The sequence below is a fragment of the Kribbella steppae genome (assembly GCF_004342025.1).
In the GTDB taxonomy this organism is placed as follows: domain Bacteria; phylum Actinomycetota; class Actinomycetes; order Propionibacteriales; family Kribbellaceae; genus Kribbella; species Kribbella steppae.
In genome coordinates, this window is the sequence record NZ_SLWN01000001.1 from 975,386 (window position 1) to 1,026,575 (window position 51,190).

Sequence of the window (51,190 nt, forward strand, 5' to 3'; positions counted from 1 at the left end):
CGGTGGCGGTCGGCGGACCGTCCTCGAACCCGGTCGTACTCATCGCGCCGCCCATCGCCTGGGCGACCACCTCGTAGGCCTTGAAGTCCTCGTACCGGCCCGGGCCGAAGCCCTTGATCGAGGCGAAGATCAGCTTCGGGTTGATCAGCTGCAGTCGTTCCCAGGTGAACCCCATCCGGTCGATCGCACCGGGCGCGAAGTTCTCCACCAGGATGTCGGCGTCCTTGACCAGGTCGGTGAAGATCTCCTTGCCCCGGTCGGACTTCATGTTCAGCGTGATGCTGCGCTTGTTGCAGTTCAGCATCGTGAAATAGAGGCTGTCGACGTCCGGTACGTCGCGCAGCTGCTGGCGGGTGATGTCACCGGTGGGCGCCTCCAGCTTGACGACGTCGGCACCGAGCCAGGCGAGTATCTGCGTGCAGGAGGGTCCGGACTGCACATGGGTCATGTCGAGTACGCGGACACCTTCGAGGGCCCGTTGGCCAGAAGCGGTCATGCGTGGTCCTCCAGCTACTTGTGCGGCTACTTGTACATCGTCTGGTTCATGGTTCCGGGGGCGTACGCATCCGGGTCGACCCAGACGTTGATCAGTGAGGGCAGCCCGGACTCGCGGGCCCGCTGCATGGCCGGCCCGATGTCCTTGGGGTCGCGGACCTCCTCGCCGTACCCGCCGAGCATCTTGGCGAACTCGTCGTACTTGACGTCGCCGAGGGTGTTGCCGATCCGGCCGCGGTCGTGGCCGTACTTGACCTCCTGGCCGTAGCGGATCTGGTTCATCGAGGAGTTGTTGCCGACGACACCGACGAAGGGCAGCTTGAAACGGACCAGCGTCTCGAAGTCCCAGCCGGTCAGCGAGAACGCACCGTCGCCGAACAGCGCGACCACTTCCTTGTCGGGCCGCGCGTACTTCGCCGCCAGCACGAACGGGATGCCGACACCGAGGGTGCCGAGCGGGCCCGGGTCCATCCAGTGGCCGGGTGACTTCGGCTGGACCACGCCGCCGGAGAAGGTGACGATGTCGCCGCCGTCGCCGATGTAGATCGAGTCCTCGGTGAGGAACTCGTTGATCTCATGCGCCAGCCGCAGCGGGTGGATCGGGTTGGCGTCGGACAACTGCCGGGGCAGCCGCTTCTGGTACGCCGCGTCCTCCTCGGCGCGCAACTCGGCGAACCAGGCCTTCCGGTCGGCCTTGCGGACCCGGCCGGACGAGGCCTGGGTGACGGCGGCAAGGATCGCACCCGGGTCGCCGACCAGGCCGAGGTCGACATCGCGGTTCTTGCCGACGGTGCGGTAGTCCATGTCGATCTGGACCACGGTCGCGCTCTTCGGCAGCCGGCGGCCGTAGCCCATCCGGAAGTCGAACGGCGTACCGACGATCAGGATCAGGTCGGCGTTGTTGAACCCGTACCGCCGGGACAGGTGGAAGTGGTGCGGGTCGCCGGGCGGCAGCGTGCCGCGGGCCGAGCCGTTCATGAACACCGGGATGTCGAGCGTGCGGGCGAACTCCGTCGCGGCCTCGCTGCCGCGCGACGTCCAGACCTGGCTGCCGAGCAGGACCACGGGCTTCTCGGCCCGCGACAGCAGGTCGGCCAGGGCCTCGATGTTCGCCGGGTCGCCGACGCTCCTGGTCGAGGCGCGGTAGTGGCCGGCCTCGGGGATGGTCGCCTGGTCGACCGGGACCGAGTTGTCCAGGATGTCGCGCGGGATCTCCAGGAACGACGGGCCGGGGGCGCCGTTGTAGCACTCACGCAACGCCATCGACACCATGTCGGCGGCGCGCGCGGTGTGCGGCACGGTCGCGGCGAACTTGGTGATCGGCGTCATCATGTCGACGTGCGGCAGGTCCTGCAGGGATCCCATCTTGTGCTGGTTCAGCGCGCCCTGCCCACCGATCAGCAGCATCGGGCTCTCGGCCCGGAACGCGTTCGCGACACCGGTGACGGCGTCCGTCGTCCCTGGTCCGGCGGTCACCACCGCGCAGCCGGGCTTGCCGGTCACCCGCGCGTAGCCGTCGGCCGCGTGCGCGGCGACCTGCTCGTGCCGGACGTCGACCACCGCGATGCCCTCGTCCACACAGCCGTCGTAGATGTCGATGATGTGACCGCCACAGAGGGTGAAGATCACGTCGATCCCCTCAGCCTTCAGAGCCTTGGCGACCAGGTGACCACCTGAGATCGTCGCCGGCTGTGAACCCTCGGACTCCTTCACCTCTGCGACTGGTTGGGTCTCCGACACTGTCTGCGCCATCTGCAGTCATCTCCTCGGAAGGGCCGGGGTGCGCCCCTGTCGTGTCAACACAGAATGTAGATTGCATACCGTATGGTGTAGTCGTAGTCTTACCGGAGGCCATGGCGGTTGTCCAGAGCTCGGCACCAGGAGGCTGCGATGACGATTCACGACGAACTCGACCAGACTCGCCGGGCTGTGCTGGCGCTGGAAAAATCCCTTACGGCGTTGAGGAATCGGCTCGGCCCGCATCTCGACGTACTGCGGCTGCTCGATGATCTCGACCGGTGCTCGACCGACCTACGCCGCCTCGAGCAGCAGGTCGGTGCACCACGCCGGCACGAGCTGGTGGTGATCCCGGACGGTGACCATGACCACGGACTGTGGGGCACCGGCGACGTCGACCACGAAGGTGTGGGAGCCCCCGGCCGACGCGCTCCGTAAACGAACTCCGGGCCCGGCAGACGATAGCTGCGGGGCCCGGAGTGGGTAACGGCGCAAGGTCAGCGCTGGCGGATCGCCTCGACGATCGGGTCGAGGAACTGCATCGGACGCACCAGGTCGTCGTAGTCGATCGGCGGCCGGCGGGTCTCGGCCATCTCCAGGAACGCACGCAGTCCGGGCTCGACGTACGACGTACCGAGGGTGAGCTCGCGGGCCGCGAGACCGTGCCGTCCGACGACCATGCCGTGGAACGGGACCTGACCGTCCGGTCCCGGCAGCACCAACTGGACCACGACCCGGACCCCACCGACGTCGGCGGTGGCGATGACCGTGTCGGCTACCTGTTCCACTCGCACGTCGCCAATGACGCCGGGCGCGAGCCTGAGGGCGACGTCGACCGCGTGGATGCCGTAGAAGTAGATACCGCCGTACTGACTGTCCGGATCCGCCGGGCCGGTGGTGATCACCGCCTGCGGAGCGCCGAGCGACGCCGCCTGCTCGGCCAGCGCGTCCGTGTCCGGCACCCAGCGGACGGCTGAGGACGACGTCAACGGTGCATCGTGTTCGCGCGCCGCGGCAACGATCGCCCGGGCGTCGGCCTCGGTGCAGGCGAGCGGCTTGTCCACGAACACCGGCAGGCCTTCGGCCAGGAACGGTACGGCGTGCTCCCGGTGCAGACCGCCGTGCCGGTCGGTGATGATCACGGCGTCGACCAGGCCGAGCAGGTCCGTGGGTCCGTCGACGAGCCGCTCGAGTTGCCCGGTGGCGCGGAGCTTCTCGTTGCGTTCGCTCGGGCCGCCGCTGGCGGCGACGACGCGAGTCTCCCCGGCGCGCCGCTGCACGTTCAGGTACTCGATGATGTGGTCGACGTGGGAGTTCTCCGTACCGATGATGCCGATGCGCACGTCACTGTCTCCCGCTGAGCTGGACCGGACCGCCGGTCCGGGCGGATTCGTAGATACCGAGCACCACTTCGAGCGCACGCCGGGCGTCCTGGGTGCCGATCGACGGCGGACGGCCGTCGCGCACCGCTGCGATGAAATCGAGGTACTGGTCGCGGTGAGCGTCGGCGACCGATCGGGAGACGCTCGCCTCGGCCGCCGGCTCCCCATCTGCGACCGGCTGGGCGCTCCTCGCCTGGTCCGCGGGTTCACCGTCGGCGGTGTCGAAGGCAACGAGGTCGTCCTGCTCGATCACCGCGCTGCCGCGATCGCCGTACACGGACAGCCGGACCGGCCGGCCCGGGTACGCCGCGGTCGTCGCCACGATCGACCCGATCGCTCCGCTGCGGAACCGCACGGTCGCCGCCACCGTGTCCTCGACGTCGATCCGCTCATGCGCGAGCAGGTCGCTGTACGCCTGCACCTCGACGGGCTCGCCCAGCATCCACAGCAGCAGGTCGACCACGTGGATGCCCTGGTTCATCAGGGCTCCGCCGCCGTCGAGCGCGACCGTACCCCGCCAGCCGCCGGAGTCGTAGTACTCCTGCGAGCGCCAGAAGGCCGACTCGGCGATGCCCGCGGTGATCCGGCCGAGCCGGCCCTCGGCGACAGCCTGGTGGACGAAGGCCGGAGCGTGCTGGAACCGGCGCTGGCTGATCACCGCCACGGTCAGCCCGGTCCGCTGCTCCACGTCGATGAGCCGGTCGGCCGCTGCCAGCGTCACGTCGATCGGCTTCTCCACGACAACGTGCCTGCCGGCCTCGAGCGCGGTGATGGCGGCATCGGCGTGCAGACCACTGGGCAGGCAGATGCTGACCGCGTCGATGTCCGGTCGGGCGCAGGCCTTCTCCAGCTCTGTCATCGGCTCGCCGCCGTACTTGCTGCTCATCGCGGCGGCCCGGTCCGCCTCCACGTCGACCACCGCGACCAGCTCCGCCTCGCCGGGCAGGGACGTGATCAGGCGGGCATGGGTCTCACCGATGACTCCGGCGCCCACCACTGCGAACTTCATCCGGGCAGTCCTCTCAGTTGTCCGTACGTCCACGGCACGACGACTCCGCCCGCGTCGGCACTCTCCTGGGCGAGCAGCGCGACCCGCGTTGCGGCGAACCCCGCCGCCGTACCGGTCTCGGGCTCGAGACCCGCCGACAGCGCGTCGAACGCGTCGGCCGCGGGTCGCCGACCGGGCGGCAGCTCCACCTGCCAGGGTGGGCGTTCAGTGGTTGCCGCGATCAACTTGTTCTGCGCCCAGAACAACTCCGCCGTACCCTCGGTGCCGGTCAGCCGCATCCGGTAGTCGCCGTGGTACGGCGACGCAGCGGGCGTCAGCCAGTTGACCTCGATCGTCGCGGCGATCGAGCCTGCTCTGAGCAGCAGGGACCCCGACAGCGCGAACTCGGGATCGGTGCCGTCCGCCAGCCCGGCGACCGTCCCCTCGGTCGCTCCCGACAGCAGCAGGACGAGGTCGATGTCGTGGACGGCGAGATCGCCGAGGATTCCGCCGTAGCCCTTCCTGGTGAGGAACCAGTCCGGCCGGGTGGGCCGGTTGAGCTTGTGCGGCCCGGTCGACGCGATCTGCACAAGGTCTCCCAACGAACCGTCGGCCAGCAGCGCACGAGCCGCGAGGGTTTCGGGATAGTTCCGCTTCTCCAGCAGCAAGGTGACGATACGGCCGGTCTCCTGCTGGGCGGCTTCGATCGCGTCGAGCTCGGCGCGCGTCGTACAGAGCGGTTTGTCCGCGAGCACATGGGCGCCCGCGCGGAGTGAGTCGACGACCGCCTCGGCCCGGTCCGCGTAGATCCCCGCGACCATGACGACGTCCGGTCGCAGCTCGTCGAGCAGCCGCCCGTGGTCGTCGTACGCCGGTACGTCGAACTCGCCGGCGTACCGGGCCGCCGTCGCCGGATCCGGATCCGCGACGCCGACCAGCACGAGATTCTCGCGCGCGGTCACCTCATCCAGCGCGTACCGGACATGGGCGTGCGCGGCGCCGATCACGGCCAGCCGGAGGGGTGCGGGCATGGATCGAGTCAAGCGTGCAACCGGTTGCACGTCAACACACCGGCGCCGCCGCGGTCGAAGCGCGCACCACCAAGGACGTGTCGAGTAGCAGCCGGTCGTCCGCTGCGGTCCCGCCGTCGCCGAGGCGGTTGGCCAGCAGTTCCACCGCAGCCGCGCCGGCCTCGGCCGCCCGCGACGACACGGTGGTGAGCGACGGATGAGTCTGCGCCGCCAGGACGTCATCACAACCGACGACCGAGAAGTCCAGCGGTACGACGACGCCGCGTTCGGCCAGCCCGGTCAGCACTCCATGAGCGAGCAGATCGTCGAACGCGATCACCGCGGTGACCCCCGTCGCCAGGATCGCCGGCACCGCCTGCCGGCCGGACTCGTACGACGAACGCCGTCCGGGCAGCATGGTGACGGACAGACCGGCCCGCACCCCGGCACGCTTGACTGTGCGCCGGCGCTCGCTGTTGGACCACGAGCGGCTCGGCCCGGGCAGGTAGGCGATCCTCCGGTGCCCGAGCGCCGCCAGATGCTCCACCGCCTGCGTGACGCCTCTGGTGGTGTCGATCAGCACCCGGGGAATGCCTGCGACGTCCCGATTCACCAGAACCGCCGGACTGCGCTCGGCGTGCGCGCGGATGGCGGCCTCGGTCAGCCGACTGGAGGCGATGACGAATCCGTCGACCTGCTGGGCGAACCGGTTGAGCAGGAGGTCCTCCCGGGCCGGGCTCTCGTCGGTGTGGCCGAGGAAGACGGCGTACCCGGCCTGGTCGGCGCGGCGTTCGACCGCCTTGATCATCGGCGGGAAGAACGGGTTCGCGACGTCGGGCACCATCAGTGCCAACGTGCCCGATCGTCCGGTGGACAGGGCTTTCGCCGCCGGGTTGACGGCATACCCGAGGCGCCCGGCGATCTCCCGGATCCGCTCGACGGTCTCGGGGCGCAGCCGGTGCGGCTGGCTGAAGGCCCGCGACACCGTGGCCCGGGAGACGCCCGCCTCGGCGGCGACGGTCGCCATCGTGGGGCTGCCGTCCGCCGTACGCCTGGCCATGGCCGCAGCCTAGCGCCCACCTCCCGCGGTCGACGTGCAACCGGTGACAGCGGAGTCGACCACCGCCAGACATTGCTTCAGCAGCCCGCGTAGCCGTACGTCGTCCGAGGCCCGGGCGGTGACGGCCACGGCTTCGGCCGCGTGCTCGGTGGCGACGACGTTTCGGTAGAACGGCTCACTCCACCCGAGGCGCCCGAGCACCGGAAGCCAACAGCGCGCCACACCCCCAGGCTGCTCCGCAGATCCCAGCAAATGCAGGGCAGTCCGACCAGACCGTTCCAACCTGACCCGCTCGTCCCGAGTGAGCTCGCCGCCGGCGAGAGCGGTCGACACGCAGAGCGCAACCAACCGCGCGGAGGGCTCGAAACCAGTGCGAACAGTGTCCAGGAAGCGCGGAGCCAACGGGAGCAACTCACGGCGACCGGCTGACCTGCTGTGGTCATGGACGATCCTCGCCACCGCGCTCAGGACCGGATGCACGCAGGTCGGGCGATCGGTCCACGGTTCACGAGCAAGCTTCGACACCAGCTCCATCACGCACGGATCAGGTCGCGCAACCTTCGCGTAGCCGCTCACTCGCCTGACCCTGCGACCGGCGTACCCAGTTGCGGCCGGACGGGTAGTGCTGGCCTACCGGGTTGTTTCAGGAACCGCACGGTCAATGCAGTCAGTACGCCGAGCAGCCCCGCACCGAGGAACAACGGCCGGTAGCCGACAGCGGCCACCAGTGAAGCCGCGACACCAACGCCGACGAGTCCACCGGCAGCCTTGGCGGAGTACAGGATCGCCTGGTTCTGCAACAGGCTGTTCTCACCGAAGAACTCCAGCACCAGGTTCGACATGATCGCGTAGAACGCGCCACCGCCCAGCCCGGCGAACATCGCACACAACACGAACGCCGAGCCCGCGCCGGCCTCACCAGCGATGACCAGCCCGACATGTGCGAATCCCTCGACCATCAGTACGGCGGCCAGCACCCGACGCCGGCCGAGTCGGTCCGACAGATGCCCGGCCAGTGACCGGCCAAGACCGTTGACGGCGGCAAGCATTCCGGCCGCGAACCCGGCCACCGCAACCCCCAGCTCAACGGTGACGGCATAGCTCACGACGAACGCGATGCCGAACAACGACAGCGCGGTACTGATGGCCAGCAGCAGCCACATCAGCGGCAGGGCACCGGTGCGCATCGCCTCGGCGGGGCGGTAGTGCCGGACCGCCGGGAGGTTGTGCGGGATGCTCCGGTTGAGCTTGCGGTCGATCGCCCAGGCCTGCGCGTCGATCTCCGCCGGCCACCAGTGCTGCGGCGGATCTTTGAGCACACCGCCGGCGATCAGCACCACCAGCACAGCGACCAGAGCGGTGACATCGAAGACCGCGCGCTGACCGCCGGTCGACTGGAAGATCGTCAGCAAGGCGATGCTGGGCACCGCACCGAGTGCGAAGCCACCGGTGACCAACCCGATGGTGGCGGTACGGCGATCCGGGAACCAGCGTGCCGCGGTGGTGATGCAGGCGGCGTACACCAGTCCGGCGCCGGCTCCACCAAGGACCGCGTAACCCAGCACCACAAGCGGATAGTTGTCCGCATGCGCCAGTGTCGCCAGGCCGATCGCGGCGAACACACCACCCGCCACGACCAGCTGGGTCGGCGTCGCCCGGCGTACTCGCTGGGCCCAGGCGGCCGGGATGGCGATCAGAGCCTGGCAGGCGACGAAGATCGCGAGTAACCACATCGTCGAGACGGCACCCCAGCCTCGCCCGTCCTGCAGGACGGGTGCCGCGGTGCCGAAGGAGTACTGCAGTGGGCTGATGGCAACCATGCAGGCCCAGGCGGCCCACAGTTGCCAGCGTCGGGGGTGCCCGGTCAGCTCCCGGGCATCTTCGCCGATCCGGTAGCGGCGACCGTAGACATCGCGCACGTCCCGGGGCGGTGGAGTCGCGTGGTTCATCGTCGTCTCCTGACTACTGCATACCGTATGGAACCTTGGTACTCCTCCGGCGTACGGCTGTCCAGACCCGGCGTGTTGCGGTTGGGCCCTTGTGACGTGATGTGCATACAGCATACAGTCGCCGATAACCCCGAACAGGAGGCTGCTGCCGTGGACCTGATGGAGTACCAAGCCAAAGAGTTGTTCGCCCGGCACGGCGTCCCGGTGACGCTCGGCCGGGTGATCGAGGACCCGGCCGATGCCGCCGCGGCCGCCGAAGAACTGGGCGGCCGGGTGGTGGTGAAGGCGCAGGTGAAGACCGGCGGCCGGGGCAAGGCCGGCGGCGTGAAACTGGCCGGCTCCCCCGACGACGCGGTGGGCAGGGCGCGCGAGATCCTCGGCATGGACATCAAGGGCCACACGGTCCGCCGGGTGCTGCTCACGCCGGCCGCCGATATCGCCGAGGAGTACTACTTCTCCTTCCTGGTCGACCGGGCCAACCGCGACTACCTCTGTATCGCCAGCACCGAGGGCGGTGTCGAGATCGAGGAGGTCGCGCACACCAACCCGGACGCGATCGCCAAGGTGGCGATCGATCCGGCCGTCGGCGTGGACGAGGCCAAGGCCGCCGAGATCGTCGCGGCCGCGGGCTTCCCGGCCGGCGCGGAGGACGTGGTCCGGAAGCTGTGGGACGTGTTCATCGCCGAGGACGCGTCACTGGTCGAGGTGAACCCCCTGGTCAAGCTGGGCGACGGATCACTCGAGGCCCTCGACGGCAAGATCACACTCGACGACAACGCGTCGTACCGGCACTCCGACCACGTCGGGTTCGAGGACAAGGCGGCCGCGGATCCGCTCGAGGCCGCGGCCCAGGACAAGGGCCTGAACTACGTCAAGCTGGACGGCTCGGTCGGCATCATCGGCAACGGCGCCGGCCTGGTCATGTCGACCCTCGACGTGGTCGCGTACGCCGGCGCTTCGTACGGCGTGAAGCCGGCCAACTTCCTCGATATCGGGGGTGGCGCGTCGGCCGAGGTGATGGCCAACGGACTGGGCATCATCCTGAGCGATGCCCAGGTGCGCAGTGTCTTCGTGAACGTCTTCGGCGGCATCACCGCCTGTGACGCGGTGTCGAACGGGATCGTGCAGGCCCTCGACGTACTCGGCGACAAGGCCGACAAGCCGCTGGTGGTCCGGCTGGACGGCAACAACGTCGACGAGGGCCGCCGGATCCTTGCCCAGGCCAACCATCCGCTGGTGACCGTGGTGGACACGATGGACGGTGCCGCCGCCCGCGCCGCCGAACTCGCCGCCCAGAACTGAGAGGTGCGACATGGCGATCTTCCTGACCGAGCAGAGCCGGGTCATCGTGCAGGGCATGACCGGGTCCGAAGGACAAAAGCACACCAGCCGGATGCTTGCCGCCGGCACCAACATCGTCGGCGGCGTGACCCCGGGCAAGGGTGGCCAGTCGGTCGACTTCGCCAAGCGGTCGATCCCGGTCTACGGCTCGTGTGCCGACGCGGTGAAGTCGGCCGGCGCCGACGTGTCGGTGGTGTTCGTGCCGCCGCGCTTCACGAAGGGCGCGGTGATCGAGGCCGTCGACGCGGGTGTTCCGTTGGTGGTGGTGATCACCGAAGGTGTGCCGGTGCACGACACCGCCGCGTTCTTCGCCCACGCCCAGGCCGCGGGCACCCGGGTCATCGGCCCGAACTGCCCGGGCATCATCAGCCCGGGCCGCGCCAACGCCGGCATCATACCCGCCGACATCGCGGGTCCCGGCCGGATCGGGCTGGTGTCGAAGTCGGGCACGCTGACGTACCAGATGATGTACGAACTGCGTGACTTCGGGTTCTCCACCGCGATCGGGATCGGTGGTGACCCGATCATCGGGACGACGCACATCGACGCGCTGCGGGCGTTCCAGGACGACCCGGACACCGACGCGATCGTGATGATCGGTGAGATCGGTGGTGACGCCGAGGAGCGGGCGGCCGCGTTCATCAAGGAGAACGTGACCAAGCCGGTCGTCGGCTACGTGGCCGGGTTCACCGCGCCGGAGGGCAAGACGATGGGTCACGCGGGTGCGATCGTGTCCGGTTCGTCCGGTACGGCGGCCGCGAAGCAGGAGGCCCTGGAAGCCGTCGGCGTACGCGTCGGCAAGACCCCGTCGGAAACAGCGCAGCTGATGCGCGCGGTGATGGCGGTGTCGGTATGACGACGATCGGCTTCATCGGCCTCGGCATCATGGGGTCGCACATGGCGGCCAACCTGATCCAGGCTGGACACACGGTGACCGGGTACGACGTCGTACCGGCGGCTGTGGATCGGATGGCGCAGGCGGGTGGCAAGCCGGCCGCGGACATCGCGGGTGCGGTGAACGGTGCCGAAGTGGTCATCACGATGTTGCCGGACTCACCGCAGGTCGCGGAGGTCGTGCTCGGACCCGGTGGTGTGCTGGCCGGAGTTCGGCCCGGCGTACTGCTGATCGACATGAGCTCGATCGCACCGGAGACATCGCGGGAGGTCGCCGCGGCCGCCGCCGACCGTGGTGTGCGCGTGCTGGATGCGCCGGTGAGCGGCGGCGAGCAGGGCGCGATCAAGGCGTCGCTGGCGATCATGGTGGGTGGCACTGCGGAGGACTTCGAGACGGCCCGGCCGATCTTCGAGGACCTCGGGCGGACCATCGTCCACGTCGGCGGCCACGGCGCCGGTCAGACCGTGAAGGCGGCGAACCAGTTGATGGTCGCCGGCATCATCAGCCTCGTCAGCGAGGCCATCGTCCTGCTCGAGGCCTCCGGCGTCGACGGCGAACGCGGCCTCGAGGTCCTCGCCGGCGGCCTGGCCGGCAACCGCATCCTCGACCTCAAGTCGGCCACGACGCTGGCCCGCCAGTTCGAGCCCGGCTTCCGGATCGACCTGCACCACAAGGACATGGGGATCGCCCTCGCCTCCGCCCGCGCGGCAGGCGTCGCCCTCCCGGTCACCGGCGTGGTCGCCCAACTCGTCGCCGCCGCCCGAGCCCAAGGCCACGGCTCCCTAGACCACTCCGCCCTCCTGAAGGTGGTCGAGCAGCTCTCAGCTCGATGACGCGCGCGGCGGCGCCGTGCTGCTCCTGACGACGAGTTTGGTGGGTACGGCGACCGGGTCGTGGTGGTGTTCGCCGGCTTGGATCTCGCGGATGAGCGCGTCGACGCTGAGCCGGCCGACATCGGTGAAGTTCTGCCTGATCGTGGTCAGCGGCGGCCAGAAGTGCGCGGCCTCCTCCATGTCGTCGAAACCGACCACGCTGATGTCGCCCGGCACCACCCGGCCGCGCTCGTGCAACGCACGCAGGAGTCCGAGCGCCATCTGGTCGTTCGCGGCGAACACGGCGGTGACGTCGGGGTTCGCGGCCAACTGGCGGCCGGCTTCGTACCCCGAGCCGGGCGACCAGTCACCGTCCAGCACCGGCGGAACCTCGCACCCGCGGTCCGTCAGGGTCCGCTCCCAGGAGCGTCGGCGCCGGTCCGCGGCGAACGACGTCGGCGGGCCACCGAGGTGCCACACGGTTTCATGCCCGAGATCGAGCAGGTGCTCGGTGGCGAGACGGGCACCCTGGGCCTGGTTGGTGTCGACGATCGGGTAGTCGTAGTGGGCGCTGGAGTCGACGACGACGACCGGCAGCCCGTCGGGCAGCAGTACGCCGGCCTCGTCCAGCGTGTGCGCCTCGATCAGGATGATCACACCGTCGACCGCCTGCTCCCCCAGCCGGCTGAAGGCGTTCGTCACCGCGCGCTGGTTCACGTCCAGGACCGGCAGCAGGTTGATCGCGTAACCGCTGATGGTGGCCGCCGCGGCGACCGCGTCGAGCGTTCGCGTCGTACCGAAGCTGGACAGCTCGAAGACGATCACGCCGATGCTCCGGAACTGCCCGTTGCGCAACGCCCGGGCGGCGCTGTTCGGCCGGTAGCCGAGCTCGCGCATGGCGGCCTGCACCCGGTCCCGGGTGACCGAATCGACGTTGAGCCGTTCGTTCGCGACGCGTGACACAGTCTGCCCGGACACGCCGGCCAGCCTGGCCACATCGGCCATCGACGGGCCGCGCCGCCGCCGGACCGGCAACTCCTCCGATGACATCGGCGCCCTCCTCGCTTGTGCCCGCAGTGTAGACATGTTGACGTAAACACGCTACCGTCTCGGCGACCGATGTTGACGTCAACATCGCGTGTCGGCACGAGTTTGTGAAGGAGGCCGGCGGAGGCATGAGCCAGTCCGTTGCACTGCGCCGAAGGCGTGGGAGGTTCAGCCAGGACGGGAAGGGATGGGTCTTCGTCGGCCCCTTCCTGGCCGTGTTCGCGCTCACCTTCCTGGCGCCGATCGGGTACGCGATCTACCTCAGCCTGTTCCGTGATCAGGCGTTCTTCGGCGGCACCGTGTTCGTCGGCCTCGACAACTACACCGAGGCGCTGCGGGACCCGAAGTTCTGGGAGGCGTTCGGCCGGGTCGCGGTGTTCCTGATCGTCCAGGTTCCGGTGATGCTGATCCTGGCCCTGCTGGCCGCGCTGGCCATCGACAGCGCCCGGCTGCACGCGGCCGGCTTCTTCCGGATCGTCATCTTCCTGCCGTACGCCGTACCGGGTGTCGTCGCGGTGCTGATGTGGGGCTACATCTACGGCAACAACTTCGGCCTGGCCGCCGACCTGAACGAGTTGTTCGGGACGACCGCGATCCAGCCGCTGAGCGCCACCTGGATGCTGCCGTCGATCGCCAACATCGTCACCTGGGAGTTCGTCGGCTACAACATGCTGATCTTCTACTCGGCGCTGCGCACGGTCCCCGGGGAGCTGTACGAGGCGGCCGCGATCGACGGGGCCGGGACGTTCCGGACCATCCGGGCGGTGAAGCTGCCGGCGCTGCGCGGCGCGATCGTGATCGCCACCATCTTCTCGATCATCGGCAGTTTCCAGTTGTTCAACGAGCCGAACATCCTGCGCACGCTGGCGCCGAACGTGATCAGCACGTACTACACGCCGAACATGTACGCCTACAACCTGTCCTTCGCCGGCCAGCAGTTCAACTACTCCGCCACCATCGCGATCGTGATGGGCGTCATCACCGCGATCATCGCGTACGTCGTCCAACTCCGCGGATCCCGGGAGGCCCTGTGACTACTGTGCTTTTGGCCGGGCCTCCGGCGCCGGCAGGGTCATGGGGCCTTGACTCCCGGCCTTCCCTCGTCACTCCAGTCGCTGTGCACAATGCCACGCCTCCGGCGCGGCGGGTCATGGGGCCCTGGCTCCCGACCTTCCCTCGTCACTCCAGTCGCTTCGCTCCCTCCACTCCTCAGTCCAGGCCGGGGGCCCCATGACCGGGCTCCCTCCGCTCCTCAGTCCAGGCCGGGAGGCCCCATGACCACGACTGCTCGGGCGCCTCGCATCACGAGTACGGCACGAGTCAAGAAGAAGACCAGGACGTCGCCGTTGCGGCCGAGGCGGTCGCCGCTGCTGACCGGGGTGATGATCCTCTACCTGATCTACACCTTGGTACCGCTGGCCTGGTTGCTGATCAGCGCGACCAAGACGCAGAACGACCTGCTGTCCAGCCCGGGGCTGTGGTTCGGCGACAGCTTCGCGTTGTTCGCCAACATCAAGGACACGCTGACCTACAACGACGGCATCTTCCTGCGCTGGCTCGGCAACACCGTGCTCTACGTGGTCGTCGGGGCCGGCGGTGCGACCCTGCTCGCGACCGCCGCCGGGTACGGCCTGGCCAAGTACAAGTTCGCCGGCCGCCGTGCGGTCTTCGCGATCCTCCTGGGTGCGGTCGCCGTACCGGGGACGGCATTGGCTGTGCCGACGTTCCTGATGTTCTCGAACCTGGGTCTGACCAACACGGTCTGGGCGATCATCATCCCGTCGCTGGTCAGCCCGTTCGGCCTGTATCTGATGTGGGTCTACGCGACCGAGGCCGTACCGGTGGACCTGCTCGAGGCGGCCCGGATCGACGGCGCCGGCGAGGTCCGGATCTTCTTCACCGTCGCGCTCCGGCTGCTTGCCCCCGGCATCGTCACCACCCTGCTGTTCGCGGTGGTGTCAACCTGGAACAACTACTTCCTCCCGCTGATCATGCTCAGCAAACCCAACCTCTACCCACTCACGGTCGGGCTCACCCAGTGGAGCAACCAGGCGACCGGCGTGGGCGCCCGCCCCATCTACAACCTGGTGATCACGGGGTCGGTACTGACCATCGTGCCTCTCGTGGTCGCCTTCCTCCTGCTCCAGCGATTCTGGCAGTCGGGCCTGACCGCAGGCAGCGTCAAATGAAAGGGAACACCATGAAGTCACATCGGCGCATCCGGCAACTGGTGGTTGCCGGAGCCGCTCTCACCGCCCTGGCGGTCGTGGCCGCATGCGGCGGCGGGTCGGAAGGCTCCGGCAGCAGCGGCAGCCAGACCACGGGCTCGGCCGACGCGGTCGACGCCGCGCTCAAGGCGGGCGGCACCCTCACCTACTGGACCTGGACGCCGTCGGCCGAGGCTCAGGTAGCGGCGTTCCAGAAGCAGTACCCGAACGTCAAGGTGAACCTGGTCAACGCCGGTACCGGCAACGACCACTACACCAAGCTGCAGAACGCGATCAAGGCCGGCTCGGGTGCGCCGGACGTGGCGCAGATCGAGTACCAGGCGCTGCCGCAGTTCGCGCTGCCGGGCTCGCTGGTCGACCTGAACCAGTACGGCTTCAGCCAGTACGAGTCCGCCTACACGGCCTCGACCTGGGCCGCCGTCCACGCCGGTGGCGGTCTCTACGGTCTGCCGCAGGACTCCGGGCCGATGGCGCTGTTCTACAACAAGGAGGTCTTCGACAAGTACGGGATCGCCGTACCGAAGACCTGGGACGAGTACGTCGCCGCGGCGAAGAAGTTGCACGCGGCCAACCCGAAGTCGTTCATCACCAACGACTCCGGTGACGCCGGCTTCACGACCAGCATGATCTGGCAGGCCGGCGGTACGCCGTTCAAGACCGACAACAAGAACATCACCATCAACCTGCAGGACGAAGGCTCCACGAAGTGGACCTCGACCTGGAACCAGCTGGTCGAGGGCAGTCTGGTCTCGCAGATCCCCGGCTGGACCGACGAGTGGTTCAAGGCCCTCGGCGACGGCACCATCGCCACCCTGCCGACCGGCGCCTGGATGCCGGGTGTGATGGAGGCGTCGGTCAAGGCCGGCGCGGGCAAGTGGCGGGTCGCCCCGATGCCGACGTACGACGGCCAGCCGGCCACCGCCGAGAACGGCGGCAGCACCGAGTCCGTGCTGAAGCAGAGCGCGAACCCGGCGCTGGCCGCGGCCTTCGTGCGCTGGCTGAACCACGGCGAGGGCGTCAAGCCGTTCCTGGCCAGCGGTGGTTTCCCGGCCACCACGGCGGACCTGAAGGACCCGGCCTTCGTCGACAAGCCGAGCGCGTACTTCGGCGGCCAGCAGATCAACCAGGTGCTCACCGGCGCGGCCGGCTCGGTCGTCAAGGGCTGGAGCTACCTGCCGTACGAGCTGTACGCCAACAGCATCTACGGCGACACTGTCGGCAAGTCGTACCAGTCCAAGTCCGATCTCAACACCGGCCTGAAGGCCTGGCAGGACGCTCTGGTTGCCTACGGCAATCAGCAGGGTTTCCAGGTCAACGGCTAGCTGGTACCCACGCTGGTAGCGGCCGGGATCCGGTCCGGCCGCTACCATCACCTGTGCTGAAAAGAGAGAGATGACCGAGTTCGCGATCGGTGAGTCCGACTTCCTGCTCGACGGGAAGCCGTTCCGGATCCTGTCCGGCGCGCTGCACTACTTCCGGATGCACCCGGACACCTGGGCGGACCGGATCGAGAAGGCTCGTCTGATGGGTCTCAACACCATCGAGACCTACGTGCCGTGGAACGCGCACAGCCCGCAGCCGGGTGTCTTCGACACGACCGGCATGCTCGACCTCGAGCGCTTCCTGCGGGAGATCGCGGACGCCGGCCTGTACGCCATCGTCCGCCCGGGCCCGTACATCTGCGCCGAGTGGGACAACGGTGGTCTCCCGGCCTGGCTGTTCCGTACGCCCGGCATGGGCGTCCGCCGCTACGAGCCGCAGTTCATGGCGGCGGTCCAGGAGTATCTGGAGCAGGTACTGCGGATCGTCCGGCCGCTGCAGGTGGATCAGGGCGGACCGGTCCTGCTGGTCCAGGTCGAGAACGAGTACGGCGCGTTCGCCGACGACCAGACCTACCTGAAGTCGGTGGCCGAGATCATACAGAACGCCGGGATCACGGTACCGCTGGTGACGGTCGACCAGCCGGTCGACGCGATGCTGGCGGCGGGCGGTCTGGACGGCGTACTGCGGACCGGCTCGTTCGGGTCGCGGGCCGACGAGCGGCTGGCCACGCTGCGGAAGCATCAGCCGACCGGGCCGCTGATGTGTATGGAGTTCTGGGACGGGTGGTTCGATCACTGGGGCGGGCCGCACCACACGACCAGTGCCGAGGAGACTGCCGCCGAGCTGGACGCACTGCTCGCGGCGGGTGCGTCGGTGAACATCTACATGGTCCACGGCGGCACGAACTTCGGGCTGACCAGCGGGGCCAACGACAAGGGCGTCTACCGGCCGACCATCACGTCGTACGACTATGACGCCCCCTTGGACGAGGCGGGGAACCCGACTGCGAAGTTCCACGCCTTCCGGGAGGTCATCTCCCGGTACGCGCCGGTCCCCGACGTTGTCCCGGCGTCGGGCGCGGCCGCGCCGGAAACCTCCGCGGCGCTGGGCGAGCCGATCCGGCTGCTCGCGGACCCCACGGCCTGGGGACAGTGGAGCGAGCACCCGGTTATGCCGACGCTCGACGCGTTGGATGCGCGATTCGTCCTCTTCCGGACCGACCTCGACATCGACCGGCCGACACTGCTGAGTTTCGACGAGGTGCGGGACCGGGCGTACGTCTTCCTGGACGGTGTTCCGATCGGCGTACTCGATCGTGAACGGCACGACCGGGCCATGATGGTGCCGCCGGGACGGGGCCGGCTCGAGATCCTGGTCGAGGACCAGGGCCGGGTGAACTACGGGCGGCGCATCGGTGAGCCCAAGGGCTTGATCGGTCCGGTCCAGCTCGGCTCGGTGGAAGTGACCGACTGGTCTGCCTGCGTGATCGACCTCGACAACGTGCCGCGACTCTGGGACACCGTCGGCCTGACGCCGGATGCCCCCGGTGTCGGACCCACCGCGTGGCGAGCCGGCTTCGATGTCGCCGAGCCGGTCGACCACTTCCTCTCCACCGTTGACTGGGGCAAGGGCCTTGCCTGGGTCAACGGCTTCTGCCTCGGCCGCTACTGGCGCCGGGGTCCGCAGGAGACGCTCTACGTTCCGGGTCCGGTACTACGGCCGGGCCGCAACGAGCTCGTCGTCCTCGAACTCGAGGTGATCGCCGAGCCGGTCGCACACTTCGTCGCCGGACTCTCGCTGGGGCCGACCGAGCTGTAGAAGCCTTCTTTTCACTCAGTTGGAACAGGTGGGTCCGACGTCGCTGTGGCCGGACCCACCTGGCTCTTAAGAGGGCGCCGGCGCTGACGTCGGCGCGTGGGCCATCCCGATCTTGGTGGCCAGCAGGTCGGCGACGGCGTGGACGGCCCGCAGAGTCGGGGCCTGAGTGCCGGTGAGGTCGGCCAACTCGACCACCGCGGCGAGGATGACGTCGAGCTCGAGCGGCTTGTCCTTCTCCAGATCCTGGAGCATGGACGTCTTGTGCTCGCCGACGCGTTCGGCGCCGTTGATCCGCTTGTCCACCGAGATGTCCGGATGGCAGCCGACCGCGGCCGCGATCTCCAGCGACTCCTCCATCATCAGCCGGACCATCGCCCGGGTGCCCTCGTGGGTGGCGATCTCCACCATCGTCGCCCGAGCCAGCGCGCTGATCGGGTTGAACGCCGCGTTGCCGAGCAGCTTGATCCAGATGTCCTTGCGGATGTCCTCCTCCACCGGGCACTTCAGCCCGCCGGCGATCATCGCCTCGCTGAAGGCGACACACCGGTCGGAGATCCCGCCGGCCGGCTCCCCGATCGAGAAGCGGGTGCCTTCCAGATGGCGTACGACGCCCGGTCCCTCGAGCTCCGTCGAGCAGTAGACGACACAGCCGACGGCCCGGTCGAGCGCCAGCACGTCGGTCACCGACCCGCCGGGATCGACCGACTCGATCCGGCGACCTTCGTAGGGTCCTTTGAGACCGTGGAAGTACCACCACGGAATGCCGTTCTGGGCTGCGACAACGACGGTCTCGTCGTGCAGCAACGGCTCGATCAACGGGCCGGCGGTGGCGTAGGAGTTGGCCTTGAGTCCCAGGAAGACGTAATCGACCGGACCGACCTCGGTCGGGTCGTCGGTGGCCGGCGTACGGGCCTCGAAGTCGCCGCGTGGGCTGAGTACCTTCACGCCGCCGGACCGGATCGACTCCAGATGGGCGCCGCGAGCGATCAGGTGCACCTCGGTCCCGCCGCGATGCAGGGCCGCGCCGACGTAGGCACCGATCGCTCCGGCGCCGAGAACAGCTACCTTCATCAGTCCCTCCCTGCTGAATTTCGAGGGCCAGAAGCGGTCGGAACCGGATGCTTGATCTCGTCCAGTTCCTCGAACTCCACGACGTTGTCGATCTCGGTGCCCATCGACACATTGGTGATCCGCTCCAGGATCACCTCGACCACGACCGGCACCTGGTGCTCGACGAGCAGCTTCTTGGCGTCGTCGAGGGCGGGCAGGATGTCGTCAGGTTCGAACACCCGCAACGCCTTACAGCCAAGGCCTTCCGCGACCTTCACATGGTCGACGCCGTACCCGGCCAGCTCGGGAGTGTTGATGTTGTCGAAGGCAAGCTGGACGCAGTAGTCCATGTCCAGATTGCGCTGCGCCTGCCGGATCAGGCCGAGGTAGGCGTTGTTCACCACTACGTGGATGTAGGGAATGTTGAACTGTGCCCCGACCGCGAGCTCCTCGATCAGGAACTGGAAGTCGTAGTCACCCGACAGCCCCACGACGGTCGCGTCCGGGTCTGCGACCGCGACGCCGAGCGCTGCCGGTCCGGTCCAGCCGAGCGGTCCGGCCTGGCCGGCGTTGATCCAGTGCCGGGGCCGGTAGACGTGCAGCATCTGGGCGGCCTGGATCTGCGACAACCCGATCGTGGAGACGTACCGGGTCTCGGGTCCGAAGGCATTGTTCATCTCCTGGTAGACCCGCTGCGGTTTCACCGGCACGTTGTCGAAGTCCGTCCGGCGGTGCAGCGTCTTCTTCCGGTCATGGCATGCCGCCGTCCACTCGGAGCGATCGGCAAGCGGTGCCTGCTGCCGGGCGACCTGGAGCAGGACTTCGAGGGCCGCGCGAGCGTCCGAGACGATACCGAGGTCCGGTGCGAACACGCGGCCGATCTGGGTCGGCTCGATATCGATGTGAACGAACTTCCGGTCCTTGGTGTACGTCGCTACCGACCCGGTGTGCCGGTTGGCCCAGCGGTTGCCGATGCCGATCACCAGGTCCGAGGCCAGCAGGGTCTCGTTGCCGTAGCGGTGTGACGTCTGCAGTCCGACCATGCCGGCCATCAGCCGGTGGTCGTCCGGGATGCTCCCCCAACCCATCAGGGTCGGGACGACCGGGACTCCGGTCAGCTCGGCGAACTCGACCAGCAGGTCGGACGCGTCCGCGTTGATGATGCCGCCACCGGCAACGATCAACGGGCGTTCCGATGCCGCGAGCATCTTCAGAACCGATTTGGCCTGAGCGACGCTGGCCCGCGGAGTCGCGATCGGGAGCGGCGTGTAGAGGTCGGGATCGAAGTCGATCTCGGCGAGCTGGACGTCCAGCGGGAGGTCGATCAGCACCGGGCCGGGCCGGCCTTCGCGCATCAGCTTGAAGGCCTTCTGGAACGTGCCGGGGACCTGGGCCGGCTCCATCACGGTGACGGCCCACTTGGCGAGCGGCTTGGCGATCTCGGCGATGTCGACCGCCTGGAAGTCTTCCTTGTGCAGTTTGGCGACCGGGGCCTGGCCGGTGATGCAGAGGATCGGGATCGAGTCGGCGCTCGCGGAGTACAGGCCGGTGATCATGTCGGTTCCGGCCGGTCCCGACGTACCGACGCAGACGCCGATGTTGCCGGGTTCGGCCCGGGTGTAGCCCTCAGCCATGTGCGAAGCGCCCTCGACGTGCCGCGCCAGCACGTGCTGGAGCTCGCCCTGGGCGCGGACGGCGGAGTAGAACGGGTTGATGGCCGCTCCGGGCAGGCCGAACAAGTGGGTGATGCCTTCGCGGCGAAGGATCTCCACGGCGGCGCGGGCGGCGGTCATTCGGGGCATGCCAGCTGCCTTTCAGTCGGTGGGTGAGATCCAGTCGAAGCTCTCGGCCGACGTACTGCTCGGCTTGTACTCCAGCCCGATCCAGCCGTCGTACCCGGCGGTTCGCAGCTCGGCGAGATGCTGGTCGATCGGGATCTTCCCGGTGCCGGGTTCGTTCCGGCCGGGCGCGTCGGCGAGCTGGACGTGCGCGATCCGGTCCGCGTACGTCGAGATCGCCGCCGTCACGTCGTCCCCGTTGACGGTCAGGTGGTAGAGGTCGGCGAGCAGGCCGATGCCGGTGACACCGGACCCGCCCTGGACCCGGTCGATCACAGCGACGGCGTCGGCCGCCGTACGGAGTGGATAGCGGTCCGCGCCGCTGACCGGTTCGACCAGTACGACGCCGCCGAACGAGCCGGCCGCGGTGGCGGCGAGGGCCAGGTTCTCGGTGGCCAGGTCATCCTGGTCCTCGGGCGGGACGCCGTCGACGCGGTTGCCGTACAACGCGTTGAAAGCGCGGCAGCCGAGTTGCTCGCCGATGCCGAGGGTGACCGCGATGTTGTCGCGGAACTCCAGTGATCGCTGCGGCCAGGAGACCAGGCCGCGGTCGCCGCCGGCCATGTCGCCGGCCGCGAAGTTGAGTCCGACGAGCTGTACGCCGGCGTCGCGGATGGCGCGTTCGAACGCGTCCACCTCGGCGTCACCGGGCAGCGAGGTGTCGAAGGGCCACCAGAACTCGACCGCGCCGAAGCCGGCCTGCCGTGCGGCCGCGGGTCTTTCCAGCAGCGGGAGTTCGGTGAACAGGATCGAGCAGTTGACCGCATAACGGGCAGAGTGCATGAGTGTCCCACCTTCCGGAGGGGCTTGGTATACGGGATACAGTAGGCGGGAGCCTGAATGCGGTCAAGATCACATGCTTGGCAAGCGCTCGCCCGTTTGTTTGGCACGATGGCGGGATGACACGCGCGCAGATGGTGTGGATCGGCGGGGCACCGGGAGCCGGCAAGTCGACCATTGCGCGGGACCTGGCCCGCCGCTGGGATCTGCCGCTGCATCCGGTTGATCTGTGGACCTACGACCATGTCGGGCGGATGCCACCGATGCGGTCGCTGGCTGAGGACCTAGCTGAAGGGCCCGCGTTTGCGGCCGATGCGTTCGTGCGGATCTCACGGACGCGGTTGGAGCTGGTGAGTGAGGACGTCCGCGGCCGCGAGCTGGGCGACGTACCGGCGCTGGTGGAAGGGCCTCAGCTATTTCCATCGATGGCTAATGGGGTTGCCGCCGCGGTGTGGTTGGTGCCGGATGCTGAGCAGACCCGGCGGGCGCGGGAGGAGCGGCTGGCTCGGGTGGAGGATCCGGAGGGGCGGGCGCGGTTGGAGGGGCTGCTGGCGCGGGACGCCGTACTGGCTGACCTCGTACGGCGGGAAGCGGTGGAGCACGGGCGGACACTGATCGAGGTGTCAGCCGCACCGGACTGGGTGGAGATTACCGCTGCGGTTGAGAAGGCGCTGGGGTCGCCGCCGCAGCTTGAGGCCGGTGGTGAGTTGCGGAGGCAGCGGCAGTACGAGAACAAGGCCGCGTGTCGGCAGGGACGGTTGTGGCAGGAAGACATTGGGCTGGCGTCGCTGCCGCCGTACCCCTTCGCCTGCGAGTGCGGTCGCTCGGGTTGCTCGGCTGTCTGGTCGGGCACACCGGACGAGTACGACGGGCGGCGGGCTGACGGATGGTTGACGGTCTGCTAGGGTTTCCGATGGTTGCAGTTTTTGCAGTTCCACGTTCGTTGCGAAGCGCCCGCGGATTGTGATCCGCCGGGCGTTTTCTCATTCCAGACCCAGGTCTGTTGTGGGAGGGCTCGTTGCGGCAACCCGGGCGCCGGCACCCGTCGGGCCCGACCCGTGCCCATCTTGGGCCCAAAAAGGAGTACAGCATGGCCAGCGGAACAGTGAAGTGGTTCAACGGTGAGAAGGGCTTCGGCTTCATCACCCAGGACAGCGGCGGCGCCGACGTCTTCGTGCACTACTCGGCGATCGCGACCGACGGTTTCCGGTCGCTCGAGGAGAACCAGAAGGTCGAGTTCGACGTAGCCCAGGGCCCGAAGGGCCTGCAGGCGGAGAACGTCCGCCCGGTCTGAGCCTCACTTCGACAGACCCGGTCCCCTCAGGGGGGCCGGGTCTGTTGTCATGTGGTCCAGAGGTACTCGCCGTCGTCCAACTGGTCAGTACGGATGAGACCAGCGGCTGCTGTGACCGACGCCGATGCGGCGTGGTCGGGGTGGACGTGGGCGATGATCCGCTCGACCCCGTGCTCGTCCAGCCACGCGACTAGGCCGAGCGCGACCTCCTTCGCGTAGCCCCGCCCCTGCCAGTCAGTACCTACGACCCAGGCGATCTCCGCCGTACTGCCGGTGACTGTCGCCTGCACGTAGCCGACGAGTTGGTCGTCGTACTGGATCACCCAGTTGAGCCAGTGCTCGTCGTCACGATCCGGTCCGGCGAGCTGACGGCGGTAGCGGTTCTCCAAGACCTCCACGGTGGGCGGCTCGCCACCCGTGAAAGTGTAGAGGTCCGGGTCGGCCAGGACTTTGGCCATCTCCGCGGCGTACTCGACCTGCAGCGGGAGTACGGCGAGCCGGGCGGTGTGGAACGTAGTGGCGATCACGGCTCAACGGTAGCGCCGGACGGCTCGGTCGCACCCTCCTCGACCGACCCGCCCTGCGCCACCATCCGCATCCGGGCATTCGTGTGCAGATCGAACTGCGGACTCCGCTGGTCCCCCACCCTGTACGGCGCCCCCCGCTCCTCGTAGTGCACCTGCGGACCGGCAGCGACCCCCAGCTGGTCTCCCGTCTCCACGGTCTCCCCCTGGCTGACCGTGAGTTCGGACAGATGGTCGTAGACGTGCCAGATCGCGTTCGACTCGATCACGACCCGGCCGGCCTCGACGCGGACCACCACACCGGCCAGGGTCGCCCTGATCGGAGTGCCTGGTTCGGTGCGGTAGTCGCGACCGGGGTGACCCACCCCGTCGTACTCGCGGACCACCACTGGGTTGTGTACCGGCGCTGCCATGGTCAGATGGTGCGGCCGGACCTTCAGAAAGCCTTAAAGCCGGGCCGGCACCGCCGGATAGGGCGCCGGCTCGACCTCCAGCTCTCCCATCCGCTGCACGTAGGTGCGGTACGCCCGACGGGCTTCACCATGCGCACCGCTCGCCTGGAACGCCGACACCAGGCCCAGATGGGCGCGTTCGTCGTACTGATCCCGCTGCAGGATCCGGAGCAGGTATCCGGCCGCCGCGTCGGGGTCACGCCGGCCCCGCTCGGCCAGCACGCGCGCCACCCGGACGTAGAGCGCCCGGGCCTCCTCACGCATCCCGGCAGCCCAGTCGGCGTACACGTCCTCCTCCAGGAAGTCCCCGCTGTACGCCGCCTCTGCCGCTCGGAGCAACCGCAGATCGCTCGTGTTGAGGCCCTCCCGCGCGTCGTGCAGGAACAGCTCCACGTCCACGGCCGCCTGCTCACGGTCGAGCCAGATGGTGGCCCGGTCAGCGCCGATGAAGTGGTCCGGCGAGTACTTCTTCTCCGGGTCGAGTACGGACCGCACGGTCGACAGCGCGACGGACAGCCTGGGTGAGGCGACCGACTCGTCCTGCTCCGGCCAGAGCAGGTCCAGCAGCTGCACGCGGGCAACCGGGCGGCTGCGACGCGCCACCAGGATCTTCAGCAGGTCACGGGCCTTCTTCGACGGCCACTCCCCCAGCTGGACTGCCTTGCCGTTCCGAAGTACGCGGAAGCCACCGAGGCACTCGACCCGGACGGGAACCGGGCCGGTCTCGTCGCTGGCCGCCAGCGCTGCTGCCGCGTAGCGGGTCGCTCCCGCGGCCAGGAACTGCTGGTGTGCGTGCAGAGCGAGCTCACGGCTTTCCGGACCGGTGGTGCGCTTGGCAAGCATCAGCTCGGCCCGTGCCTGGCCCAACTGGTCGCCCAGCTCGCTGCGGATGTTCAAGACCTCGTGCAGCACCTCGCCACCGCCTGCCGCGGCGAGCAGCTCCAAGGCGTCAGCCAGGCCGGCCCGGTCGCGTCGCTTGCGGCAGAGCGCGGCTGCTTCCTCTGCAGTGGCCGCGGCCTCAGTCTGGTTGCCGGCGTGCAGTGTGACCCACCCCAGGGCGACCAGTGCACCGGACAGACCGAGGACAGGGCCGTAGGCAACTGCTTGGCGCGCCAACGCGGCCAGTTCGGCGGCGCGCTGCGGCTCCTCGACAGCGAGCACCCGGGCCAGACCGGCCAGCGAAGGCACCAGGGCCTGCATGTCCTTGGTCTCCTCGGCGATCGCGATGGCCTCCTCGAAGCAGGCTCTGGCCATCGCACGGTCACCGCGCTCGCGGTAGACCTCGCCGAGGACGGACAGCGGCTGAGCGACTCGCTTGGAGTCCAGCTTCTGGTAGAGCGCCCGCGACGCCTCCAGCTCGCCAATGGCCTCGTCCAAGCGGCCCAGCCTGAGGAGAGCTTCGCCACGGTTGTTCAGAGCCAGTGCCCGGAACACTGCGAAGCCTGCACGGTCCGCAAGCTCCAGGGCGGTGTCCAGCTCCTTCAGACCGAGTGCGTAATCGCCCTCCCCGATGTGGTGCGAGGAACGGTTCACCCGGATCCGGATCGACTGCAGCAGGTCGCCGGCCCGCTCCGCGTGCTCCAAGGCACGTGTGTAGTGGATGGAGTTGCCGCGTGGATCACTGTCGACCGCTGCCAGCATCGCGAGGACCGTGTGGGCGATGGCCAGAGCCCCGTCGTCTCCGGAGATCTTGGCCGTCTCGTGCGCGGCGGTGATCAGCGCCCGGCACTCCTCGAACTCACCGCGCAGCCAATGCGCACCCGCCCACCACGCCTGCAGGAGGGCCTCGTCCGTGGGGTGCTGCCCGTCGATGCGGCCGCGCCGGTACGTCGCGATCGCCACATCGGTCTGGCCGCGCAGGTGGTGGATGAGTCCGAGTCGCCAGGCGATGCCGACCGGGATCTCACCCTCGGGCTCGATGATCCGGTCGAAGCACTCCACCGCACCGTGCCAGTCACCAAGCACCTGCCGGGCTTCACCTTCCAGCTGGTCCATGGCACCGTCACGCAGCTCGGCGGGCAGTGCGGCGACGGCAGCGACCACGATCTCCGCCAGCCCACCGCTGACCATCACATGGCCCCGCTCTGCCAACATGCGAGCGGCTGCCGCCGGGGCAACGGTTTGGTAGCAGGTCAACGCGTCCCGATGCTCTCCTGTCGACTCGAACCACTTGCCGGCTTCCAGAGAGAGCTCAGTCATCTCCCGCTTGTCGACGGCCAGCCTGTCCTTCGCGAAGTTCCTCACCAGTGGGTTGAGCTCGTAGCCGTCCGCGTCACCGGCCGAGACGAGTAGTCCCCGCCTGCGGAGCTGCTGGAGGGTCTCCGCACTGTCCGTCAGGCCTATCGCCTTACACAGCTCGGATCCGAACCTGGGTAATACAGCCACGCCCGCGACCAAGCGCCGTACCGCTGGAGGCTCTGCTGCGAAGACCTCCTCGGCCAGGTAGGCGTACAGCGGACCGTCCGACCGCAGAGCCCGTCGCAACCGGCTGGCACGCTCCTCGGCCGGCGCAGTCCGCAGTGCTTCCACAGCCAGGCGTACGGCGGCCGGCCAGCCCTGCACCGCGGTCTGCAACGACTCAGCGAGGTCGTCGGTGCCTTCACCAAGGACCTTCTGCAGTACGGCGAGGGTCTCGGGGACTGTGAACGCGAGAGCGGTGGCGTCGATCTCCAGCACCTGTCCGCGACCCCGGAGGCGGTCGATGCCGAAGGGCATCTGGGTGCGGGAGGCAACGACCAGATGGAGGGTCGCCGGTGCGGTGCGGACTAGGCCCTCGATCAGTCGGGCGGCGGGAGCAGCGGGATCGATCTCATGCAGGTCGTCCAGAACGAGGACGAGGTCGCTGCTGAGGTTCTGCTCCAGGGCGTCGGCGAGGAGAGTGGCGTACGCGAGCGCCCGCGTCTGCTGCTCGGCATCGGCGTCCGGGCCGCGAGGACTCTGCAGCTCGGCCGGGATGGCTTCGAGGGCAGGCACCTGGCGACGCAGGGCTGCGACCAGACCGGACACCATGGCGGCGAGCGATGCGTCCTCCGCGCGGACCGTGTGCCAGGCGCACGGACGTCCGGCTGCCCAGGAGCTCAGCAAGGTCGACTTTCCGAACCCGGCATCCGCCACCACGGTCAGCAGCCGCCGCTGTGCGCCCTCGTCCAGCAACGTCGCCAACCGGGGCCGCCCTACCGTCCCCGCCACGGTTTCCACCGGCAGCCCACCTCCTCCCCAGACTCGAATAGAACAGCACCCCAGCCCACCGGCCGCAACCGTGCTGGCCCTGATCTCCCGGTTGAACGTCACAAATTCCCGACCGGCCCGGGCAACCTCCCGGATGCCTGGGACAACAACCTGTTTCCGGAACGGTGTGTTGCCGGAATGGCAACGAGATATGGGGGTTGGCGCCGACCCGGCGGAGACTGGCCTCATGGTGGAGATCGAGTGGAGAGAAGAGGCCGGGCGGCTGCGGGCGTCGGCGGCGAGCGAGGCCGAGTGGAACGCGACCGTTGCCGCGAGCCTGGTCCGGGACAGCGACAAGGTGGCCGTGGACGTCGGCTGCGGCGGCGGTGGGATGGCGAAGGCGCTGGCCGAGGCCATGCCGGCCGGTACGACGGTGGTCGCGATCGACGCGGATCCCGACGTACTGGAGCAGGCGCGGGAGCACACGGCCGGTGCCGTTCGGTGTGAGCTGGCCTCGATGGACGACGGTGCCGAACCGTTGCGCAAGGCAATCGATGCGCCGGCGGACCTGATCTGGGCGTCGGCCTCGGTTCACCACGCGGCGGACCAGCAGTCGGCCGTCGACGCGCTGGCGTCGCTGCTGGCGCCGGGTGGGCGGCTGGCGCTCGCGGAGGGCGGTCTGCCGACGCGGAGCCTGCCGTGGGACCTGGGGGTTGGGGAGCCCGGACTGGAGTTGCGGCTCGACCTGGCGCAGGACAGGTGGTTCGCGGCGATGCGAGACTCACTGCCCGGCACGGTGCCGATGCCGTACGGCTGGACCGATGCGCTGACCCGCGCCGGGCTCACCGACGTCACCACTCGGAGCATTCTGAGCGAGTCTTCGGCGCCGCTGTCCGCTGAGCAGCGTGACCGGCTCATCGCTGGATTCCAGCACCGGGTGGATCGGCTGAACCCGGACGCCGTACCGACGCACGGTCATGGGCACGGGCATGGTCACGTTGAGGTCCAGGAGTGGCTTTCGCGGGAGGATCTGGCGGTGTGGGCCCGGCTGCTGGATCCGGAGAGCGAGCAGTATCTCGGCCGGCGGACCGACCTCGCCGTACTGTCCGTGCGCAGCATTCACGTCGGCCAGGCACTGCGCTGAGCTGGTGTGGAGGGATACGCCACGCCGGGGCTCAGGGCGGTGGTCGCGACGGTGTCGGCCCGTCACCGTAAGGTGGGTGCCCATGAACGACCGGCTGGTGTGGATCGACTGCGAGATGACCGGCCTCGATCTGGCGGCGGATGCCCTGATCGAGGTCGCGGTTCTCGTCACCGATTACGAACTGAACGTGCTCGGTGACGGAATCGACCTGGTGATCGCGCCACCCCCGGCCGCGCTGGAGCAAATGGGCGACTTCGTCCGCGACATGCACACCGACTCCGGTCTGCTCGCCGAACTGGCGCACGGGATCCCGCTCGCCGACGCCGAGCAGCAGGTCCTCGACTTCATCTCCGGGTACGTCAAGGAGCCGCGCAAGGCCGCGCTGGCCGGCAACTCGGTCGGCACCGACCGGACCTTCCTGGTCCGCGACATGCCCCGGGTCGAGGCGCACCTGCACTACCGCAACGTCGACGTCAGCTCGATCAAGGAACTCGTCCGGCGCTGGTACCCGCGGGTCTACTACGCGACCCCGGCCAAGACCGGCAACCACCGCGCCCTGGCCGACATCACCGAGAGCATCTCCGAGCTCAGGTACTACCGCCAGACCGTCTTCGTCCCCCTGCCCGGCCCCGACTCCGACACCGCCCGCGCCGCCGCCAGCCTGGTGTCCGACACGGGCAACGGGGCAACGGCAGACCCGATTTCTAGTAATCGCCCAACGTCGCTATGATTGCTCAGCCGTCGCAGTCAGACCGGCAATGGTGGGTGTAGCTCAGCTGGTAGAGCACCTGGTTGTGGTCCAGGTGGTCGCGGGTTCAAGTCCCGTCACTCACCCGAAGTCGAAGGCGATCTGTGTCCGCGGAAAGCGCGGAGCGGGTCGCCTTCGGCATTTGTGCGCGGTCGCTTCGCTCCGCGCGAGCGGGGGCTCCGCCACCCGCACCCCCTCACGCCTTCGCTTCGCTCGGCGGCTGGGGTTGCTCGCCGCTGTCAGATGTGCGCGCCTTCGCTTCGCTCGGCGGCTGGGGTTGCTCGCCCCTGTCGGGTGTGTGCCTTCGCTTCGCTCGGCGGCTGGGGTTGCTCGCCCCTGTCGGGTGTGTGCCTTCGCTTCGCTCGGCGGCTGGGGTTGCTCGCCGCGGTCCTGGCAGGATGGGGCCGGTGAAGTCTTCTGGGAGCTTGTGGTTGGGGTACGGCGCTGTGCTCGTCGTCACGTTCGTGGTCGGCTTTCTTGCCTTTGTGGTGTGGGTGTTGTCGAAGGTCTTCTGAGGTGGGTGTGATCTAGCGGGCCGGTCGATGCGTCTTTCAGGCAGGAGCGTCGATCGAAAGGCTGCGATGAGGGCTACGACGGAGGATTTCGAGGAGTTCGCGCGGGCGCGGATTCCGCAGTTGTACCGGACCGCCTGGTTACTGACCGGGGATCGGCATCATGCCGAGGATCTGGTGCAGGACACGCTCGCGAACATGCTGAAGACCTGGCAGCGGATCGAGAATCCGACGGCCTATGCGCGGGCCGCGTTGGCTCGGACGTTCATTTCTCAGCGCCGGCGGCGGAGTTGGTCGGAGCGGCCGACGGCGGAGGTGCCGGAGCGGGCTGAGCGGGCTGGTGACCCTGAGTTGCGGTTGTCGCTGCAGAGTGCTTTGGCGGAGCTGGCGCCGCTGGATCGGGCTGTGCTGGTGCTGCGGTTCTTCGAAGATCGCAGCGTTGAGCAGGTCGCGCTCGATCTCGGCAAGAACGCCAGCGCGATCACCACCCGGACGTCCCGTGCCCTCGACCGCCTGCGTGCGGTCCTCGGCGACGGTGCCGCCCAGCTGATCGCCCACTGACCTCACCGGGAGAACTCATGAACAACCTGAACGACACCCTGCCCGGTCTGATGCACCGGGCCACCGAGAACCTCGAGCCGGCCTCCACCGACCTGCTCGAACGCACCGTCCAGCAGGGCCTGCGCCTACGCCGCCGCCGTACGACGCTCCTCACGGCCACCGGGGCAGGCGCCGTACTGGCAACCGCAGGCCTCGTGGTCGGCACAACCCAGGTGCTCGGGCGCCCGTCCGACGCAGCAGTCGCGGGTACGACGCCAACACCGTCAGCCAGCCCGCATACGCCCGCTGCGAAGCCGGTGACCTCGAAGGAGACTCTGGCCACGTTGAAGGCGCTCATCCAGGCGCCGGGCCTCACGCTGTCGAAGCCAGAGACCTGGGGTGACAAGAGCGCGCTCGGAGCGGCGTACGTGGTCGACGACGGCAAGGGAGCATCGCGCGTCGACGTGTTGCTGACGGGTGGCGGTGAGGAGGACCGCTGTGCTGTCCCGAGTGCCGCGTGCACGACGCTCCCGGACGGCTCGACGCTGTTCAGCTTGGCCGACCAGCCGGAGTACCCGGGTAACCGCAACAAGGACGGCGTCGTGAGCAACTACGTCGTACGACGCCTGCCCGACGGCCGCATCATCAGCATGACCAGCTACAACGCCCCAGCCGAGAAGGGCTCACCCCACACCCGCGCCAAGCCGCTCTACTCCGTCGCTCAGCTGTCCGCACTCGTCCAGAGCAAGGCCTGGAAGCTGCCCCCGAAGAGCGCCGTGGTGAAGCCGTCGAAGGGTGCCACTCCCCCTAGCAAGACCAAGTAGGACCAGAGGCCCGGCTGCACACGGCAGCCGAGCCTACTGCGCGTCTAGGCGGGTGGGCGGATGATGCGTTGTTCTATGGCTCGAGCTACGGCGGCGGCTCGGGTGTCTACTTCAAGCTTCGTGTAGATGTGGGAGAGGTGGGACTTGATCGTCGCTTCACTGACGAAGAGGCGCTTGGCCAGTTCGCGGTTCGACTGGCCGGTGGCGAGGAGGCCTAGGATCTCGACCTCGCGGTCGGTGAGGAGTGGGCCGCTGCGCTTGACCAGGCGGGCGGCGACTGCCGGCGCCAGGACCACCTCACCGCGTGCGGTCCCGCGGATGGCGCGGAACAGGTCTTCGGGCGGCGCATCCTTTAAAAGGTAGCCGGACGCGCCCGCGTCGATCGCACTCAGGATGTCCGCCTCGGTGTCGTACGTCGTGAGCACCAAGACCTGCGGCGCCTCCGGCAGGGCACGCAGCCGTGCGGTCACCTCAGCTCCACCGGGCCCGCGTCCGAGGTTCAGATCCATCAGTACGACGTCCGGCCGCACAGCCGCGACCAGTTGCTCGGCACTGTGCGCGTCAGACGCCTCACCGACGACAGTCAGGTCGTCCTGGCCGTCCACGAGTGCACGCATCCCGGCGCGCACCACCGGGTGGTCGTCGACCAGCGCTACCCGGATCACGACTCCTCCAGCGGTATGGAGGCTGCAAGCGCCGTACCTTCGCCAGGCTCGCTCTCCAGCACCAGCGTGCCGCCAAGCGCCTGGAGCCGGTCACGGATGCCGGCCAGGCCGCGTCCGCGGTCCGGGTCAGAGCTGCCGGCGCCTAGGCCGCGGCCGTCGTCGCGGACGTCCAGTACGACGGCATCCGGCTGGTAGGTCAGTGTGACCACGGCAGTACTGGCGGCAGCGTGTTCAAGCACATTGGCCAGCGCGCCACGCGCAGTACGCAGCAGGGCAGTCTCTACCTCCGGCCCGAGTGCTAACGGCGTACCGTGCACCTGGACCTGCACGTCGACCCCACTGTGGGCAGCTAGGCGTTCACAGGTCTGCCGCAATGCATCGGGCAATGCTGGGCCGCCTGCAGCGAGCTCTGCGGGTGCCAGGTCGCGGACTACCCGCCGTACCTCGTCCAGGCCGTCGCGGGCGGTCGCCGCCGCCTGGGCCGCGTGCTCGCGGGCAGCAACCGGCCGGTCGTCCCACTCGCGTTCAGCGGCCTGCAACAGCAGATTGATGCTGGACAGGCCCTGAGCGACGCTGTCGTGGATCTCTCGCGACAGCCGCCCCCGCTCAGCCAGTACGCCGGCCTGGTGCTGTGCATCGGCCAGATCACCCTGTGCCGCGTGCAGGTCGTCCAGCAACGCCTGCCGCGCTTGCGCATCCCGCTCCAAGGCTCTGTACGCGCTCACAGCGAGTACAGCGACGCACACCGGACCGAGCACGATCGTCGGGTCCAGCCGGTCAGTCATCCGGGTCCACACGACCACAGTGGTCACGACCATGCCGGCCACCACCGCACAGGCCGGCCAGAACGGCAGCACCCGCAGCGCCACGAATGACAGCGGTACGGCGCACCAAGCGAAGGACGGCGCGAGCAGCACCAGCCCGAACCACACCACTACCAGCAGAGCCAGCCACACCCGCGCGGGCAGCACCCGGTACGCCGCGTAGATGGCCAGCAGGACCACGGCCCCGGCGAGCACCCACGGCGCCCGGTCCCCGAACCCGTGACCGGACAGGTACCGCACGGCCGACGCCAGCACCAGTACGACGAACGCCGTGTGCAGCGCCGTCACCAGACCGTCCGCACGGCCGAGGACCCCGGCCGCCCAGGCCGGTGCCGTCGGGCGCGCCGTGGCCGGAGCCGTTGGGTGCGAGCGTGAAGTGGTCATGTGGAGCCGATGGTAGGCCCGAACGACTCGCTACCGAATCATCCGTTCGGCTATCCGATCGTCCCCGAACGCCCGTCGTACCCGCGCCACATACGGAGCAGGCTGGACAACATCCACTACCTTTGAAGCGAGGTCCTCATGTCCGTCCGCTCCTTGTCCGCGACCCTGGCGTTGTCCGCCGTACTGCTCGGCGTCGGCGTACCCACGGCGTCCGCCCGGCCGTCCAGCTACGAGCTGCCCGGTGACGCGGGCGGGTCCAAGTTCGAGGGCATCGGGTACGACGTACGCACACAGCGCTTCTACGTGTCGGAGACGACCGGTGGCGAGATCCACCGCGCACAGCTCCGCTCCGCGGCCGCGACGGAGTGGTTGCGCGGTGACGGTACTGACGGCCGCTGGACCGCCCGCGGCGTGACTGTCGACTCGCAGGGCCGGGTGTACGTCGCCGGTGGACCGAACGGCATCGATCACCCGGGCGAGCCCGACCTGTGGGTGTACGACCGGTCCGGCCGGCTGCTGGCCGCTCTGCGTACCGGAGTGGCCAACGCGTTCCTCAACGACGTCGTGATCGGTCCGGACGGAGCGGCGTACTTAACCAACTCGAACGCGCCGCAGGTGTTCCGGGTGACCGAGCGGCACGGCCGCTGGACCGTGCGGACCTGGGTGGACGCCGCTGCGACGATCCCGACCCAGACCGGGTTCAACCTCGGCGGCATCGTGGTGTCACCAGACCGCCGTGCACTGGTCGTCGCCCAGGGCAACGTCGGCAAGCTGTGGCGGTTCGACCTGCGGACCGGCAAGGTCTCGGCTGTCGACACAGGCGCGGCGGACCTGGTCAACGCTGACGGCCTGGTGCGGGACGGCAACCAACTGTGGGTGGTGCGGAACTTCTCCAGGGTGCTGAGCACGCTGCGACTGTCGTACGACGGACGTACGGGCACTCTGGTCTCGGCGACTCCGACTGACCCGGCCCGGGTGTTCACTACCGCGAAGCTCGCACAAGGCAGGCTGCTACTCGTCGACAGCAAGTTCGACGAGCAGGTCGCCGTACCGCCGTACGAGGTCGTCGCGCTGACCCCGCCACGCGGATGATGCGGCTGACTGCCCTGGCTGCCGCCATCCTGGTGGCGGCAGCCTGCTCCCCCTCTGTGACCGCACCAGCCCCGACCCCGAGGACCTCCGCCGTGCAGCAAGCCGACCAGCAGCTGATCGCCGCAGCCTGGAAGAACGACGTACCCACCGCCCGCCGGCTGATCGAGGCAGGCGCTGACGTCAACGCGGTGGACGACACCTTGCAGAGCGCCTTCCTGATCGCCGCGAGCGAGGGCTACCTCGACCTGCTCGAGCTGACCCTGCAGAACGGCGCCGACGTCCGCAGTCTCGACAGCTACCGCGGTACGGCGCTCATCCGGGCAGCCGAGCGCGGCCACGCCGCAGTGGTCGGCCGACTGCTCCGCGCCGGTGTCACCGTCGACCACGTCAACCGCCTCGGCTGGACCGCCCTGCACGAAGCAGTCCTCCTCGGCGACGGCAGCCCTCGGTACGTCGACACAGTCCGCCTACTCATCGCAGCTGGGGCCGACCGCGACCTACCGGCTGAGCGCGACGGCACGACGCCTGTGCAGGCTGCCCGTGGCCAGGTTGCCGCCGTACTCGCGTCCAAGCTGCCACCCCGCGACCAGGCTCCTGCAGCTCTGCTCGCGGCAGCCGAAGCCGGCGACGCCAACCGTGTCGCAGCCGCACTGGCGGCCGGCGCTCCACTCGAGTCGCGCGACGAGCACCGCCGTACCGCACTCCTGCTCGCATCCCTGAACAACCACGTCGACGTGGCCCGCCTCCTGGTCGCACGCGGCGCCGACCCCGACGCCCAAGACGACCGCCAGGACTCCCCCTGGCTGGTCACCGGCGTCACCGGCAGCGTCGCCATGCTCGAGGCCCTGCTGCCGGCAAACCCCGACCTCAACCTCCGCAACCGCTTCGGCGGCATCTCCGTCATCCCCGCCAGCGAACGCGGCCACGTCGACTACGTCCGCCGAGTGGTCCAAACGCCCATCAACGTCAACCACGTCAACAACCTGGGCTGGACCGCTCTCCTGGAAGCCGTCATCCTCGGCAAGGGCACGGAACCCTGGCAGCAGATCGTCGGCATCCTCCTTGCGGCCGGCGCCAACCCGTCCCTCCCCGACAGCGACGGCGTCACTCCGCTACAACACGCCGAGACCCGCGGGTACGACGAGATCGCCGACCTCCTCCGCAACGCGGGCGCCCGCTAGGCCCAGATGGCGGCGGGCAGCCCGTCACCGAACACTTCCGGAGGTTCGGGATAGGCGACGGCACGGCCCTCCGCATAACGCCTGGCCGTCCAGGCCGCCGCAGCCGCGTCGAGCACATCGTCGACTGCCGCGAACTCCCCCGCACGGCCGATGTCGGCGGGCACCTGCATGCCAGCGCTCGCCAGTAGCTGCCGACGCTCCTCCCCGCCGGCCCAGGTCGACTTCGGATGCGTCAACGGGCGCCCCGCCATCGTCGCGAAGCAGACCTCCGGATGCACCTCGATCACCACACAACCGGCCGTCGGCGCCCAAGTATCGACTTCCAGAATCTTCCGCGCCAACGCATAAGCCTGCTGGCTGAGCCCCTTCCCGGTCGCCCGCAGATTCAGCGCCGTCGCCTCAGCATGGGTGGCTGCCAAGAGCGCCTCCCTCACCGGCGTCGAGAACACCGACGACGCCCGTCTCCCCACCAGCCTCCGAGCCAGCACATCAGCCTGCCGCACGCCCACCAACGGCAGCCCAATAGGAATGTCCACCCCCACCACAGCAAGAGCCCCATCCCGCTCCGCCGCCGCAACCAACTCCCCGATCGACGTCCCGAAGTACCCCCGCAGGTCGCCGCAGATCCCCACCCACCCCTTCTTACAGGCGTCAACGCCCATCACCCGCCGACTCTCGCTCATGTGCAGGCCTGCTCGCCGATTCCCCACCTCGCCACGGCGATCAGTTTCACACGCGGTCGGTGGAGTGCGTGACACGATGGCGGTGTGTTGGTGTTCTCTGGCGGGGTTGGCGATGAGGCCCTGGAGTTGGCTGTTGGGCATGCGTTGGTTCGGCGGGCGTCGGACGGTGCGGTGATGGAGGCGCTACGGGTCTATCGGCCGGCGGCGCCGGTGGTGGTGTTTGGGCGGCGGGACACGCGGCTGCCTGGGTTCGTGGCGGCGGTGCGTGCTGCTCGGGCGGCTGGGTTCGAGCCGTTGGTGCGGGCAGTGGGTGGGCGGCCGGTCGCGTACACGAATGAGGCCGTGGTGGTCGACCACGTCAAGCATGAGCGGCTGGCACCCGAAGGGCTGGAGACCCGGTTCAAGGAGTTCGGTTTGAGGTACGCCGACGTGCTGCAGAGCCTCGGGATCGACGCGCGGGTCGGGGCTGTGCCCGGTGAGTACTGTCCGGGTGCGCACAGCGTCAACGCGCGCGGTGTGGTGAAACTGGTGGGGACCGGCCAGCGCGTCGTACGGAATGGTTGGCTGTTCAGCGCGCTGATAGTGGTGGGCGACGACGTGCGTCTCCAACCTCTGTTGGCCGAGGTCTATGGACAGCTGGAGCTTCCGTTCGATCCGGCCTCGGTGGGTTCGCTCTCGACCGAGGTGCCTGGGCTGATTGTCGACACCGTCGAGCAACATGTCCTCGATGCGTACGGCGCGACGAGCCCGCAACCACTGGACGACGCAACACTCGCGCTGGCGGCCGAACTCGCCGCCGATCACAGGGTCAGCGCATGAGCAGCCTCGCCGAGATCGCTGAGGGCGTGCGCAGCGGCCGACTGGACCCCGTCCTCCTGGTCGAACAGGCCCTGCAGCGGGCCGAAGACTCCAAGCAGTTGAACGCCGTGGTGCACCTGGACGCGGACGGCGCCCGCAAGGCTGCGGCCAACCACACCCGGGCAGGCGCGCTTGCCGGCGTACCCGTTCTGGTGAAGGAGATCATCGAAGTCGAGGGCCTGCCGTACCGCTGTGGATCGGCCTCGATGGACGAGATCGCCCAACGCGATGCCGAGGTGGTCGCGCGACTCCGGGCGGCCGGCGCGATCGTCATCGGCCTGAGCCACACGCACGAGTTCGCCTACGGCTGCACCGGTACGTCGAACCGGGTCGGCCCATGCCGCAACCCGCACGACCCGACCCGGATGACCGGCGGCTCGAGCTCCGGTGCCGGAGCAGCCGTTGCGGCCGGGATCGTCCCGCTGGCGATCGGAACCGACACCGCCGGCTCCGTCCGCATCCCGGCCGCGCTCTGTGGAGTGGTCGGCTTCAAGCCGGCGTACGGCACCTTGCCCATCGACGGGGTCTTCCCGCTCGCGCTGAGCCTCGACCACGTCGGCGTACTCACCACCACCGTCGCCGACGCGGCGTACGCGATCGCAGCCTTGACCGGCACCACCGAAGCCGTCCAACCGAGCGCCACGCGACTAGGTGTGGTCGTCAACGAGGAGTACCTCGACTACACCCCCGAAGTCGGCGCCGCCTGGTCGACCGCGATCAGCCGATTGTCGACAATCGACGTACGCCTCCCCGACTGGGCCGAGAGCTTCCAGACCGCCGCCGACCTCCAAGGCCCAGAAGCGGCCGCGAACCACGCCGGCCGCAACACCGACCTCTACCAACCCGACGTCCAGGAACGACTCCGCGAGGCCGCAGCCGTCCCCATCACCCGGTACGACGCCGCGCGCACCAAGGCAACCGAGATCACCGCCGCCATGAGCGACCTTCTCGACCAGGTCGACGCCGTCATCACCCCCACTGTCCTCACCACAGCCCCACCGATCGACGCCGTCGACGATCCGGCCGGGTCCCTAGCCGTCCGCGCCCAACTCCTCAAGAACACCCGCCTCGCCAACCTCACCAGACACCCCGCAATCACCATCCCGCTACCGACTCCGGGCCTCCCCATCGGCCTACAAGTGATTGCCAAAGACAACAACCAGGCACTCGCAGCCGCCGATTTGATCTCAAGGAGACTTGAGGTCTGAGAATCGGACCATGGAGATGACGTTGCGGATCGAGGTCTTCACCCACGACCTCGACAGGGCCGGCCAGTTCTATCGGGACGTCCTCGGATTCGAGGAACTGTCCCGGCAACCCCGTTACCTGTGGATGGGCCGCGGCACCGCGCGGATCGGCATCGGCGCCACTGCGGAGCCGGTCGATCCAGCGGCACGGCAGGTGCCGACCGGAACCGAGATCGTGCTCGAGGTGGACGATATCGATGCCGAGTACGAGCGAGTGCGCACGACCGGCTGGCCGGTGGAGGGCGACGTACAACTGCAGGAGTGGGGCTTGCGGGACTTCCGGCTGTTCGATGCCGACGGCTACTACCTACGACTGACCTCCCGGCCGGTCCGCCAGGCAACGCGACGGTAGGTCGAACCAGCGAAGGTGGTCGAAGTCCGCGTTCACATGACCTTCGCGGTCGGGGTTCTCCTGGCAGGTGGAGAGGAGTTCGCGGGCTTCGGCCAGGTAGTCCTCGAGGGCTGACTCCGGGGCCGTGTGGTCGTGGCGTGGGTAGCGCAGCGTGCCGTCGGCGTCGTACCCGACCTGGGACAAGCGCATCGGGGGCTCCACCGGACCGCGGTGGTGGCGCCACAGGCCGTTCGCTGGGTCGAAGCGGTAGTCACCGAGCAGCCGCCAACCGTCGTGGGCGACCAGCTTCACTGCCTCCACGACGTACGTGAAAACCGCCTCCGAGATGAAGTAGTTGAAGTTGACTCGCACCCAGCCGGGCTTGATCCCCTCGCACCCGTGCAGGATCTCCTCGGCGAACTCGTGCGACCGCTCCAGGTCGATCCCGAGCAGCGTGTGCCCGTACGGACCCGCGCACGAACACCCACCGCGGGACTGGATGCCGAACAGGTCGTTCAGCAGCGCGACGACGAAGTTGTGGTGCAGGTACCGCCCGGACGGCGCCTTCAGCACGAACGACACGATCGACAACCGCTCGGCGTCGAGGTTGCCGAGGATCTGGATGTTCGGCTCCGCCTTCCACGCCTCGACCGCACGCCGCAGATACCAGTCCTCGTGCGCGCGGATCACGTCGATCCCGACCGCCTGCTTGAGCTGGAACGCGAGCCCGGCCCGGATCGACCCGATGATCGCCGGCGTACCGCCCTCCTCGCGATGCACCGGATCGTCGAGGTAGCGGTGCTCGAGCGGGTTCACGTACGCGACCGTCCCACCGCCCGGTACGTCGGGAACCCGGTTGTGCAGCAGTTCGCGACGGGCGACCAGTACGCCGGGAGTCCCCGGACCACCGATCAGTTTGTGCGGACTCAGGAAGATCGCGTCCTTGTAGGCCAGCGGGTCCTCGGAGCGGCCGCCGTACATGTCGATCTCCACGTACGGCGCCGCGGCCGCACAGTCCCAGAACGACAGAGCGCCGTACCGATGCAGCAGCGCCGACACGCGACGGGTGTTGCTGACGATCCCGGTGACGTTGCTGGCCGCGGAGAACGAGCCGATCTTCAGCGGGCGGTCGCCGTACTCGACCAGCCGCGACTCGAGCTGGTCGATGTCGATGTGGCCGTCGTGGTCCTGACTGATCACGACCACGTCGGCGATCGACTCGCGCCACGGCAGCTCGTTGGAGTGGTGCTCGAACGGCCCGATGAAGACGACCGGCCGCTGCGCCGGCGGGATCTGGTCGGTGAAGTGGTAGGTGTCGTCGAGCTCGGCCGGGATGCGCAGGCCCATTATGCCGATCAGCTTGTCGATCGCACCGGTCGCGCCGGAGCCGTAGAAGATCACCGCGGTCTCGTCGTCGCCGCCGACGCTGGTGCTGATGATCCGGCGGGCGTCCTCCCGTAGGCGGGTGGTCTGCAGGCCGGTGCCGCTGGACTCGGTGTGCGTGTTCGCGTACCGCGGCAGGACTTCCTCGCGGATGAAGTCCTCGAGGAAGGTGAGAGCACGGCCGGACGCGGTGTAGTCGGCGTACGTGACCCGGCGGGGACCGTACGGCCCGGGCATGACCTGATCGTCGCCGATCACCGAGGCCCGGATCCGGCGCAGCAAGGGGGTGTCGGGCGGCATCTCGACCGTCGCGTCAGCCCGCTCCCCCTGGATGGTCATGGCTCAGCGTAGAGCGGCCGAGTGACTTTCGTCTCGTGCTGTCATGCCACGTTGTGGATAAGGTCGTCGCAGTCGACGGCGAGGGAGTTGGGGATGACGCTTTCCAGCGAGCTGTGGGACCGCGGCGGGGCGCCGGTGTACGACCAGATCGTCCGGCACCCGTTCATCACCGGGCTGACCGACGGCACGCTGGATCATGACGCGTTCCGCTACTTCATCGTTCAGGACAGTCACTATCTGCGCTCGTACTCCCGCGCCCTGACCTTGATTGCCGGCCGCGCGCTCGACGAGGACGCGGTCAGCATGTTCGCGCTGCACGCCGCCAACGCGATCGCGGTAGAGCGCTCGTTGCACACCTCGCTGCTCGGCTCACTCGGTCTGACTGAGGCCGACGTCGACGCGGCCGGCTCGGGTCCGACGACGACGGCGTACATGTCGTATCTGACCGCGGTGTGTGCGACGGGTACGTACGCCGAGGCCGTGGCCGCCGTACTGCCCTGCTACTGGATCTACCGCGACGTCGGCCGCGAGCTGCTGAAGCGGTCGTCGCCGGACCCGCTCTACCGGCAATGGATCGAGACGTACGGCTCGGACGAGTTCGACGCGGTAGTCGAATCGGTGCTGGCGGTGACCGACGGGCTGGACGTGAGCGCGTCGGAGCGGGAGCGTTGTCATCGGCACTTCAGTACGACGTGCCGCTACGAATGGATGTTCTGGGACGCCGCGTACCACAAGCTTGATTGGCCGGTCGGATGAAGGACTTCTACGACGTCGTGATCGTCGGCGGCGGACACAACGGACTCGTCGCCGCCTCGTACCTCGCCCAGGCCGGGCTGTCCACGCTGGTGCTCGAGCAGCAGCGCCGTACGGGTGGCGCCGCGGTCAGCCAGAAGGTGTTCCCGGGCGTGGACGCGCGGCTGTCGCGGTACTCGTACCTGGTCAGCCTGCTGCCCGACAAGATCGTCGCCGACCTGGGCCTGTCGTTGGAGCTCCGGTCGCGAGGAGTCGCGTCGTACACGCCGGTACGACGCTCAGGCCGCGACGTCGGCCTGATGGTCGAGCGGCCCGAGGGCGCAGCGACGCGGGCGTCGTTCGAGGCCCTCACTGGAAGCGACGCAGACTATGACGCTTGGACTGCCTTCTACGGCGCAGTTGGCTCCCTGGCGGCGGCGATTGCGCCGACGTTGCTCGAGCCGTTGGTGTCGGCTGCTGAGCTGCGCTCCCGTGTCGATGCCGGGCTGTGGGACGAGTTGGTGGAGCGGCCGTTCGGTGAGGCGGTCGAGCGGCGGTTCGCCGACGACACCGTCCGCGGTGTGGTCGCTACGGACTCGGTCATTGGCACGTTCGCGAGCCTGCACGACGAGTCGCTGATCCAGAATCGGTGCTTCCTCTACCACCTGATCGGCAACGGCACTGGTGAGTGGCGGGTGCCAGTTGGTGGCATGGGCGCGGTGACGGACGCCTTGGCGGCTGCGGCGCGGCAGGCCGGTGCGTCGCTGATCACCAACGCGTCGGTGACTCGGGTCGAAGCTGATGGGGTCAGCGCCTCGGTCACCTGGCTCGGCGGCGACGGGGAGCGGTCCGTCGACTGTTCATATGTGCTGGCCAACGTCGCGCCTGCCACGCTGGATGCGTTGCGTGGCCGACCGGTCGGCGACAAGCCCGAGGGGTCGCAGCTCAAGGTCAACCTGCTGCTCTCCCGGCTGCCCGCGCTGAAGTCGGGCGACGACCCGCGGCGGGCGTTCGCCGGGACGTTCCACATCGACGAGGACTACAGCCAACTGGAGTCGGCGTACCAGTCAGCTTTGAGTGGCGAGTTGCCTGCAGTGCCTCCGTCCGAGGTCTACTGCCATTCCTTGACCGATCCGTCGATCCTGTCGCCGGCACTGGTTGCCTCCGGCCACCACACGCTGACCGTCTTCGGCGTCCACTTCCCGGCCCGATTGTTTGCCTCCGACAACGACGCGGCCCGGGCCGAGGCCACTCGCCGGGTGCTGGCCGGCTTGGAGTCATACCTCGCCGAGCCGCTCGAGGACTGCATCGCCCGCGACGTCGACGGCAACCTCTGCATCGAGGCCAAGACGCCGTACGACATCGAGGAATCCGTCGGGATGCCGGGCGGTCACATCTTCCACGGCGACCTGCAATGGCCCTGGGCCACCGACGACGCCGACGTCGGCCGCTGGGGCACCGAGACCGACGTCGCCAACCTCCTCATCTGCGGTTCCGGCGCCCGCCGCGGCGGCGCCGTCTCCGGCCTCGGCGGCCACAACGCCGCCATGTCCCTGCTCTCCCAGCACCCCTGACGTAACCGATTTCGCATCTCCCTCCCCGCCCTGCTACGATCCTCATCGTTCGAAAGCACGACAAGCGCCGCTAGCTCAATTGGCAGAGCAGCTGACTCTTAATCAGCGGGTTCGGGGTTCGAGTCCCTGGCGGCGCACAAACACCCAGGTCACAGCGTTGGCCTGGGTTTCTTCGTGCCCGCCGCGCACCACTTACGCACCACTTTCCCGGATCTCCGCCCCGAGCTGATCCGTCGGCGCTCGTCCTACCTCTTGCCTCCGAAGACCCAGGCTGCCTGCTCGCCCTTCATTTGATCGTGACTGTGCGTCACATCACATCGGTTCGCAACGTTGCTGATTTCTCGGATTCTCCGCGCCCACAGGCGTTGAGCGGCCAGCCGTCGTACCGGTTGGAGGCCTGACATGCCGAGAGCACCCCTGCCCATCGGAACCTGGGGCGCGATCTCGACGGCACATATGTTCGAGGACTGGGTCACCTGTCGGGGCACACCCTTGTCATGTCGCAGACATCGGTGACGGTTCTGTGTCAAGACATCGGTGACACATCTGGGGTGCTTGGTGGTGCCACTTCTGGCTCTCTTTGAGCGGTGCCGACCGCTAATGAGCCTGTTGATCCTCGTGTCCGCGATACTCGGCGCAGAACGTCGTCACCGCCCCGCGCGGCGCGTCATCGGGCCACTGGCGGCGCGGGTCGCCTTCGCGGGGGGCTTGGCCGCCTCGGTGTTGATCCTCGTGGGAACGCGCTTTCCCGCGCGACGGCGTTCTCGGCGACGGATGCGGAGTTTGAGCTCGAGCCGAACACCCGCCGGCTGTTCGAAAACGCCGGCTTCCTACTCTTCGTCTGCGGCGCCTTCGCCGCGATCCTGCTGACGGCCGGGGTGGCTGTTGCTGCGCTGCGCCACGGTGTGCTGCCCCGCTGGCTCGGCTGGTCGAGCGTCGTCACCGCCGTACTGCTCCCACTGGCCATCGGCTTCGTCGGTTTCCTGGTCTTCTTGTTATGGATCCTCTTCGTGAGCGGCGTGCTGGCCTTCCGATCAAATGACCGCGCGCCCGCGTAGGGTCAGCCCTGTCCGGGGGGCGGTTCGTCACGGTCTGCACTGCGCTCGTCACCTGGTTGTTGTATCCCTGGGAGGTGCGCGGATCGGGGTGAACTGCAACTACCTGTGCAACTACGACCACGGGATGACGACCTCCACCCATGGGCGTCGGTCAACTCGTCAGGAGTCGCTGGCGTAGCCCCGGATCAGCCCTGGTTCCGCCGGCCGGGCGCGAGTAACGTCACAACCGCCCGGCGCACAGAGCTCCATATCGCAAGAGGGGGCATGGAATGCTTCGTCGCCTGCTGCTGATGGTCGGCCTGCTGATCGCGGGTTTCTTGTTTGCCGGAGCGCCCGCGTTCGGCGCGCCGCCGGTCACCGAGACCACTACCCAGAAGAACCTTGTCGAGACCTTCGTCGACATTGTTCCCAACTCCAACTGCGTGGAGGAAGGACCTCTCTACACCATCACCACCACCACCAACCTGATCATGCACTCGACCATTTTCGATGACGGCCGCGAGCACGACACCTTCACCCAGACCGGCACCTTCGTCGCGGTGCCGCTGGAGGACCCGACTCTGCCGAGCTACACCGGAAAGGTCACGATCTGGGGAGGCTTCAACGCCAACGGGGCGACCGTGAACGGAACGTTCACGTTCAACCTCCACGCCACCGGCTCGGACGGATCGACGATCAACACCCATCAGGTCGATCACTTCAACGCCCGGCCCGACGGCACGGTCAACGAGTTCTTCCACTGCCACTAGACCTTCCGGGGAACTCGCCCCGCCAGCTCCCGCGCCGGGCGCTGGCGGTGGGATCTGCTTGATGTTGCTCCTGTCGCCGGAAACCCCTTTATTCCTAGGGCATTCGCCGCGTCGTGTGCGCTCGCCGCTGCTACTCGGCTCCTGATGTTGCTTGTTTCTGCTGAACCTCGTCGGGCCGACGTTGATCCCGTGTCTGGCCGGGAGAAGTTCCCGACAACTGCGGAATTCGCCTGAAGACGCCGCGCGGCGCTGCAGTTGATGCTCGGTAGAGCAGTCGCGGTTCGGCGACTCGGTGAGCCAGCTGAAGCGCCTGCGCGGCTAGCGTGCGACCATTCTCGGACGCCGACGCTAACCCACGCGGTCCCGGGCTGATGGTTGCCGCGGCCGTCCGGCCCCGAGAGTCGTGGGAGACGCTCCGGCGGACTGCCGCCGGACCGCAAGGTGTGAGGCGGCTCCGGAGGCGGTGGCCGGTTTCTGCGGATGGTCAGGCCACTTCGCGGCGTGCGGTTCGCAGGGCTCCGAGCGCGAGTGGCAGCACGATCCAGAAGCCGATCGAGGCCAGGATCGGGCCACCGTGGCCGCGCCAGTCTGCCTCGAGCACGTATCTGAATGTCTGAGTGGTGTCGAGCCACCTGCCCGCCTTCTCCAGCCAGCCGTAGGAGATCAGGGTCCAGATGGTCGGGAGCACGAAGAACAGCACGATGGCGGCCGGTGTATTGAGCAGGAGGGCGCCGAATGCCATGCCGAGCAGGCTGTTCAGCAGTACGAACGCGACCAAACCGATGACGTACCTCCATGGCAGGTGCCAGGTCACCTGGCGACCCAGGCCATCGGACAGCGCAAGTGCCCCAGCCGCCGCGGCGAGGGCGTAGGCCGATCCGAGCAGCGAGAGCAGGATCCCGCTGAGCACCTTGGCAGCCACGACGCGTACGCGGCGCGGTTCCTGGGTGAAGGTCACCAGGACGCTTCGCTGTCCCCACTCGCTGGTCAGGGTGAGGATGGAAACGACCGGGAGCAGCAGCGCGAGCACCAGGGCGGCCGGCCCGAGATAGCCCGGCCACGCCTGCGGGAACTGGGCGGGCAGCAGCAGCGGCACCGCGGTGGCGCCGGCCACGAGGACTGTGATCACGACGAGCATCCAGCGGGCGGCGCGGGTGTCTGCGCTCTTGCGCCACTCGATCCTGAGCAGTCGCAGGAACGGCACGGTGTCGGTGCGGGTGGTCGCGGCGAGAAGGGTGTTCATCGGACTGTCTCCAGGGTTTGCGGCGACCCGGCGCCGCCGGTGAGTGAGAAGAAGAGTTGTTCCAGGCCCGCGCGGTCGCTGTGGCGTAGCTCGACCAGGAGCACCCCCGCCTGCGATGCCAACCGTGCGATGCGTTCGGCGTCTAGATCGTCGTCGTGCTCGACCAGCACAGCGCCGTCGTCGTGGAGGTGATGGGTTGCGCCGACCCGGTCGAGCATGGTGCGCAGCGCCGGCATGTCGGTGGCGCGGACGACGACGCCCGTCGAGGTGAGCAGGTCGTCGAGCGTTCCGTGCGCGACGACCCGGCCCGAGGCGATCATCACCAGACGGTCGACGGTCGCCTGCACTTCGCCGAGCAGATGGCTCGACAGCAACACGGTGCCGCCGGACCCGGCGAAGTCGCGAAGCAGGGTCCGCATCCACGCGATGCCGTCGGGGTCGAGCCCGTTGGCCGGCTCGTCCAGGATGAGCGCCCGGGGTCGTGCGATCAGCGCCTGACCGATGCCCAGTCGCTGCCGCATCCCCAGCGAGTAGGCGCCGACCCTGCGGTCGGCGGCCCTGCCGGACAGCCCCACCAGCTCGAGTACCCGGTCGACCTCGCCGCGCCCGGCGCCCGCCAGGTCGGCCGCGATGCGCAGCGTCGCTCTGCCGCTGCGACCCGAATGCATCGCCGAGGCGTCGAGCAGGCTGCCGACGACCCGCGACGGGTTGCCGAGCTCGGCGTAGGCGCGTCCGTCGATCGTCGCTGTGCCGCGGTCGGGTCGGGTCAGGCCGGTGATCATCCTGAGCGTTGTCGACTTGCCGGCCCCGTTGGGGCCGAGGAAGCCGGTGATGGTGCCGGGCTCGCAGCTGAACGACACGTCGTGGACGACGGTGGTCGGGCCGTAGCGCTTGGACAGTTCTTGTGCAGTGATCATGACGTCGAGGATGCGCTCGGACGCGTGTCGCCGCGTCCTCCTGTGGTCAGCAGCTGCTCGTCCTCGCGGATGAGACAGCGGCGCCAGGCCTACTTCCGGCGTACCGGCTGGTCTCGGCTGGTTTCTGTGCGCCGGTCACGGCAGCGGTTCGCCCGGTTCGACCAGTCCGGACTCATAGGCCACCACGACGGCCTGGGCCCGGTCGCGCAGCCCGAGCTTGCTGAACACGTGGGCGACGTGGGTCTTGACCGTGGTCTGGCTGAGGAAAAGCCCGGCGGCGATCTCGGCGTTCGAGTCGCCCCGCGCGATCAGCCGCAGGACCGAGACCTCGCGGTCGGTCAGCGTGTCCAAGCCGGGTGGTCTGGTCGTACCGGGCCGCGCGCGTCTGACGTACTGCTGGACCAGGCGTTGCGTGATCGCCGGCGCCAGCAACGTCTCCCCGTCGGCCACGACCCGCACGGCATCGGCCAGCTGCTCGGGTCGCACGTCCTTGAGCAGAAACCCGCTCGCACCGGCCCGCAGCGCGTCGTAGACGTACTCGTCGAGGTCGAACGTGGTGAGCATCAGGACACGCGGTGGCTCACGGCCGGCCAGCAGCTGCCGCGTCGCCTCCAGCCCGTCCATGCCGGGCATCCGCACGTCCATGAGTACGACGTCGGGCCGCAGCTCACGCGCCTTCGCCAGCGCCTCACGACCGTCGGCCGCCTCCGCGACCACCTCGATACCGGGCTGCGACTCCAGGATCAGCCGGAACCCGCCCCGCAGCAGTGCCTGGTCGTCGACCACCAGAACGCGGATCACGGCACTGCCCGCTCGATCGGAAGGTTGGCCCGGACGGCGAAACCACCATCCGGCTCGGGGCCGGCCGCCAAGACGCCGCCATACACCGTCGCTCGCTCCCGCATGCCGGCCAGGCCATGGCCACCATGGCCCGCGGCCCCATCGTCCCCACGACCGTCGTCGCGGACCTCGATGCCCAGCCGCTCGGCGCCGTAGGTCACCGTGACCACAACATGCTCGGCGCCCGCGTGCTTGAGCGCGTTGGTCAGCGCCTCCTGCACGATCCGGTACGCGGCCAGACCGAGGCCGGGCGCCACCGGCCGGACCTCACCGGCCTCGACCATCTCGACGCGCAGGCCCGCATCCCGGACGGACTCGACCAGGCCCGGCAGGTCGCCGATGTCGGGCTGAGGGACCAGACCCCTCCCGCCCTCATCCGTGCGCAGAATACCGAGTAGCCGCCGCAGCTCCGCCAGCGCCTGCCGCCCGGTCTCCTCCACCGCCAGCAGCGGCGCGACGGCGCGCTGCGGATCGGTGTTCAGCAGCATCCGCGCCGCCCCGGCCTGCACCGTCATCACACTGACGCTGTGCGCGACCACGTCGTGGAGCTCGCGCGCGATCCGCGCCCGCTCATCGGCCACCGCCGCCTCGGTCTCGCGATGATCATGCTCAAGCGCCGCGGCACGCTCCTCGGCCTCCTCGGCATGCAGGCCGCGCCGCCGAAGCACCACCCCCGCCAGCCAGGTAAGCGATCCCACCAGCGCCACGCTCCACGCCTCATCCGCCGGCACCCGTACATCCTCAAACGTCACCACGACGACCCCGGCAAGCGCGACACCGAGCCCAGCGACGGCCAGCCGCAGCGGGTTGTACGCGGCGAAGACCCAGAAGGCCAGCACGTACGCCACCACGCCCCAGTTCTCGCGCCTCCCACCGGGCACGTCGAGGAACGACACCACGACCTGGACGACGACCACGACCACCGGCATCGCGAACGGCCATCTCCCGCGCAGCAGCAGCGGCAACGTATACAGCAGCGCCGCAGGCACCAGCAGCCACCATGCCCGCGGAAGACCGGCCAGCGCGATCTCCACCGACGCCGCCACCGCGACCACGACCACCAACACGTCGAGGACCTGCCCTCGACGATGCCGCAAACTCCTCACCCAGCCACGGTAAGACCACGCCCCGCCCAATGGGTCGTGCTGCAGTACGAGGCCGCTCAACCCCTGGTCGGAGAACGCAAAACCACCCAGGCCACGTCACGGACCCGGCGCGGTGGCGGCCAGGCGCCGGGCGGACAGCCCGATCGGGTCTCAATTCGGAGGCCGAACCGGAGAACCTATGTCGGTGCCTCGCCGGTGGAGAATGTCGATGTGAGGATCGAGTTCACGCTCGACTGCGCTGACCTGGACCGCATGTCGAGGTTCTGGCGGGACGCCGTGGGGTTCGTCGTGGTTGGCGTCATCGAAGGCCGGTACGTCTCGCTGGGTGGGCACGATGTTGCTCTCACTCTTCAACAGGCTGAAGAGCCCAAGACTGTCAAGAACAGGATGCACTCGACCTGCTGGCAGACGACGTTGAGCTGGAGGTGAAAGCCGTCTGGAAAAGCTGGGGGCCTCTCGACTGACTCCGACCGCACGCGAAGAGTTCGGTCAGACCTGGTTCGTCCTCGCGGACCCTCAGGGCAACGAGTTCTGCGTAGCCGGCGAGCCGTCATGAATCGGGCCTTCCAACGGTCAACTCCTGGCAGGCTTACCGCATATCCACCAGAACGTTGGGGGCGTCCCCCGGCGGTTGAGGAGCAGCATAGGCATCCCAGTCCGGTGTCGAGTCCCGCACATCGATCCCGATCTTTCCGCGGAAGTTCCTGACCACCACGCATCTCCGAGAGCCCGCTGGAACAGATCTAGCCAGCCTCGCCAACACAACCGATGTGTCGCCTCCCCCGTGGTGGATGAACGGCGTGAGCCACACGTGGATGAACGCGGTTCCGAACAGAAGCCAATGGCGGTTGGTCAAGTTGAACCTCGCCGCGCGGGTCAAGTCGAAGAACGCTCACAACAGTGGCGAACCGCCCAACAAGCGCCGTGGCCGTCGTCACCGGGTGCTACTTCCGGAAGTCGCGTGAGTTGGTCTTTGCTGCGAGCGAGAGCCGGCCGGCGACGAGGTTGACTATCACCGTGACGACGAAGGCGGGCGTCTACCTCAGCCGCACGGAGCAGCGCTCAGCCGGGTCGCCATCGTGGCCACGAAGTGTGCGACCTGTGGTTCGGTGCGGGTGTACGTCAACAACGTCGCGGTCGGAACCGTCAGCCTCTACAGCGCGAACCTCCAGTACCGGGCCGTCATCGCGCTGCCGGCCTTCGGTGTGAGGTACCCCTCGGGGAACCGGTGATGCACCAGGCGACCCAAATGCGTACGGACAGGTCCCCGCCAGCCTGGGTGGTTCAGAACTGCAGGCCCGCTCAGCCGCCTAGCCTTCCAGGAAACAGCACCAACCGCGCCGAGGCCGCAATCGAGTCACCGCCTTCGAAGCACCATAAGAGGTCGATCCTCCTACCTGAGGAATGCTCGGCGCCTGGATCTACGCCCGGCGCGACGGCCAAGGACCGGCCGCGTCCACAACGCCGATGACACCATCAGCTGGCTGCGCCATCCGAACTCGTATCCACCAAGCTCGGATGGGGCTGTTCAACAATCGGCGGGACAACCGTAGGGGGATCACCAGACGACGTGCCCGCCGTTTTCGACCGCATGGGGGTTCTGGGGCTGGGTACCGAGGTCCTTGATGACGACATCTGGGAGTGCCACTGGGCTCGCGGGCGGGCGTTACAGGCTCGGTGAGCCGCTGGGACGCGGGGGGATGGGTGAGGTCTACCGCGCCACGGACCAAAGACTCGGCCGGGAGGTGGCGGTCAAGCTTCTACTGCCGGTGCCCGAGACCGTGGCCGCGGTCGAACGGTTCGAGCGCGAGGCCCGGGCGGCCGCGATGCTGACCGACCCGCACGTCGTCGCCGCCTACGACTTCGGCCCCCACGGTGACGGCTACTTCCTCGCGATGGAACTGGTCGAGGGATCGACCGTCAGCGAGGAACTCCGGCGAAACGGACCCCTGCCGGCCGGGCGGGCCGTCGACATCATCAGGCAGGCGGCGGCCGGGATCGCGGCTGCGCACCGGATGGGCGTCGTCCACCGCGACATCAAGCCCGGCAATCTGCTGCTGACCGACGACGGTCAGGTGAAGGTGGCCGACTTCGGCATCGTTCGCTTTCTTAACGACACCACGACCACGCTCACGGCCACCGGGCAGATCGTCGGCACCAGCCACTACCTGTCTCCCGAACGCGCGCTGGGCAAGCCCGCCGAGGGCCCCTCGGACGTGTACGCGCTCGGCTGCGTCCTGTACCACCTGGTCACCGGCCATCCGCCCTTCACGGCCGAAGACCCCGCCTCGATCATGTACCAGCACGTCCAGACCGAGCCGGCTCCACCAAGCAATCTGCACCCGGAACTGGCCGGCGATTTCGAGGCGCTGCTGTTCTGGCTGCTCGCCAAGGATCCAGCGCAGCGACCCACCGCCGCCCAGATCGCGCAGGGCGCGACGCCGCCCGCCGTCGTCGCGGGCGAGACGATCACCCAAGACGCGATCACCGAAGTCGCGGCGCCATCGCCGCCACGTTCTCGGCGCCGGAAGGTGCTCGCCGCCGCCGGTGCGACGCTGGCGCTCGGACTTGCCGGGACGGCCGGAATCCTGCTCGAAGGCCAGACCACCGAGCGGCCAGTCCTAAACAACCTGTCCCCCGACTCGAGCGCCACCACACCGGCACCGAAACCCAGCACAACGCCGCCAGGGCACACCGCCACCACAACGCGCCCCACACCCCACACACAGAAACAGACACAACCGAAGGCTGCCGACGCGACACCGTCCTCCACGTCCACCAGTAAGCAAGCCCCGGCCAAACCCAGCAAGGCTCGCAAAGACGGCAAACCCTCGAAGCCCAAGAAGCCTAAGGCCTGATGAGCGGTCGCCTACATGGCTGGCTGTACCAGCGCGTTGCCGAATCTAGGTCTAGTAGCGCCGCGACTTCGGCGGGACTGCCCCCGGTTCGGTTGACTCCTGACCTGTGAGGACTAGGTCCTCGCTGGAAGGATGCCTGTCATGCCGAAAGCGTTTCCGTTGGAGTT

General features: G+C 68.5%; 50 protein-coding genes and 2 tRNA genes (1 of these 52 only partly in view). 29 read left to right on the forward strand and 23 right to left on the reverse strand.

Features of this window, described 5'->3' with window-relative positions; genetic code table 11:
* Together frc and EV652_RS04570 are read right to left on the reverse strand one after the other, a co-directional pair.
* Nucleotides 1-496, reverse strand: partial view of a formyl-CoA transferase gene (gene frc / locus EV652_RS04565; protein ID WP_132207633.1) — the beginning only. 743 nt of this gene lie to the left of the window's left edge; the window shows 496 of its 1,239 coding nt (coding positions 1-496); the start codon lies at nucleotides 494-496; its stop codon lies beyond the left edge, outside the window.
* A 26-nt stretch (nucleotides 497-522) separates the two neighbouring features.
* Complete coding sequence (locus EV652_RS04570; protein ID WP_199237991.1) at nucleotides 523-2,247, reverse strand: thiamine pyrophosphate-binding protein; 1,725 nt, start codon at nucleotides 2,245-2,247, stop codon at nucleotides 523-525.
* A gap of 138 nt (nucleotides 2,248-2,385) precedes the next feature.
* Here EV652_RS04570 and EV652_RS04575 point away from each other — a divergent pair, with 138 nt between their 5' ends.
* The gene (locus EV652_RS04575) at nucleotides 2,386-2,670 is read left to right on the forward strand and encodes an Rv0250c family protein (RefSeq protein WP_132207634.1); all 285 of its coding nucleotides are present in this window, start codon (nucleotides 2,386-2,388) and stop codon (nucleotides 2,668-2,670) included.
* Nucleotides 2,671-2,729: 59 nt separating this feature from the next.
* Here the strand turns inward: EV652_RS04575 and EV652_RS04580 are convergent, their stop codons facing one another.
* The 6 genes from EV652_RS04580 to EV652_RS04605 all read right to left on the reverse strand — a co-directional run bounded on the left by EV652_RS04580 (nucleotide 2,730) and on the right by EV652_RS04605 (nucleotide 8,621).
* The gene (locus EV652_RS04580) at nucleotides 2,730-3,575 is read right to left on the reverse strand and encodes a Gfo/Idh/MocA family oxidoreductase (protein ID WP_158441090.1); all 846 of its coding nucleotides are present in this window, start codon (nucleotides 3,573-3,575) and stop codon (nucleotides 2,730-2,732) included.
* Between the two features lies 1 nt (nucleotide 3,576).
* A complete protein-coding gene (locus EV652_RS04585) occupies nucleotides 3,577-4,623 on the reverse strand; it encodes a Gfo/Idh/MocA family protein (RefSeq protein WP_199237992.1) in 1,047 nt (348 codons plus the stop codon).
* Nucleotides 4,620-5,633, reverse strand: coding sequence for a Gfo/Idh/MocA family protein (locus tag EV652_RS04590; RefSeq protein ID WP_132207636.1), 1,014 nt, complete (start codon nucleotides 5,631-5,633; stop codon nucleotides 4,620-4,622). Before EV652_RS04590 ends, EV652_RS04585 begins: the two co-directional genes overlap by 4 nt.
* A 31-nt stretch (nucleotides 5,634-5,664) precedes the next feature.
* Nucleotides 5,665-6,672 carry a LacI family DNA-binding transcriptional regulator gene (locus EV652_RS04595; RefSeq protein ID WP_132207637.1) on the reverse strand — a complete coding sequence of 336 codons (1,008 nt, stop codon included), beginning with the start codon at nucleotides 6,670-6,672 and terminating at the stop codon, nucleotides 5,665-5,667.
* Nucleotides 6,673-6,681: 9 nt separating this feature from the next.
* Nucleotides 6,682-6,894 (reverse strand): hypothetical protein, encoded by a 213-nt coding sequence (locus EV652_RS04600; protein WP_132207638.1) that lies wholly within the window; start codon nucleotides 6,892-6,894, stop codon nucleotides 6,682-6,684.
* Between the two features lie 350 nt (nucleotides 6,895-7,244).
* Nucleotides 7,245-8,621 carry an OFA family MFS transporter gene (locus EV652_RS04605; RefSeq protein ID WP_132207639.1) on the reverse strand — a complete coding sequence of 459 codons (1,377 nt, stop codon included), beginning with the start codon at nucleotides 8,619-8,621 and terminating at the stop codon, nucleotides 7,245-7,247.
* A 150-nt stretch (nucleotides 8,622-8,771) separates the two neighbouring features.
* Between EV652_RS04605 and sucC the strand changes: the two genes are divergently transcribed.
* The 3 genes from sucC to EV652_RS04620 are packed head-to-tail and all read left to right on the forward strand — an operon-like array spanning nucleotide 8,772 to nucleotide 11,690.
* Complete coding sequence (sucC, locus tag EV652_RS04610) at nucleotides 8,772-9,923, forward strand: ADP-forming succinate--CoA ligase subunit beta (protein WP_132207640.1); 1,152 nt, start codon at nucleotides 8,772-8,774, stop codon at nucleotides 9,921-9,923.
* 10 nt (nucleotides 9,924-9,933) lie between these two features.
* Nucleotides 9,934-10,818, forward strand: coding sequence for a succinate--CoA ligase subunit alpha (gene sucD / locus EV652_RS04615; RefSeq protein WP_132207641.1), 885 nt, complete (start codon nucleotides 9,934-9,936; stop codon nucleotides 10,816-10,818).
* The gene (locus EV652_RS04620; protein ID WP_132207642.1) at nucleotides 10,815-11,690 is read left to right on the forward strand and encodes a 2-hydroxy-3-oxopropionate reductase; all 876 of its coding nucleotides are present in this window, start codon (nucleotides 10,815-10,817) and stop codon (nucleotides 11,688-11,690) included. Before sucD ends, EV652_RS04620 begins: the two co-directional genes overlap by 4 nt.
* Here EV652_RS04620 and EV652_RS04625 read toward each other — a convergent pair.
* Nucleotides 11,679-12,719 (reverse strand): LacI family DNA-binding transcriptional regulator, encoded by a 1,041-nt coding sequence (locus EV652_RS04625; protein WP_132207643.1) that lies wholly within the window; start codon nucleotides 12,717-12,719, stop codon nucleotides 11,679-11,681. The genes EV652_RS04620 and EV652_RS04625 overlap by 12 nt on opposite strands.
* A 125-nt stretch (nucleotides 12,720-12,844) precedes the next feature.
* Here EV652_RS04625 and EV652_RS04630 point away from each other — a divergent pair, with 125 nt between their 5' ends.
* From EV652_RS04630 to EV652_RS04645, 4 genes are all read left to right on the forward strand, one after another.
* Nucleotides 12,845-13,750: a carbohydrate ABC transporter permease gene (locus EV652_RS04630; RefSeq protein WP_199237993.1), complete on the forward strand. Its 906-nt coding sequence runs from the start codon at nucleotides 12,845-12,847 to the stop codon at nucleotides 13,748-13,750.
* Nucleotides 13,751-13,990: 240 nt separating this feature from the next.
* On the forward strand, nucleotides 13,991-14,905 hold the full coding sequence (locus EV652_RS04635; protein ID WP_242001545.1) for a carbohydrate ABC transporter permease: 915 nt from the start codon (nucleotides 13,991-13,993) through the stop codon (nucleotides 14,903-14,905).
* Between the two features lie 11 nt (nucleotides 14,906-14,916).
* Nucleotides 14,917-16,266, forward strand: a complete 1,350-nt coding sequence (locus EV652_RS04640) for an ABC transporter substrate-binding protein (protein WP_132207644.1) — start codon at nucleotides 14,917-14,919, stop codon at nucleotides 16,264-16,266.
* A 70-nt stretch (nucleotides 16,267-16,336) separates the two neighbouring features.
* Nucleotides 16,337-18,085 carry a glycoside hydrolase family 35 protein gene (locus EV652_RS04645; RefSeq protein ID WP_132207645.1) on the forward strand — a complete coding sequence of 583 codons (1,749 nt, stop codon included), beginning with the start codon at nucleotides 16,337-16,339 and terminating at the stop codon, nucleotides 18,083-18,085.
* A gap of 66 nt (nucleotides 18,086-18,151) precedes the next feature.
* Here EV652_RS04645 and EV652_RS04650 read toward each other — a convergent pair whose 3' ends face one another.
* From EV652_RS04650 to EV652_RS04660, 3 genes are read right to left on the reverse strand one after another with little or no spacing between them, the layout of a single operon-like run.
* Nucleotides 18,152-19,156, reverse strand: coding sequence for a 2-dehydropantoate 2-reductase (locus EV652_RS04650; protein ID WP_132207646.1), 1,005 nt, complete (start codon nucleotides 19,154-19,156; stop codon nucleotides 18,152-18,154).
* Entirely contained in the window at nucleotides 19,156-20,937 is a 1,782-nt protein-coding gene (gene gcl, locus EV652_RS04655) for a glyoxylate carboligase (RefSeq protein ID WP_132207647.1), read from the reverse strand. Before gcl ends, EV652_RS04650 begins: the two co-directional genes overlap by 1 nt.
* A gap of 12 nt (nucleotides 20,938-20,949) precedes the next feature.
* Nucleotides 20,950-21,756, reverse strand: a complete 807-nt coding sequence (locus EV652_RS04660) for a hydroxypyruvate isomerase family protein (protein WP_132207648.1) — start codon at nucleotides 21,754-21,756, stop codon at nucleotides 20,950-20,952.
* 116 nt (nucleotides 21,757-21,872) lie between these two features.
* Between EV652_RS04660 and EV652_RS04665 the strand changes: the two genes are divergently transcribed.
* Both EV652_RS04665 and EV652_RS04670 read left to right on the forward strand, forming a co-directional pair.
* The gene (locus EV652_RS04665) at nucleotides 21,873-22,658 is read left to right on the forward strand and encodes a hypothetical protein (protein WP_132207649.1); all 786 of its coding nucleotides are present in this window, start codon (nucleotides 21,873-21,875) and stop codon (nucleotides 22,656-22,658) included.
* Between the two features lie 185 nt (nucleotides 22,659-22,843).
* Nucleotides 22,844-23,047: a cold-shock protein gene (locus EV652_RS04670; RefSeq protein WP_132207650.1), complete on the forward strand. Its 204-nt coding sequence runs from the start codon at nucleotides 22,844-22,846 to the stop codon at nucleotides 23,045-23,047.
* 47 nt (nucleotides 23,048-23,094) lie between these two features.
* Here EV652_RS04670 and EV652_RS04675 read toward each other — a convergent pair whose 3' ends face one another.
* Genes EV652_RS04675 through EV652_RS04685 form a run of 3 tightly spaced genes read right to left on the reverse strand, consistent with a single transcriptional unit; the run spans nucleotide 23,095 to nucleotide 27,221 of the window.
* Complete coding sequence (locus EV652_RS04675; protein ID WP_132207651.1) at nucleotides 23,095-23,574, reverse strand: GNAT family N-acetyltransferase; 480 nt, start codon at nucleotides 23,572-23,574, stop codon at nucleotides 23,095-23,097.
* The gene (locus tag EV652_RS04680; protein WP_132207652.1) at nucleotides 23,571-23,984 is read right to left on the reverse strand and encodes a M23 family metallopeptidase; all 414 of its coding nucleotides are present in this window, start codon (nucleotides 23,982-23,984) and stop codon (nucleotides 23,571-23,573) included. Before EV652_RS04680 ends, EV652_RS04675 begins: the two co-directional genes overlap by 4 nt.
* 33 nt (nucleotides 23,985-24,017) lie before the next feature.
* Nucleotides 24,018-27,221, reverse strand: coding sequence for a tetratricopeptide repeat protein (locus tag EV652_RS04685; protein ID WP_132207653.1), 3,204 nt, complete (start codon nucleotides 27,219-27,221; stop codon nucleotides 24,018-24,020).
* 217 nt (nucleotides 27,222-27,438) lie between these two features.
* Between EV652_RS04685 and EV652_RS04690 the strand changes: the two genes are divergently transcribed.
* The 5 genes from EV652_RS04690 to EV652_RS04710 all read left to right on the forward strand — a co-directional run bounded on the left by EV652_RS04690 (nucleotide 27,439) and on the right by EV652_RS04710 (nucleotide 30,959).
* The gene (locus EV652_RS04690; RefSeq protein WP_132207654.1) at nucleotides 27,439-28,335 is read left to right on the forward strand and encodes a class I SAM-dependent methyltransferase; all 897 of its coding nucleotides are present in this window, start codon (nucleotides 27,439-27,441) and stop codon (nucleotides 28,333-28,335) included.
* Between the two features lie 82 nt (nucleotides 28,336-28,417).
* Nucleotides 28,418-29,065, forward strand: coding sequence for an oligoribonuclease (gene orn, locus EV652_RS04695; RefSeq protein WP_132207655.1), 648 nt, complete (start codon nucleotides 28,418-28,420; stop codon nucleotides 29,063-29,065).
* 31 nt (nucleotides 29,066-29,096) lie between these two features.
* Nucleotides 29,097-29,169: transfer RNA gene (locus EV652_RS04700), tRNA-His, on the forward strand.
* 495 nt (nucleotides 29,170-29,664) lie between these two features.
* Nucleotides 29,665-30,156, forward strand: a complete 492-nt coding sequence (locus tag EV652_RS04705; RefSeq protein ID WP_132207656.1) for a SigE family RNA polymerase sigma factor — start codon at nucleotides 29,665-29,667, stop codon at nucleotides 30,154-30,156.
* 17 nt (nucleotides 30,157-30,173) lie between these two features.
* Entirely contained in the window at nucleotides 30,174-30,959 is a 786-nt protein-coding gene (locus EV652_RS04710; RefSeq protein ID WP_132207657.1) for a hypothetical protein, read from the forward strand.
* Nucleotides 30,960-31,003: 44 nt separating this feature from the next.
* Here the strand turns inward: EV652_RS04710 and EV652_RS04715 are convergent, their stop codons facing one another.
* Together EV652_RS04715 and EV652_RS04720 are read right to left on the reverse strand one after the other, a co-directional pair.
* A complete protein-coding gene (locus EV652_RS04715; protein WP_132207658.1) occupies nucleotides 31,004-31,624 on the reverse strand; it encodes a response regulator in 621 nt (206 codons plus the stop codon).
* Complete coding sequence (locus EV652_RS04720) at nucleotides 31,621-32,832, reverse strand: sensor histidine kinase (protein ID WP_132207659.1); 1,212 nt, start codon at nucleotides 32,830-32,832, stop codon at nucleotides 31,621-31,623. Before EV652_RS04720 ends, EV652_RS04715 begins: the two co-directional genes overlap by 4 nt.
* Before the next feature lie 138 nt (nucleotides 32,833-32,970).
* On the opposite strand from EV652_RS04720, the gene EV652_RS04725 reads away from it, so the two are divergent.
* Together EV652_RS04725 and EV652_RS04730 are read left to right on the forward strand one after the other, a co-directional pair.
* A complete protein-coding gene (locus tag EV652_RS04725) occupies nucleotides 32,971-33,924 on the forward strand; it encodes an SMP-30/gluconolactonase/LRE family protein (RefSeq protein ID WP_132207660.1) in 954 nt (317 codons plus the stop codon).
* A gap of 92 nt (nucleotides 33,925-34,016) precedes the next feature.
* Nucleotides 34,017-35,105: an ankyrin repeat domain-containing protein gene (locus tag EV652_RS04730; RefSeq protein WP_242001546.1), complete on the forward strand. Its 1,089-nt coding sequence runs from the start codon at nucleotides 34,017-34,019 to the stop codon at nucleotides 35,103-35,105.
* Here the strand turns inward: EV652_RS04730 and EV652_RS04735 are convergent.
* Complete coding sequence (locus EV652_RS04735; RefSeq protein ID WP_158441091.1) at nucleotides 35,102-35,788, reverse strand: DUF429 domain-containing protein; 687 nt, start codon at nucleotides 35,786-35,788, stop codon at nucleotides 35,102-35,104. The two genes, EV652_RS04730 and EV652_RS04735, sit on opposite strands and share 4 nt — an antisense overlap.
* A gap of 84 nt (nucleotides 35,789-35,872) precedes the next feature.
* Between EV652_RS04735 and EV652_RS04740 the strand changes: the two genes are divergently transcribed.
* The 3 genes from EV652_RS04740 to EV652_RS04750 are packed head-to-tail and all read left to right on the forward strand — an operon-like array spanning nucleotide 35,873 to nucleotide 38,245.
* Entirely contained in the window at nucleotides 35,873-36,607 is a 735-nt protein-coding gene (locus EV652_RS04740; RefSeq protein ID WP_132207662.1) for a lipoate--protein ligase family protein, read from the forward strand.
* Nucleotides 36,604-37,854, forward strand: coding sequence for an amidase (locus tag EV652_RS04745; RefSeq protein ID WP_132207663.1), 1,251 nt, complete (start codon nucleotides 36,604-36,606; stop codon nucleotides 37,852-37,854). The genes EV652_RS04740 and EV652_RS04745 overlap by 4 nt, the downstream gene beginning before the upstream one ends.
* Before the next feature lie 10 nt (nucleotides 37,855-37,864).
* Nucleotides 37,865-38,245: a VOC family protein gene (locus tag EV652_RS04750; RefSeq protein ID WP_132207664.1), complete on the forward strand. Its 381-nt coding sequence runs from the start codon at nucleotides 37,865-37,867 to the stop codon at nucleotides 38,243-38,245.
* Here the strand turns inward: EV652_RS04750 and EV652_RS04755 are convergent.
* Entirely contained in the window at nucleotides 38,201-39,946 is a 1,746-nt protein-coding gene (locus tag EV652_RS04755; protein WP_132207665.1) for an aminotransferase class V-fold PLP-dependent enzyme, read from the reverse strand. The genes EV652_RS04750 and EV652_RS04755 overlap by 45 nt on opposite strands.
* Before the next feature lie 93 nt (nucleotides 39,947-40,039).
* Here EV652_RS04755 and tenA point away from each other — a divergent pair, with 93 nt between their 5' ends.
* The 5 genes from tenA to EV652_RS04780 all read left to right on the forward strand — a co-directional run bounded on the left by tenA (nucleotide 40,040) and on the right by EV652_RS04780 (nucleotide 44,059).
* Nucleotides 40,040-40,702, forward strand: coding sequence for a thiaminase II (gene tenA, locus EV652_RS04760; protein WP_132207666.1), 663 nt, complete (start codon nucleotides 40,040-40,042; stop codon nucleotides 40,700-40,702).
* Nucleotides 40,699-42,252, forward strand: a complete 1,554-nt coding sequence (locus EV652_RS04765) for a phytoene desaturase family protein (RefSeq protein ID WP_132207667.1) — start codon at nucleotides 40,699-40,701, stop codon at nucleotides 42,250-42,252. The genes tenA and EV652_RS04765 overlap by 4 nt, the downstream gene beginning before the upstream one ends.
* A gap of 64 nt (nucleotides 42,253-42,316) precedes the next feature.
* Nucleotides 42,317-42,389 (forward strand) — tRNA-Lys (locus EV652_RS04770).
* 450 nt (nucleotides 42,390-42,839) lie between these two features.
* Nucleotides 42,840-43,310, forward strand: a complete 471-nt coding sequence (locus EV652_RS04775) for a hypothetical protein (RefSeq protein ID WP_132207668.1) — start codon at nucleotides 42,840-42,842, stop codon at nucleotides 43,308-43,310.
* Nucleotides 43,311-43,579: 269 nt separating this feature from the next.
* Entirely contained in the window at nucleotides 43,580-44,059 is a 480-nt protein-coding gene (locus tag EV652_RS04780; protein ID WP_132207669.1) for a hypothetical protein, read from the forward strand.
* 484 nt (nucleotides 44,060-44,543) lie between these two features.
* Here the strand turns inward: EV652_RS04780 and EV652_RS04785 are convergent, their stop codons facing one another.
* The 4 genes from EV652_RS04785 to EV652_RS04800 all read right to left on the reverse strand — a co-directional run bounded on the left by EV652_RS04785 (nucleotide 44,544) and on the right by EV652_RS04800 (nucleotide 48,126).
* Nucleotides 44,544-45,302, reverse strand: a complete 759-nt coding sequence (locus EV652_RS04785) for an ABC transporter permease subunit (protein ID WP_132207670.1) — start codon at nucleotides 45,300-45,302, stop codon at nucleotides 44,544-44,546.
* A complete protein-coding gene (locus EV652_RS04790) occupies nucleotides 45,299-46,219 on the reverse strand; it encodes an ATP-binding cassette domain-containing protein (protein ID WP_132207671.1) in 921 nt (306 codons plus the stop codon). The genes EV652_RS04785 and EV652_RS04790 overlap by 4 nt, the downstream gene beginning before the upstream one ends.
* A gap of 135 nt (nucleotides 46,220-46,354) precedes the next feature.
* Nucleotides 46,355-47,020 (reverse strand): response regulator, encoded by a 666-nt coding sequence (locus tag EV652_RS04795; protein WP_132207672.1) that lies wholly within the window; start codon nucleotides 47,018-47,020, stop codon nucleotides 46,355-46,357.
* On the reverse strand, nucleotides 47,017-48,126 hold the full coding sequence (locus tag EV652_RS04800) for a sensor histidine kinase (protein WP_132207673.1): 1,110 nt from the start codon (nucleotides 48,124-48,126) through the stop codon (nucleotides 47,017-47,019). The genes EV652_RS04795 and EV652_RS04800 overlap by 4 nt, the downstream gene beginning before the upstream one ends.
* A gap of 249 nt (nucleotides 48,127-48,375) precedes the next feature.
* Between EV652_RS04800 and EV652_RS45710 the strand changes: the two genes are divergently transcribed.
* The 4 genes from EV652_RS45710 to EV652_RS04810 all read left to right on the forward strand — a co-directional run bounded on the left by EV652_RS45710 (nucleotide 48,376) and on the right by EV652_RS04810 (nucleotide 51,023).
* A complete protein-coding gene (locus EV652_RS45710) occupies nucleotides 48,376-48,594 on the forward strand; it encodes a VOC family protein (RefSeq protein ID WP_132207674.1) in 219 nt (72 codons plus the stop codon).
* Between the two features lie 7 nt (nucleotides 48,595-48,601).
* Entirely contained in the window at nucleotides 48,602-48,721 is a 120-nt protein-coding gene (locus EV652_RS46115) for a VOC family protein (RefSeq protein WP_158441093.1), read from the forward strand.
* 523 nt (nucleotides 48,722-49,244) lie between these two features.
* Entirely contained in the window at nucleotides 49,245-49,397 is a 153-nt protein-coding gene (locus tag EV652_RS43935; protein WP_158441092.1) for a hypothetical protein, read from the forward strand.
* A gap of 393 nt (nucleotides 49,398-49,790) precedes the next feature.
* Nucleotides 49,791-51,023, forward strand: coding sequence for a serine/threonine-protein kinase (locus tag EV652_RS04810; RefSeq protein WP_132207675.1), 1,233 nt, complete (start codon nucleotides 49,791-49,793; stop codon nucleotides 51,021-51,023).
* Nucleotides 51,024-51,190 lie beyond the last annotated feature (167 nt).

Excerpts from the sequence above, each read along its gene's own strand:
- EV652_RS04570 (WP_199237991.1), bottom strand. The coding sequence starts at position 2,247 with ATGGCGCAGACAGTGTCGGAGACCCAACCAGTCGCAGAGGTGAAGGAG.
- orn (WP_132207655.1), top strand. The coding sequence starts at position 28,418 with ATGAACGACCGGCTGGTGTGGATCGACTGCGAGATGACCGGCCTCGAT.
- EV652_RS04710 (WP_132207657.1), top strand. The coding sequence starts at position 30,174 with ATGAACAACCTGAACGACACCCTGCCCGGTCTGATGCACCGGGCCACC.
- EV652_RS04630 (WP_199237993.1), top strand. The coding sequence starts at position 12,845 with ATGAGCCAGTCCGTTGCACTGCGCCGAAGGCGTGGGAGGTTCAGCCAG.
- EV652_RS04790 (WP_132207671.1), bottom strand. The coding sequence starts at position 46,219 with ATGATCACTGCACAAGAACTGTCCAAGCGCTACGGCCCGACCACCGTC.
- EV652_RS04705 (WP_132207656.1), top strand. The coding sequence starts at position 29,665 with ATGAGGGCTACGACGGAGGATTTCGAGGAGTTCGCGCGGGCGCGGATT.
- EV652_RS04785 (WP_132207670.1), bottom strand. The coding sequence starts at position 45,302 with ATGAACACCCTTCTCGCCGCGACCACCCGCACCGACACCGTGCCGTTC.
- EV652_RS04585 (WP_199237992.1), bottom strand. The coding sequence starts at position 4,623 with ATGAAGTTCGCAGTGGTGGGCGCCGGAGTCATCGGTGAGACCCATGCC.
- EV652_RS04780 (WP_132207669.1), top strand. The coding sequence starts at position 43,580 with ATGCTTCGTCGCCTGCTGCTGATGGTCGGCCTGCTGATCGCGGGTTTC.
- EV652_RS04765 (WP_132207667.1), top strand. The coding sequence starts at position 40,699 with ATGAAGGACTTCTACGACGTCGTGATCGTCGGCGGCGGACACAACGGA.
- EV652_RS04665 (WP_132207649.1), top strand. The coding sequence starts at position 21,873 with ATGACACGCGCGCAGATGGTGTGGATCGGCGGGGCACCGGGAGCCGGC.
- EV652_RS04720 (WP_132207659.1), bottom strand. The coding sequence starts at position 32,832 with ATGACCACTTCACGCTCGCACCCAACGGCTCCGGCCACGGCGCGCCCG.
- EV652_RS04750 (WP_132207664.1), top strand. The coding sequence starts at position 37,865 with ATGGAGATGACGTTGCGGATCGAGGTCTTCACCCACGACCTCGACAGG.
- EV652_RS04670 (WP_132207650.1), top strand. The coding sequence starts at position 22,844 with ATGGCCAGCGGAACAGTGAAGTGGTTCAACGGTGAGAAGGGCTTCGGC.
- sucD (WP_132207641.1), top strand. The coding sequence starts at position 9,934 with ATGGCGATCTTCCTGACCGAGCAGAGCCGGGTCATCGTGCAGGGCATG.
- EV652_RS04640 (WP_132207644.1), top strand. The coding sequence starts at position 14,917 with ATGAAGTCACATCGGCGCATCCGGCAACTGGTGGTTGCCGGAGCCGCT.
- EV652_RS04755 (WP_132207665.1), bottom strand. The coding sequence starts at position 39,946 with ATGACCATCCAGGGGGAGCGGGCTGACGCGACGGTCGAGATGCCGCCC.
- EV652_RS04590 (WP_132207636.1), bottom strand. The coding sequence starts at position 5,633 with ATGCCCGCACCCCTCCGGCTGGCCGTGATCGGCGCCGCGCACGCCCAT.
- EV652_RS04645 (WP_132207645.1), top strand. The coding sequence starts at position 16,337 with ATGACCGAGTTCGCGATCGGTGAGTCCGACTTCCTGCTCGACGGGAAG.
- gcl (WP_132207647.1), bottom strand. The coding sequence starts at position 20,937 with ATGCCCCGAATGACCGCCGCCCGCGCCGCCGTGGAGATCCTTCGCCGC.
- EV652_RS04650 (WP_132207646.1), bottom strand. The coding sequence starts at position 19,156 with ATGAAGGTAGCTGTTCTCGGCGCCGGAGCGATCGGTGCCTACGTCGGC.
- EV652_RS04735 (WP_158441091.1), bottom strand. The coding sequence starts at position 35,788 with ATGAGCGAGAGTCGGCGGGTGATGGGCGTTGACGCCTGTAAGAAGGGG.
- EV652_RS04810 (WP_132207675.1), top strand. The coding sequence starts at position 49,791 with ATGACGACATCTGGGAGTGCCACTGGGCTCGCGGGCGGGCGTTACAGG.
- EV652_RS04605 (WP_132207639.1), bottom strand. The coding sequence starts at position 8,621 with ATGAACCACGCGACTCCACCGCCCCGGGACGTGCGCGATGTCTACGGT.
- EV652_RS04595 (WP_132207637.1), bottom strand. The coding sequence starts at position 6,672 with ATGGCCAGGCGTACGGCGGACGGCAGCCCCACGATGGCGACCGTCGCC.
- EV652_RS04725 (WP_132207660.1), top strand. The coding sequence starts at position 32,971 with ATGTCCGTCCGCTCCTTGTCCGCGACCCTGGCGTTGTCCGCCGTACTG.
- EV652_RS04690 (WP_132207654.1), top strand. The coding sequence starts at position 27,439 with ATGGTGGAGATCGAGTGGAGAGAAGAGGCCGGGCGGCTGCGGGCGTCG.
- EV652_RS04575 (WP_132207634.1), top strand. The coding sequence starts at position 2,386 with ATGACGATTCACGACGAACTCGACCAGACTCGCCGGGCTGTGCTGGCG.
- EV652_RS04660 (WP_132207648.1), bottom strand. The coding sequence starts at position 21,756 with ATGCACTCTGCCCGTTATGCGGTCAACTGCTCGATCCTGTTCACCGAA.
- EV652_RS04620 (WP_132207642.1), top strand. The coding sequence starts at position 10,815 with ATGACGACGATCGGCTTCATCGGCCTCGGCATCATGGGGTCGCACATG.
- EV652_RS04745 (WP_132207663.1), top strand. The coding sequence starts at position 36,604 with ATGAGCAGCCTCGCCGAGATCGCTGAGGGCGTGCGCAGCGGCCGACTG.
- EV652_RS04635 (WP_242001545.1), top strand. The coding sequence starts at position 13,991 with ATGACCACGACTGCTCGGGCGCCTCGCATCACGAGTACGGCACGAGTC.
- tenA (WP_132207666.1), top strand. The coding sequence starts at position 40,040 with ATGACGCTTTCCAGCGAGCTGTGGGACCGCGGCGGGGCGCCGGTGTAC.
- EV652_RS04680 (WP_132207652.1), bottom strand. The coding sequence starts at position 23,984 with ATGGCAGCGCCGGTACACAACCCAGTGGTGGTCCGCGAGTACGACGGG.
- EV652_RS04625 (WP_132207643.1), bottom strand. The coding sequence starts at position 12,719 with ATGTCATCGGAGGAGTTGCCGGTCCGGCGGCGGCGCGGCCCGTCGATG.